Origin of the sequence: Salinibacterium sp. G-O1 (assembly GCF_030063305.1) — a bacterium.
GTDB lineage: Bacteria > Actinomycetota > Actinomycetes > Actinomycetales > Microbacteriaceae > Rhodoglobus.
Window position 1 is genome coordinate 1 of sequence record NZ_JASISV010000002.1, and the last position, 57,671, is coordinate 57,671.

The window sequence follows — 57,671 nt, forward strand, 5'->3', positions numbered from 1 at the left end:
TCGGCGGCCATAGCGAGAGGGAAACGCCCGGTTACATTCCGAACCCGGAAGCTAAGACTCTCTGCGCCGATGGTACTGCAAGGGGGACCTTGTGGGAGAGTAGGACACCGCCGGACTTAAATTGTGAAATGGCCACACCCAGTGCTGAAAGGTACTGCGGTGTGGCCCTTTTGCGTTAAGTCACCAATATCCAGTCATTCAGATTTAGGCTCAGGCAAGACTGAAGCAGTCCGCCAAGACCCAGGAAGAGGCAGCATCGTGAGCGATACCCCCAGGCGTGATGGTCCATCCAGAGATGGCCGACCCGCGGGCGGTCGCGCTGGTGCTGGTGGCGCGGGTCGGGGCGGCCCCGACCGTGGGCCAAAGCAGCCATGGTCAAAGCGCACCGAGAGCGACTCGGCGTCAAAGCCGGGGGAGAAGCGACTCTGGACAAAGGGTGGCGCTCCCGCTCGGGGCGATCGTGACGCACGTGAGCGTGAGCTTCCCGAAGACCGCGACCCCTTCGGCATTCGCTCTGTTCGTGCCTATCACGAGGCCCCCGAGATCCCGGATGACGTCACGCCAAAACAGCTGGATCGCGTCGCACTCAACGAGCTGAAGACGCTCAGCAAGGAGAACGCCGAGGGCGTCGCCATGCATCTCGTCATGGCAGCACGACTGATCGATGACGACCCGCAGCTTGCGCACAGCCACGCGATTTCGGCGGCACGCAGAGCCGGCCGGATCGGTGTGGTTCGTGAAACCCTGGCCATCACCGCCTACGCGATCGAAGACTATGCACTTGCGCTTCGGGAACTGCGCACGTACCGCCGGATCACCGGTCGTGACGACCAACTCCCGATGATGGTCGACAGCGAACGCGGTCTGGGCAGGCCGGAGAAGGCTCTCGAACTCGGGCGCTCAGTGTCACGTTCGACGCTTCCCGTGCCCGTTCAGGTTGAGCTCGCGATCGCCATGTCGGGTGCGCGACTGGATCTGAACGACCCGGCCGCTGCGTTGGTCGAACTCGAGATTCCCCAGCTGGATCCGAAGAAGGCGTTCTCGTACAGCCCAGGACTGTTCGATGCATACGCGACTGTGCTCGAGGATCTCGGTCGCACCGATGAAGCCGCTCAGTGGTATTCCCGTGCCGAGCAGGCGGAGAACGCTCTTGACGAGGCGGACGGTGACGACAGCATGATCGAAGTCATCGAAGAGGAGATCGAGGAAACCCCCAGTGATGCAACGCCTACTGAGCCTGTTCAGGCGGACGACGACGACAACGTCGATGACTGATCCTTCGCCGCTGGCGGGGATTGACCTGGTACTTGCTGATCTGGATGGCGTCGTCTACCGCGGGCCGGCTGCATTGCCGCACGCGATCGAGAGCCTCAACCGGATTGGTGAATCTGCGAAGGTCGCGTACATCACCAATAACGCGTCGCGCACAGACGTTTCAGTAGCCGGGCATCTCACCGAGCTCGGTCTCACGGTGGCGCCGGACGACGTCGTGACGTCGCCGCAGGCTGCCGTCAACATTCTGAAGCAGACAGTTGACGCAGGTTCGACCATCCTCGTGGTGGGCGGCGATGGTCTTGTCGATGAGGTGAGCAAGGCCGGATTCGTCGTGACGAGGTCGGCGCTGGATGCTCCGGCCGCCGTAATCCAGGGATTCTCGCCCGAGGTGGGCTGGACGCACCTCGCGGAAGCAGCGTTCGCCCTCAACGGCGACGGTACGACCGGTGACCTGCCATGGATCGCCACCAACACAGACTGGACGATCCCGCAGGCGCGCGGAACCGCCCCTGGCAACGGGACTCTCGTGTCTGCCGTGCACACCGCCGTGGGTCGTTTGCCCGTGGTCGCCGGCAAGCCCGAGGTCGCCATTTTCACCGAGGCGCTCGTCCGGTACGGCTCACAGGCGCCGCTGATGATCGGGGATCGACTCGACACCGACATCCTCGGGGCAAATCGTGCCGGCATTCCTTCAGTGCTGGTTTTGACCGGCATCGATGGGCCAAAGCAGGTTCTGGCCGCGGTCGAGGCAGAGAGACCCACGTTCGTCATCGATGACCTTCGGGGGCTGCACGAGCCGTATCCTGCGACGCAGACTCGCGAGATTGACGGCGGCACGCTCACGATCGTGGGTACCGCCGCAGTTCGTCTGGTCGGCAATGTGCTCACCGTCGACGCCGGCGAGGGGATCGACCTGTTGAGGGCAGGAGCTGCCGCGATCTGGAACTCGGGACTCGCGATCTATGCACTCGACGTGCCACCCGAACTATATTCGTGACCATGAGCGATTCTGCCGAGCACACTGTTGAGCCCACCGGCGACGACGATAATCTCGAATCGAATTCACTGATGTCGCAGCTGAAAGTAATCGAGGATCAACCCCTCGAATCGCGGGCTGCTGCGTTCGTGCAGGTGCACGACCGCCTGCAGCGCAGGCTCGAGGGCGGAGATTCGCCGGCATCCCATGGGTGACTCGGGTCAACGACTCGACGCCGCGCTGGCGAGCCGAGGGCTCGCTCGCTCGCGTACTCATGCGGCGAAGCTGATCGCAGACGGACTGGTCACCGTCGATGGAGCCGCCGTCGTGAAGCCGTCGGCGCAGATCTCCGAGACGCAGGTGATCGCCGTCGCCAGCAGCGACCACTACGTGAGCAGGGCGGCACACAAACTCATTGCGGCGCTGGACAGCTTCGGCGTGGATCCGGCGGGTCGCCTCGCCCTCGACGTCGGTGCATCGACCGGCGGTTTCTCGCAGGTGCTGCTGGAGCGCGGGGCGCGGCACGTGATCGCCCTCGACGTCGGGCATGGCCAGCTCGCGACATCCATTCGTCTGGACGCGAGGGTGACGGTCGTCGAGGGATCGAACGCCAGATACATGACACCTGAGACCCTGGCCGCCGAAAGCGGGCTGGCGGAGACTCCGACCCTCGTCGTCGGCGACCTCTCGTTCATTTCACTGGCCACGGTGCTGCCAGCGCTGGTCACGTCGGTGGGGCTTGCCGCGGACTTCGTCATGTTGGTGAAGCCCCAGTTCGAGGTCGGGCGCACCGGCATCCGGGAAGGAATCGTGCGTGATGCGGGCCTGCGTGACGACGCCGTGATGGGCGTGCTCTGGGCGGCCTGGGATCTTGCGCTGGGGACTGCTGGCGTCATCCCGTCCCCGATCGCGGGAAACTCGGGAAATCACGAGTATGTCGTTTGGCTGAGTGCCGAGGCCGGCAGCAATCCGACAGAATGGACACAGCAGGTTTCTGCGATGACCGTCAATCGCTCGTGACGACTCTGTTTGACCATGAAGGGGCACGCTCCGTGACATCCGACCGGCACATTCTTATCGTGGCGCACACTGGCCGCGACGAGTCGCGTGAGGCCGCCATCAGCGTGTGCAGGCAGCTCATAGAGGGCGGGCTGACGCCGGTGCTGTCGCAGGACGAGTACGCCCACATCCTGGCGGCCGCCCACGATCTGGCACCGATCGCCCTGCTCGGCGACACCGTGCAGATCGGCGACCTCGAGCTGGTCATCGTTCTCGGTGGCGACGGCACGATCCTCAGGGCCGCAGAACTGGCCCGTGGCTGCTCCGCGCCACTGCTCGGTGTGAATCTGGGGCATGTCGGGTTCCTCGCCGAAAGCGAAAAAGAAGATCTCGCCGAGACCGTTGCGCGCGCCCTGGCTCGCGACTATCTCGTCGAAGAGCGCATGACGCTGTCTGTGCGCGTCAAGGTGGACGCCGAGGTTGTGTACGAGACCTGGGCCCTCAACGAAGCGACTGTCGAGAAGGCCAGCAGGGAACGAATGCTCGAGGTCGTCATCGAGGTCGACGGTCGCCCGCTGTCGTCGTTCGGCTGCGACGGCGTCGTGATGTCGACGCCAACAGGGTCAACCGCATACTCCTTCTCCGCCGGTGGGCCGATCGTCTGGCCCAGCCTGGATGCGCTGCTTCTGGTGCCGCTGAGCCCACACGCACTCTTTGCGCGGCCCCTCGTGGTTGGCCCCGATTCGGCGCTCGCCGTCGAGCTCCTCGACCGCACGCAGGGCACGGGCGTGCTCTGGTGTGACGGCCGTCGCACACACGACCTTCCGCGCGGCGCGCGGGTGATCGTTCGGCGCTCGCCCGTGCCGGTGCGCCTCGCACGCCTGTCGCAGGGGCCGTTCACCGATCGACTCGTCAACAAGTTCAACCTTCCCGTCAACGGATGGCGTGGGCCCGCAGACGACGAGGACCAGCGCGCGTGATCGAAGAGATCTCGATCCACAATCTCGGCGTCATCGGGGAGGCCCGACTGCCTCTCGGCCCCGGATTCACCGCTCTCACCGGCGAGACCGGCGCAGGCAAAACCATGATCGTCACCGCACTCGGGCTGCTGCTGGGCGAACGCGCCGACAGCGCTGCCATCCGGTCCGGCAGCCCCCAGGCCGTGGTCGAAGGGCGCTGGCAGATCGACGGCAACGGTGCCGTCGCCGAGCGCGTGCGGGATGCCGGTGGCGACCTCGACGACGGTGAACTGATTTTGAGCAGGTCGATCTCGCAGGAGGGTCGCGGCAGGGCGGTCATCGGCGGGCGAAGTGCGCCGGTCAGTGTGCTCAGTGAGATCGGCCAGCAACTCGTCGTCGTGCACGGCCAGTCCGACCAGGTGCGACTTCGATCATCCACCGCCCAGCGCGAGGCGCTCGACCGGTTCGCCGGCGCTGCCGTAGCGCGAGTGCTGGGCGACTATCAGGACGTTTTCGCCCGGTGGCAGTCGAACCAGAGCCAACTCGACGTGATCGTCGCCGAACGCGATCGACGCGCGCGGGAGGCCGATGAACTGCGCGACGCCATGGCAGAGATCGAGGCTGCGGCGGCCACGCGCGGGGAAGACCGCGAACTCACCGAACGTGCAGACCGGCTCAGCAACCTGGAGGAACTGCGCCGGGCAGCGGGGGAGGCGCACGATGTGCTGTCGTCCGAAGCCTCGGATGACTCCACCGACGTCGTGGGCCTGCTGACCGCAGCACGCCGCCAACTTGAGCGCGTGGCCGACCACGACACGGCACTCGCGTCGATAGCGGTGACGGTTGCCGAGGCATCCATCGCGGTCACCGAGATTTCGGGCGAGCTGTCACGCTACCTCGCGACCCTCGACGCCGACGGCGCACGCGACCTCGAGGTCGTCAACGAGCGACGCGCCCAACTGAACGCGCTGGTGCGCAAGTATGGGCCCACCCTCGATGACACCCTCGACTATCTCGACACGGGAAGCAGCCGGCTGCTGGAACTCGACAGCGATTCGTCGCGCATCGAGTCGCTGCGGGTCGAGGTCGAAGCCGATCGCACCAGCGTCATCGAGCTTGCCGAGCGACTCAGCGAGGTACGCACCAGCTTCGGCAACACCCTGGCCGAACGCGTGACGGCCGAACTGGCTGCCCTCGCCATGGCCAACGCCGAGGTGATGGTTGTCGTCGAGAACCGGCCGGATTACTCCCACACGGGCAAAGACCAGGTCTCGATCCTGCTGAAACCCCACTCCGGAGCAGACCCGCGGCCACTCGGCAAAGGCGCCAGCGGTGGCGAACTGTCGAGGGTGATGCTCGCGATCGAGGTCGTCATCGCCGGGAACGATCCGGTGCCCACCTTCATTTTCGACGAGATCGACGCTGGGGTCGGTGGCGCGTCGGCGATCGAAGTGGGCAGCCGGCTCGCACAGCTGAGCCGCACGGCCCAGGTCATCGTGGTCACCCACCTCGCGCAGGTTGCGGCCTTTGCGACGAACCATTTGCAGGTGAGCAAGGACAACGACGGCGAAGTGACCGCGTCGAGCGTGACCCAACTGCAGGGCGACGAACGAATTTCCGAGATGGCACGGCTGCTTTCCGGCCTCCCGGATTCCGAGAGTGGCCTTGCACATGCCCGCGAATTGCTGGATATCGCGCAACAGCTTCAGCGGTAGTGCGTGCAGCCCGCGGCTCATCCGATCCGATGCATCCGTCACCAATATGCCCGAGTCGCCCCGAGGCGTTCGCATCAGGGATAAGATGAAACCCCGTGGTGGATAACTCGGAGCAGTTCGTAACTAAGCACATTTTCGTCACCGGTGGAGTCGTCTCCTCCCTCGGTAAGGGGCTCACGGCTGCCAGTCTCGGCAACCTGCTCACAGCACGAGGCGTTCGTGTGGTCATGCAGAAGCTTGACCCCTATCTGAACGTCGACCCTGGCACGATGAATCCGTTCCAGCACGGCGAGGTCTTTGTCACCGACGACGGTGCAGAGACCGACCTCGACATCGGCCACTACGAGCGATTCCTCGACATCAACCTCGACCAGGCCGCAAACGTCACGACCGGGCAGATCTACTCGCAGGTGATCGCGAAGGAACGTCGCGGCGAATACCTGGGCGACACCGTGCAGGTCATCCCGCACATCACTGACGAGATCAAGCGCAGGATGCGCCTTCAGGCCCAGCCCGGCCCGCACGGCGAGCAGGCGCCCGACGTGATCATCACCGAGATCGGCGGCACGGTCGGCGACATCGAGAGCCAGCCCTTCATCGAGTCTGCACGCCAGGTTCGCCACGAGCTCGGCCGCAAGAACGTGTTCTTCGTGCACGTGTCGCTGGTGCCATACATGAATGCGTCCGGCGAGCAGAAGACGAAGCCGACGCAGCATTCGGTGGCGGCGCTCAGGTCGATCGGCATCCAGCCGGATGCCCTGGTTCTGCGCTCGGATCGCCCGGTCTCCGACAGCAACAAGCGCAAGATCGCACTCATGTGCGACGTGGATGAAGACGCCGTCGTCAACGCGGTCGACGTTCCGTCGATCTACGACATCCCCACGATGCTTCACGATCAGGGCCTCGACGCCTACATCATCGATCAGCTGGGGCTCACGGCATCCGACGTCAACTGGGATGGCTGGAGTGAACTGCTCACCGCCGTGCACGAACCCAGGCACGAGGTCACGATCGGTCTGGTCGGCAAGTACATCGACCTGCCAGATGCCTACCTCTCCGTTACTGAAGCACTGAAGGCCGGCGGTTTCGCGCAGTCCACGAAGGTCAAGATCCGCTGGGTGCCATCGGATGAGTGTGAATCGCACGAGGGCGCAGCACGGATGTTGAGCGACCTCGACGGCATCGTCGTCCCCGGCGGTTTCGGTGTTCGCGGTATCGAGGGCAAGCTCGGCGCACTCAAGTTTGCGCGCGAAAACGGGCTACCCACCCTCGGACTCTGCCTCGGGCTGCAGTGCATGGTCATCGAGTACGCGCGGGATGTCGCGGGTCTGGCCGGCGCCTCATCGTCAGAGTTCGACCCTGACACCGAATTCCCGGTCATCGCGACGATGGCGGAACAGGTCGACATCATCACCAGCGGCGACATGGGCGGAACCATGCGCCTTGGACTCTACGAGGCCGCGCTCACGCCCGGCTCGATCGTCGCCGAACTCTATGGCGCGACAACCATCGCCGAACGCCACCGTCACCGCTACGAGGTCAACAACGCCTACCGTGAGCAGATCGGCGCGGCGGGCCTGAACTTCAGCGGAATCTCCCCGGACCGCACACTCGTCGAGTTTGTGGAGCTGCCGCGCGACGTGCACCCGTTCTATGTCGCCACCCAAGCGCACCCAGAGCTGCGCTCGCGACCCAACCACGCGCATCCACTCTTCCGCGGTTTGATCACCGCAGCCCTTGAGCGCCAGCAGGCGAGCAGGCTCTTCGAGGTCACCGAAAGCACCGATGACGCAGGCGTGCCCACAGTCAATGCGTGATACCGAAAGCGCCCCGGCCGGGCTCTCCGACGACGCCGTCGAGCCCGTGGTGCTGTCGAGCGACGTGACCTTCGACGGCAAGGTCTGGGATATTCGGCGTGAGGTATTCGAACTCGATGGCCACGAGGTCACTCGTGAGTTCATGGATCATCCTGGGGCAGTCGCCGTGCTGCTGCTCGACGATGACGACCGCGTGCTGGTGATCAAGCAATACCGCCATCCCGTGCGATCCCGGGACTGGGAGCTGCCGGCCGGCCTGCTCGACATCGCGGGGGAGTCGCCGCTCCTGGCGGCCCAACGCGAACTTGCCGAAGAGGTCGACAAGGTTGCCGACCGTTGGGATCTCCTGGCCGATTTCATGACGTCTCCCGGCGGAAGCAACGAGGTGTTGCGGGTCTACCTGGCCCGGGGTGTGAGCGAAGCGCCCGAGGTCTTCGAACGTACCGAGGAGGAAGCGGGCATCGAGGTGCGCTGGGTTCCCCTCGACGACCTGGTCGACGCCGTACTCGCACGGGATATTCAGAACTCGATCCTGGTCATCGCCGTGCTCGCCGCAGCAGCCGGTCGCGCTCGCGGCTGGTCGACCCTCGGAGACGCCGAAGCGCCGATGAGCCGACATCCCCTGGAGCGCTCGCTCCGATGAACTCCGGGGCCGTCAGCATCGCGGTCGCCGTTGACCGCTACCTGCGTCACGTCTCGATCGAGCGCGGGCTGTCCGCGAACACACTGCAGGCGTACCGCCGCGACCTTGAGGCCTACTCCGCGCTGCTTGCCGCCCGAGGCGTCCTGGTTGCCTCGGCGATCTCGGCACAGGATGTCGCGGCCTTCGCCCACGAGCTGCGCACACGGGCCGAGCGACCGCTGAGCGCGTCATCCACCGCCCGAATGTTGTCGTCAGTGCGCAGCTGGCACCGGTTTTTGCTTGACGAGTCGATGGTTGAGGTGGATGTCGCGGCGGAGGTGAAACCACCGAAGCAGTCGATGAGGCTGCCCAAAGCCATCTCGATCGAGCAGATGGAGTCGGTGCTCGCGGCCACGGATGGGGATGACCCGCAAGCGCTGCGTGACAAGGCTCTGCTCGAACTGCTCTATGCGACGGGCGCCCGAATCTCGGAGGCCGTGGCCCTGAATGTCGACGATCTGGTTGACGGCGACATCGTGAGGCTGTTTGGCAAGGGCAGTAAGCAACGCATCGTGCCGCTGGGCAGCTTCGCCCGGGCTGCGATCGACGCGTATCTCGTGCGCGCGCGACCGACGTTTTCTGCGCGCGGCACCGCAACCCCCGCGTTGTTTCTTGGTGCACGCGGGCACCGGGTGTCACGGCAGAACGCGTGGCTCATCATCAGGGCGGCGGCGGAGCGGGCCAAGCTCGGCCTCGAGATTTCGCCGCACACGTTTCGCCACTCGTTCGCGACTCACCTCCTGGCCGGCGGGGCCGACGTGAGGGTCGTCCAGGAGCTGTTGGGTCACTCCTCGGTGGCGACCACCCAGATCTACACCATGGTCACGGCCGACACCCTGCGGGACATGTACACGACGGCCCATCCTCGGGCGCGTTGACGCCACTTAACCTTCAACCTCTGGTAGAGACGAACCGCGCGCGTCGCGTGCGTCGCAACACGGGCACCCAAAACCGGCGCCGTACAGTAGAACCATGACAGCGCACAGGGATGATACGGCGGTGCTGACTGGCATGGAAGCGCCGGCAAAGGGCCCCACGGGCCGACTGCTCCGAACCTTCGCTGAACCGCCGGAGTTGAAGGGCCACGGGCCCGCCCGCATCATCTCCCTCTGCAACCAGAAGGGTGGCGTCGGCAAGACCACGACGACCATCAACCTCGGTGCCGCGCTCGCCGAACTGGGTCGCCGTGTGCTCGTGATCGACTTCGACCCGCAGGGCGCGCTTTCGGCCGGCCTCGGGGTCACCACCCACGACGTGCCGACGATCTATGACCTGCTGCTCGGCACCGTGAAGAACCCGGCCGAAGCGATCGTGCACACGAAGTACCCGAACCTCAACATCATCCCGGCGAACATCGACCTGTCTGCCGCAGAAGTTCACCTCGTCAACGAGGTGGCACGCGAGACGATTCTGGCTCGGGTGCTGCGCAAGATCAGCGACCAGTACGACGTCATCCTGATCGACTGCCAGCCATCGCTGGGGCTGCTCACGGTGAACGCTCTCACGGCGGCACACGGCGTTCTGATCCCGCTGGAGTGCGAGTTCTTCGCGCTGCGCGGGGTGGCGCTGCTGGTCGAGACGATCGAGAAGGTTCAGGATCGGCTCAACCCGGCCATCACGCTCGACGGAATCCTGGCCACCATGTACGACTCCCGCACCCTGCACTCCCGCGAGGTTCTCGACCGTGTCGTCGAAACGTTCGGAGACAGCGTTCTCGAGACGGTCATTGGCCGTACCGTGAAGTTCCCGGACGCAAGCGTCGCCGGCGCGCCGATCACGACTTTCGCCCCTGAGCACGCCGCATCACACGCGTACCGCCAGTTGGCCAGAGAACTGATCGCCCGTGGCGCTGTCGCCTGACGGCGTCGGAGTCGGGCACGTGGTTGGTGCCGAGCAAACGGAGCCGGTGTCCGGCTTCTCAGTCAGCCTGACCAACTACAACGGGCCATTCGACCTTCTTCTCTCGCTCATCGCCAAGCATGAGCTCGACATCACCGAAGTGTCGCTCTCAAAAATCACCGACGAATTCATCTCCTACCTCCGCGGCCTCGATTCGGCGGCGGAGCTCGACCAGGCCACCGAGTTTCTCGTGGTGGCCGCCACTCTGCTCGACCTGAAGGTCGCAGGCCTGCTTCCGCAGGGCGAGTTGGTGGACGCCGAGGATGTGGCCCTCCTCGAGGCGAGAGACCTCCTCTTCGCGCGACTGTTGCAGTACCGCGCTTTCAAGGAGGCCGCCCAATGGTTCTCCGGCCGGCTGGACACCGAATCGACCCGGCACGTCCGAGCCGTTCGGCTTGAAGAGAAGTACCGCAAGCAGACGCCCGAGCTGGTGTGGACGCTGACGCTTGACGACTTCGCTGCCATCGCGTCGCTCGCCTTTGCGCCACGCGAGATCCCCTCGGTCGGTCTCGACCACCTGCACGCTCCTCTCGTATCCATCAGGGAGCAGGCGGCCTACGTGGTGGCCATGTTGCGGCGCGGGGAGACAATGACGTTCCGCCAGCTGATTGCGGGCGCGGACCAGAAGGGCGTCGTCATTGCGCGCTTCCTCGCCGTGCTCGAGCTGTACCGTGGAGCGTTCATCGGATTCGATCAGATCGAACCGCTGGGCGAGCTGAACATCCACTGGTCTGCCGCCCACTGGACCGACGACAGCCTCGCAAACCTGGGGAGCGACTATGGACACTGAGACAGCAGAGATCGACACGACAGAGGACGTTGCGGTCGACATCGAGCGCAGCATCGAAGCGATCATGACGGTCGCGGACGAGCCGCAGTCCGTTGTTTCCCTCGCGACCTCGCTCGGAGTGCCGATGACGGCCGTGCGGCAGGCGATCGAGCGACTGGTCACCGACTACGACGGAGGCAACGGTGGAGCCCGGCGCGGGTTCGAACTGCGTGAGGTCGGCGGCGGATGGCGCGTCTACGTGCGCCCCGAGCATGACGACGCCGTGCGCGAATTCGTGCTCACCCAAAACCCGACGAGGCTCAGCCAGGCCGCGCTCGAAACTCTCGCCGTGATCGCCTACAAGCAGCCGATCAGCCGCGGGGCCGTGGCATCCATTCGCGCCGTCAACGTCGACTCGGTGGTGCGAACCCTGCTCGGCCGTGGGCTCATCACCGAAGCCTTCACCGACAACGAGACTGGCGCGATCCACTACGAGACCACCGACATTCTTCTCACCCAGCTCGGGATCAATTCGATCGACGAGCTTCCCCACATCTCTCCGCTGCTCGAAGATGGAGCAGACGGTTTTTCAACGGCGGGAGCCTGATGAACAACACCACCGAACGTGACGCACCCAACCCCGAGGGCGAGCGACTGCAGAAAGTCATGGCAGCGGCTGGCGTGGCGTCGCGCCGCGTATCCGAAGACCTGATCGCCCAGGGTCGTGTCACCGTCAACGGTGAGATCGTCACCGAGCCAGGACGACGCGTGCTGTCGACAGACCGGGTGACGGTCGACGGCACAGCCATTCAGCTCGACACGACGAAGCGCTACGTCATGCTGAACAAGCCCATCGGCGTGGTCAGCTCAATGCTGGATGAGGCCGGGCGGCCAGACCTGCGCGAATTCACTCGCGATTACGAGGAGCGCCTCTTCAACGTGGGACGCCTCGATGCCGGAACCTCCGGTCTCCTCGTGCTCACCAACGACGGTGAGCTCGCGCACGTGCTCGCTCATCCGTCATTTGGGGTGTCGAAAACCTACATCGCCAAAGTGTCGGGATCCGTCAGCGCGCAGACCGTCAGCAAGCTGACCAAGGGCATCGAACTCGACGACGGCCCCATTCATGCCGACAAGGCGCGAGTGCTGGGGGCGGCATCCGGCGGCGCATCCATGGTCGAGATCACACTGCACTCCGGTCGCAACCGGATCGTGCGCAGGATGCTCGACGCCGTCGGTCACCCTGTGCTCGAGTTGGTGCGCCGCCAGTTCGGTCCACTCCACCTCGGGTCACTTCCAGCGGGACGCACCCGTGACCTCACGAAGGCCGAGTTGGGGGAGCTGTTGACCATTTCGCGCGGCGGCGAGGACGCTGCCGCATCGGACGCTGAGGCGGAAGCCGCCGAGGTAGCAGACGACGCCGAGACCGAGAGTGATTCTCGTGGCTGATCGCAGGCTCGACGGTCCGGTGAGGATCGTCGGTGCCGGGTTGCTCGGGGCGAGCATCGGCCTCGCGATGAGGGAACGCGGCGTCGACGTCATCCTCGATGACATCTCACCGTCTGCACTCGAACTCGCCATCGACTACGGCGCCGGTCGCGCTGGCGTCGACGGCGACGAGCCCGAACTCATCGTCGTGTGTGTTCCGCCAGACGTCGTCGCTCGCGTTGTTGCCGCAGAGCTCGCCGCGCATCCACAGGCACTGGTCACGGATGTCGCGAGCGTGAAGGTCGCGCCGCTGGAAGAACTGCGCACCCTCGGGGTTGACTTGTCGCGCTACATCGGCTCACATCCGATGGCCGGTCGAGAGCGCGGCGGTGCCATCTCGGCCCGTGCTGACCTCTTCATCGGGCGACCCTGGGTTATCGCCGGCCATGACGACATCAGCTATCGCGGCGCGGCCAAGGTCGAGCAACTCGCCCTCGACCTCGGCGCCCTGCCCATCGAGATGAGCGCGGATGAGCACGACCGTAACGTCGCACTCGTTTCCCACGCCCCCCAGGTGGTCGCGTCGTTGCTGGCCCGCCGGCTGGGAGGCGCGACGGAATCCGCCGTGTCACTCGCGGGCCAAGGGCTGCGTGACACCACGCGAATCGCGTCCAGCGAGCCCGAACTGTGGGTGCAGATCCTGGGTGCCAACGCCGAGCCCGTCGTCGGGATTTTGCGGGCGTTGCGGGACGATCTCGACGGCATGATCGCCGCCCTCGAGCAGCCGAAGGCGCCGGGTTCGCGTCGCGCGATCGCCGAGTCGCTTGCTGGTGGCAACGCGGGCGTGGCTCGCATCCCGGGCAAGCACGGCCAGGCGAACCACTACAGCCAGATCGTGGTCAACGTGGATGACGTTCCGGGGGAGGTAGCTCGACTGCTCACCGAGATCGGCGAGGCCGGGGTCAACATGGAAGACCTCCGGCTCGAGCACTCGCCAGGCGCCCAGATCGGCTTCGCCGAAATCTCCGTGCTGCCGGAAGTGGAAGAACGACTCGCCACCGAGCTGGCTGCCCGGGGCTGGAAGATTGCGGGAGCTTTCGCATGAGTGCAGTAGTGGTGGCCGTCGATGGCCCGGCGGGCAGCGGCAAGTCCAGCGTTTCTAAGGCGACAGCGGCAAGCCTCGGCTTTTCCTACCTCGACACGGGCGCTGCGTATCGGGCGTTGGCCTGGTACTGCCTCGAGCGGGGGATCGACACCCATGGCGGTGACGACCTGGTGGAGTCGCTGTCCGGATTCGAGTATTCGATCGGCACCGACCCGGCCGACTACTTCGTGAGGGTGGGCGACGACGACGTGACCCACGACATCCGGGAGCCGCGGGTGACCAAGATCGTGAGCAGTGTGGCGAAGGTGCCAGAGGTGCGCCAGTACCTCGTTGACCTGTTTCGGGGCATCATCGCGAGCAACACGAGCGAGGGCATCATCGTCGAGGGGCGCGACATCACGACCGTTGTGGCGCCGGATGCCTTGGTGCGGATTCTGCTCACAGCATCGGAAGAAGCTAGAATGGGCAGGCGTTCTGCTGAACTCACCGGGGTTGACGCCTCGACCACAGCACGGGAGCTCAGTTCCCGGGACGCGCAGGATTCGCGTGTCGTGGACTTCATGAACGCCGCAGATGGTGTGACCACCATCGATTCCACCGATCTCGACTTCGACCAGACCGTACAGGCTGTCGTGAGTCTCGTGCATTCGAGTATGCAGAACACGTAAGGAAAACCCATGGCTGACGACACCGCCTCGACAGATAAAGACGACTTCCCGAACATCGATGAGGCGCTCGCCGAACGGATCCGGGGAATCGACGACGAGGAGGGTGCGCAACGCGCGAACGCGCTGCGGCAGGGGCTTTCCGACTACGACCTCGATGACGAAGACTTCGGCATCCTTGAGCTCGCGAACGACGATCCGGATGCGATCGTCTACCTGCCGGCGCTGCCAGTGCTCGCGATCGTCGGTCGACCCAACGTAGGAAAGTCCGCGCTCGTCAACCGCATCATCGGCCGCCGTGAGGCCGTCGTGCAGGACACCCCCGGGGTCACGCGTGACCGCGTCAACTACAAGGCCGAGTGGGCCAACCGCCAGTTCACCATCGTCGACACCGGCGGATGGGAGCCGGATGCCAAGGGCATCAACGCCTCCGTTGCTGCTCAGGCCGAGATCGCTATTGACCTGGCCGACGCCGTGCTGTTTGTCGTCGACGCCACGGTGGGTGCGACATCCACTGATGAGCACGTCGTTCGCATGCTTCGCGCCACCAAGAAGCCCGTGATTCTCGTCGGCAACAAGGTCGACGACGTTCACCAGGAATCGGATGCCGCTGCGCTCTGGTCTCTCGGACTGGGCGAGCCGTGGGCCGTGTCTGCGGTGCACGGTCGCGGCGTTGCCGACCTGCTCGACCACGTGCTGACGATTCTCCCCGAGATCTCGACCGTCGCGAAAGAAGAAGTCGGCGGACCGCGCCGGGTTGCCATCCTCGGCAAGCCGAACGTCGGAAAGTCGAGCCTGCTCAACAAGACCGCGGGGGAGGAGCGGGTCGTCGTCAACGAGATGGCCGGCACCACTCGCGACCCTGTCGACGAGCAGATCGAGCTGGGCGGCAAGTTCTGGCGTTTCGTCGACACCGCGGGCATCCGTCGCCGCGTGAACCTCACCCAGGGTGCCGACTTCTACGCCACACTGCGCACCTCGGCCGCGCTGGAGAAGGCCGAAGTTGCTGTCGTCGTCATCGACGTCTCTGCGCCGATCACCGTGCAGGACCTCAAGATCGTCGACCTGGTGCTTGAATCAGGCCGAGCCCTCGTGCTCGCGTACAACAAGTGGGATCTGCTCGACGACGAGCGCCGCGTGTACCTCGAACGCGAGATCGAGCAGGACCTGTCGCACGTGGCATGGGCCCCGCGCGTGAACATCTCGGCCAAGACCGGGCGTCACCTCGAGAAGCTCGTACCGGCCCTCGAGCTCGCGCTCGCATCGTGGGACACGCGTATCCCCACCGGAAAGTTCAACGCGCTGCTCGCCGAGCTCACGCAGGAGCACCCGCACCCAGTGCGCGGTGGCAAGCAGCCGCGCATCCTGTTCGGAACCCAGGCCGCGTCGCGCCCGCCGACATTTGTGCTGTTCACCACCGGATTCCTCGACCCGCAGTACCGACGGTTCATTACGCGTCGTCTGCGCGAGATCTTTGGTTTCGAGGGCAGCCCGATCAACGTGAACATGCGCGTACGCGAGAAGCGCAAGCGCTAACGTCGAAGGTATGAAACTTCCCCCCAACGGCCTCCAGCGCCGGCCCCACGGGCCCGGCGATGAGTGGGTCTATGGCGAAAATGGGGAGAAGTTTTGGGGCAGTTTTGGCGCCGCTGGGCTGCTGGTCTGGCATCGACCTCGCGGGGTTTTGCTGCAGCACCGTGCCATTTGGAGCCACTTCGGTGGCACTTGGGGGCTACCCGGTGGTGCGCTCAAGCCGAACGAGGGCGCGATCGACGGCGCCATGCGCGAGGCCAATGAGGAAGCGGGCGTCGACCCTCAAGTGCTGCGCGTGATGTTTTCCACCGTGCTGGACAAGCAGGTGTGGACCTACACGACGGTCGTGGTCGAGGCCATGACGGAGTTCGAGCCGGTCATCGGCGACGCGGAGAGTGTCGCGCTGGCATGGGTGCCTCTGGCTGACGTGGAGAAACTGCCGCTGCACCCGGGATTCGGTGCAAGCTGGGTCGACCTCAGGTCGCGGCTCGTCTAACCGTCCGCGCCACCCACCGCCCAACCCTTGCCCGCCATCTTTACGTGCCACCTTCGGAAATTCAGGAAATCGGCGCGGTGGTGGTGAGCAGGTGTCCGCAGTTTCGCGGCGGCCGCAGAGCCCGCCGGCGGATTTCCTGAATTTCCGAAGGGGAACGCCGAGAGGTCCCGTGCGCTGGGCGCGGATGTGCCCACGCTGTGCGGCTAGTGACCTGCTGGTGCGCCCGCCGGAGCGAGCGCCGGGTCTGGCCGGGGCACGAAGAACGCGGCGACGATCGCGAGAAGCGACAGGATCGCTCCGGCCATGAACGCCGATTGCACACCGCTCGCGAGTGCTGCCGTTTCGGAAACACCGGTACGGGTGGCTGCCAGCGATCCGATTGTGTATAGCGCGATGAAGAGCGCGGTGCCGGCCGCTCCGGCGAGTTGCTGCACGGTGGCGACGGTGGCACTTCCCGCGGCGTAGAGGTGCGGCTTCAGGGATCCGAGTGACGTGGTGAACAGCGGGGTGAAGGTGAACGCGAGGCCCAGACCCAGACCAAGGTACGCGACGAGAACAAGCTGCCATGGGGTGTTCTCGTTGAACATCGCGAGGCTCCACAGAGCGGCACTGACAACGATCGTGCCGGGGACAATGAGTGGGCGCGGCCCGACCTTGTCAAACAGTCGGCCGACGAAGGGGGCGAGGACGCCCATGAGCGCGCTGCCGGGGAGCAGGATCAGGCCAGTCTGCAGCGGTTCGAGCAGCAGCACATCCTGAATGTAGATCGGAAGCAGGATGATGGTGCCGAACAGGGCACCCATCAGCATCACCATCAGCGCTATCGAGACCGAGAAGCCACGCGACTTGAAGGTGCGAAGGTCGAGGAATGCGCGGTCTCCGCGCTGCAGGACGAGCTGGCGCAGGATGAACAACCCCAGCGCGACGCCTCCGACGGCGATCGGAATCCACGGGGCGACGACGGAGTTGCCCGCAGCGGCTTCACCCAGGCTGCTCAGCCCAAATATCAGGCCGCCGAAAGCAAACGCCGAGAGCACGACCGAGAGTGAGTCGAGCGGCACCTTGCGTGGTTCCGTGACGTTCTGCACGCGAGCCGCGCCGAGTGCCAGCGCGGCGATGGCGATGGGCAGCACGAGGATGAAAATGAATCGCCAGTCGAACACGCTAAGAATCAGCCCGGACACGGTCGGGCCGACAGCTGGTGCCACGGAGATAACCAGTGAGATGTTTCCCATGGTGCGGCCGCGGGAGTGTGGCGGCACCAGCGTCATGACGGTGGTCATCAGGAGCGGCATCATGATCGCGGTGCCGCTGGCCTGCACGATTCTTGCGATGAGCAGGATTTCGAATCCCGGAGCGATCGCCGCAATCGCAGTTCCAGCGCTGAAAAGGGTCATGGCCAGGATGAACACCGTCCGGGTGCTGAGCCTTTGCATGATGAAGCCGGTGGTGGGGATGACGACCGCCATCGTCAACATGAACGCGGTGGAAAGCCACTGGGCCGTGCTCGCCGAGATGTTGAGATCTTCCATCAGGCGCGGAATCGCGACGCCGATGATGGTCTCGTTCAGGATTACGACGAAGGTCGCCACCAGCATGAGGTTTATGACCAGGCTGTTGCGTTTGCTGTGGTCTGGCGTCGGTGTGCCCGCGACCGTGTCGGTAGAAATAGCGTTGTCGGTCACAAAATTCCTGTCGGTGAAATCGGAGGGAGTCGCAGGCAGCCCGGCCGGCTCGGAAGTATACGTTGTAAACATTGTGCATCATGCGTGCGTCATTGCGCCACAGGCTGCCAGATGAATTTCTCGGAGCTCTGGAACAGGCTAAGCTATTCGAGTTGTCACGGGCTGTGGCGCAGCTTGGTAGCGCACGTGACTGGGGGTCACGGGGTCGCAGGTTCAAATCCTGTCAGCCCGACAGAAAATCCCTGATGAGAAGCAATTTTCATCAGGGATTTGTTGTTTCTGAACGTCGTTTTCTCTGGTCCCCCTCTGGTCCCCCTGGACAGGTAGGCGGGGTCGACCTGTGGATGGCAGTATACGTCGCGATGCCCTGTCTGTGGATAAGGGGACCAAAAGGGGACCAGAACGGTGGAAACCCACGACTGAGCCGCTCACAGTCCGCGTCCTGTGCCTTGCCGTGGCCATCCTGAAGCGTTCGGGCGGGCGTCTCTGCTGAGGAAGGCGTTGGCCTGCTCCGCGGCGGAGGCGAGGTGACGGTCATCGGGGTGAAGATAGCCGCGAGTGGTCTCGATGGAGGCGTGCCCGAGGATCTCTTGGAGGACATGCAGGGGGACCCCGGCGTCGGCGAGCCAGGTGGCGCCGGTGTGCCGGAGGCCGTGGCGGGTGAGGTTGGGCAGGCCGAGGTCAGCAACAACTTGGTCCCAGCTGGTGGCATCGCGAACAGTGGCCGTCGTGAGGAAGCCGCCACGCGGGCCGACGAGGAGTGGTGCGTCCGGCTGCTTGAACGCGCAGAGTCGTTTCAGGACCGGCCGGAGTGGATCGAGAATCGGCACGCGACGCTCTTTGCGGCTCTTGGTCGGCTTCGTGATCAGGCCGCCTCGTCCGGGGAAGACCTGCCTTCGAATGATGACGAGGTTCTTTGTGAAGTCGACGTCTCCGACTTGAAGTCCGGAGACTTCGGACGAGCGAGCCGCCAGCAGGGCGGCGAGCATCACGAAGTCTGAATAGGACTGGTGGACGGCGCCGCAGGCGGAGGCGAGCTGATTCAGCTTCTGCAGGTCTGGGATCGCGTGCGCGCGCGGGGCGGCATCTTCGGCGGGTTGAATTCGGAACGCGTTTCGGTGAAGACTGCGCTTCGCCCGGTGTTTGGCGGGATTGATTGTGATCAGGCCGTCGCGAACGGCTTCGTCGAGTACCCGTACGAGTGGGGCGATGGTGTTCTTGATCGTCGATGCGCCGTACTTCTTCTCCCAGTCATCGATCGTGCGGTCGATCATTCCGGCGGTGATCTGCGCGACGGGTAGATGGCCAAGTGCTGGGAGCACTCGTAGTCGAAGACCGTAGCGGTAGTTGTCTCCGGTGGAGGTCATGTCGAGGCCGCGTGCCCATCGATCGTCGATTGAGGTGAAGAACTCCAGCAGCGTCATGGAGACGTCCATTCCCTTGACCGAAGAGTTCCGGAGCGTTTCGAAGAATGCCCGTGCGGTTGCCTCGTCCTTGACGATCTCGGTACGGATCACGCGCTGCTTGGTGAGCGGATCGGTCCAGCGTGCCCGCGCTCGAATTCCGTAGGAACGTCGTTCCATATCGGTGGAGATCCTCACCCCGATCGGCGGCACCGGACGGGGTGAGGACTCCGGCAGATGTTCAGCTGGACGCGCCATGGTGCGGCTCCAAGTTCTGAAGCCACTCGTCGATCGTTTCGAGCCGGTATCGGGCGATACCGCCGAGCTTGATGAAGGGTGGCCCGGTCTCCGCGGAGCGCCATCGAGACAACGTCGACTCGGAGACTTTCAGGTACGAGGCGACCTCTCGGCTATCCAGCAATGGCGAGACTGGCGTGGTCGCGTCGGTCGAGACATTCATGATTCATCCAGCGGAGGGTCGCCGAGCGAACGGTAGAACTCGTCCTCGGCTGCTTGACGTCGCTGAACGTCGTCAACGACGAACTCGACGAAGTCGGCTTCTCGGTTGGTGACCATCGATTCTTCGGAGGGAGTCGGCGGCTCTTCGCCGGGCCAGGCGGCTTGCCGAGTGGGGCGATCACGATCGAGCCGAGTCCCGCAGGTAGCTACCCAATCCCGCAGGCGGAGGCGAGCGTCCGCGAAGTCGCGATGCCACCCCAGCGGTGCGGATCCGTTTTGGTTGGGATCGTAGGCGCATAGCCAGTGCAGGTGCAGCGCTGACAGCTCCCAGAGAAGTTCGGGATGACGATGCCAGTAGGGCGGGATCACTGCTGCCGGGAGTCCGTAGGTTCGGCGAAGCCAGTCGATCCAGCGATTCAGTTCCAACCACTCGACCTCCGCGTCGTTCGCGGTGAGGAGATTCCAGTTGATCGGATGCGGTGGTTCAGCGACGAATGATTCGTCGTAATCATCCGCGTCGCGCCCTTCGTGTGCTTCGGGGCTGGGGATGAAGTCAGTCACGATGACCACTCCTACTCAGATGCTGACCGCAGGAGCGGCATCTGACTGCGCTCGCGCTCGGGCAGGTCCTTCAAAAGGGGAAGCATCACGACCAGTCGCCTCGCGCATGTTGCTGTCGCGATGAGGTCCGCGATCGACCTCGTATTGGGTGCGCGCAACGTCGTGACCGAAGCGAGAGACGATGAACTCCTCGGCTGCGACAGTCTGACCGTCCTTCTCGTAGCTGTACTCGCGCACGCGCCCGGTGGCGATGAACTTGTCGCCCTTGTGAAATCGCGCGACTCCTTCTTCGGCTGCGCGCCGGAAGGCACTCATGTCGTGGAATGACGGGTCGAGCTGCGTGAAACTTCCGTCTGGGGTCTGCTGCGAATGCTCTATGCCGATCCGAGCGTAGAACCGCGCGGTGCCGTCCTCGGTGTAGGTCAGACGGGGCTCGGTCGCGATGAATCCTGTGATGGCTTGTTGGGTGTCGATGGACATGACGGCTCCTTGATCTGTTTGCGTGGCCATCCGATGTGATGGCTGCTGCAGCAGACAGGTGCGCGCTGCGCCCCAGCGCGGATCATGGCGTCGCAGGGCGTTCCAAGAGCGACTCAACCGCCGCACGATCTGCTTTGAGCTGTTGACCGTCGGAGCGCTTGGGCCAGGGGTGGAGGTCAGTGATGATGGGTGGCGCCGATCGGAGCAGGATGACCCCGGTGCCAAACGGCAACGTGCGAATGCGGTCGGGCGGCAGGATCGGTACGCGACGGATGGAACGCTGGTTGGAGCGCGATCCATGGTCACCGAGCGTGACTGAGTCGGTGAACTCGTCGCGTTCGCCGATAAGTGTGGATAGGTCTTGGAGGTCTCGTGAGTTCGAGGCGCCGCCGAGGATGATTTTCGCGATACTGGCGTCCCAGATCGCTGCGGCCTTGTTCTCTGACCACTTGTCCCGCGCCTGGGCAAGGGATTGGAGCACGGGCATCGTTGTGATGCCAGTGCCGCCTCCTTCTGCCATGAGTGTGGGAAGCGAGGGCAGCGGCGCGAGGTTTCCGATCTCGTCGAGCGCAAACAGCAGTGGCGGATCGAGCCGTGCGCCGGGTGATCGAGCAGCCATTCGGCGGGCGGTCTCGACAAGGTCTTCAACGAGAGCTGCGACGAGAGCTGCACTGTTCCCGGCCCCAACGCCGGTCGCCAGAAGATAAAGCGTGCCACGGCCACGGATGAAACTCTCGGGATCGAACTGCTCGCCTTCTCCCGGGCTGACAGCATCCAGCACTCTGGGGTCGGCGAGCGCCGACAGTGCGAGCGAAACACCCTGCCAGATACTGTCGCGCGTGCGCGGGTCGGCATCGAGCGTTGCCTCCAGCGAATCTGCCCACCCCGTGGCTGCCAGTGATGAGCCTGTCAGGATGGCGACTGCCTCGGCGGCAGCTGATGGGTCGAGGGTCCATCGGAACAGCTCAGCCGGACTTCGACGGTCGAGCGCGGCCGCATGAAGGAGAGCCTGCAGAGCAATGCGAGTCTTCCCCTCCCAGAACCCTCCACCCTCGACGCCCCCAGCGGACAGCTCGGTGGCCGCTGCAAGACCAGTCGCGCGGATCATCGCGGTCAGAGGATCCTCACACCCCCGAATGGGCGACCACCGCAGCCCAGAGGAGACGCCTTCAGCAAGATGCTGAGGATCAAAGACAGCGACCGGACCGACCCATTCGCGTGCCCGCATCGTTGCCGTCAGATTGTCGGGCCGGGTCGACGTCGTCACCACTGCACCCGGCGCATCGAGAATCGCTGGGATCACGATGTGTAGGCCCTTACCCGAACGCGGCGGGCCGATGAGAAGGATCGAGTCTTCGACGCTTGCCCATACTTGTTTGCCGTGCGAGCGCCCGAGTAAGTAGCCGACCTGCTCGGGTTTTGGCTGATCCAGCGAAGGGCGAAGCGTCGCAGCCCGGCGCAGGAGCGCTTTCGCCGACGCACTAATTACGATCTCGTGGCTGCTGGCAGTTCCCGCGAGCCGCCGCGGGTCGGCATCGGCCCGGTGCGAGTGCCGACGCCAGCGGACCCAAGCCCACCCGATAACACCGCCGAGCACCAGGAGCAGCAGTATTGCAATTGACCAGTAGAGGATCGTGTTTAGCCCTGGTGCCTCTAACACCTCGGCCGGGCTTGCCGGATTGAACAGCAGGGCGACACCGCCTGCAATTCCAACTTGAGGCTGCCCCGAGCCAGAGAGGAATGCCGCAACGGAACCCGCAACTCGCAAGACGACGGCGACCCCGAAGACGGCGACCAGCGCGATCATCAGAAAGTTGGTCAACTCATCACCGAGACCCCCTCCCTGACCGTGTGGGGTGCTCATGACGGCAAAGGCTCGGTGACGATGACGCCGGAGACGCGTCCGATGAGCAATATCTCCGACCGGTGATCCATGAGTTGGCTCAAATCGATAACCGCACGAGCGCTCCCGTCAGCGGATCCTTCAGTGTTGGAAACTGAAAGCGCGACGGTGACGTCTTCGCCGGGGACGAAGCCGGACCCGGTGACCTCGGTGAGCTGATGCGTTGGGCGGTGTCGCGCTCGCCGTATCGCGCTGGGTGGCTGAACGTCCACGATGGCTTGTTCTCGTTGCACCGCGTGGATGATGTCGGTGAACACCGATCCATCGAACTCGTGCACTTCGACTCGGACGGTGTGCGTACGGTGGTCGGAGATTGCGTCGAGAAGATCACCAAAGCGTGCCCGACTCCAAGAGGCATCCGGCGTTGGATGCCGGAAGTCGCGCCCGTCGTAGATGACGGTCATGGTGCCGCGCTCGTTGACCGTGATTGCTGCGAGCGGGAGGGCGGAGGGCGATCCGGACGGCGTTTCCGCAGGGCTGTTGCGATTGCTCATGCCACGGAGGTGCGCGTTGGTGTCCTCTCTCAAATACGTCGAGGAAGGGACCCTTGTATTTCTGCGGTTGCCCCGAATTAAATGAGACCGAAGCCGGTGTTTTGTCTCACTTTAGTTGAGGCAGATTGAAGACTCGGCGCTCTCGACCCGAATTCGTCCGCACCTGATCGCGAGCCAATGGGAGAGGGCTTCCCGTTGCAGGGATGTTGCGATTGGCTCCCGGAGGCATCGGGCTTTTTATCGGGCGGGCCTATCGTGACGGTTACCACCAGTCGAGGCCTTAGCTTGAACGTCGGTGGGGGAGCGGCCGGTGATGGACCCTCTTGCGCGCATCAGGATGTTAGGCCATCCGCCCTGACTGCGATCCACGGTGCGTTGTCAATCCGGCTGTAATCGCTGCGCAACTGGGTGCCATCCTGTGGAAGGTACCCAGGGGTGGGTTCAGAAACCAGCGATGGGATCAACGACTAGCGTGCTGCAGGCCTGCGGGTTCGGTTCCGCGGGTTTTCACCAAAGAGGTGACTAGGTCGCTGGTGCCACACGTCACGGCCGAGGTTGAGGTTTGGGAGCGCCAGCTGGCATGGGCTTTGCGGGTTCATGTTGGGGTGCGATGATGTGGCAAATCTCGGCGTCGGTACACTCGATGGGATCGAGCCGCTCGCTGCGGCTGATGAGGCCTTCCAGCTCCACTTCGAGGACAGCAAGCTCCTTCTGGCGCCTGTGAACGTCGTGCAATTTGGTTGAGAGCAGGTCACGCACGTGAGTGCAGGGCGTGATGCCATCGCCGCGAAGCTCCAGAACGGTAGCGATTTCAGCCAGGGTGAGTCCGGCGAGTTGTCCACTGCGAATGAACTCTAGACGGGTGACGATCGGAGGTGCGTAGCTGCGGTAGCCGTTTGGGCCCCGCTTCGGTTGAGGAAGCAGTCCCCTACGTTCGTAGAAGCGGATCGTTTGGGCCGGCAACCCCACGGCAGAAGCCAATTCCCCGATACGCATGCCTTCATGGTACGCGCTTGACCTTATACCGTGGATCAAGGTCTAGATTTCAACTATGGATGTAACACTGCTCTATTTCGAAGGATGCCCACACTGGAAGATCGCTAGCGAGCGGCTGAACGTGCTCACACTCGAACGCACCGATGTCACGGTGAAGCACCAGCTGGTCGAGACCCCCGAACAGGCCGACCATTTCGGTTTCCTCGGCTCCCCAAGCATTCAGGTAGGCGGCGTGGATGTGTTCGCGGAGCCCGGTTCGCAGGTGGGCCTCACCTGCCGCAGGTACCTGACTCCGGATGGCTACGCTGGCGCGCCGACGCTTGAGCAGCTGCGCGAAGTGTTCTCAGATGCCTAACGGGGGCGCCACTGTCACGCCAACTTTTCCATGGAAGCAGTCATGAGCGAGCCATATAATCTGTTCGTCGTCGGTGCCGGCATGGCCGGCATCGCGGCCGCAAACAAGTGTGCGGCCCACGGTTGGCGAGTCGCTATCGTCGACTCCCTTCCCTACGGTGGGACGTGCGCGTTGCGAGGGTGTGATCCGAAGAAGATCCTGCGGCGTGGCGCCGAGGTTATCGACAGCGCCCGCCTCATGAGGGGCAAGGGCATTGATGACGCGGGGCTGGCGATCAACTGGCCGGACCTGATGAAGCATAAACACGGCTTCACCGACCCAGTTCCCGAGCGCATGGAAGCTGACCTCGCCCGTAGCGGCGTCACTACACTCCACGGACATGCACGCTTCACCGGCGCCGACCAGATCGATGTCGATGGCACCACCTACGACGCCGACCGCTTCCTCATCACTACAGGAGCGCGACCGCGACCTCTGGACTTCCCCGGCGCAAAATACATCATCGACAGCACAGAGTTCCTGGATCTTGACCGCCTCCCCGCGAGGATCTTGTTTGTAGGCGGCGGTTTCGTCTCCTTTGAGTTTGCCCACCTCATCGTCCGTGCGGGAAGCACTGCGGTTATCGTCGACCGTGGGGCACGTCCGCTGAAGAGTTTTGACCCGGATCTCGTGGATCTCCTCATCGACCGTGGTCGTGGGGTCGGGGTTGATCTGCGACGCAGCGCCCGCGTCGAGGCAGTCGAACAGACCAGCCGTGGATATCAGGTCACCATTGAGCGCGACGGCGCCAGCGAAACAATAGACACCGACCTCGTGGTCCACGGGGCCGGACGAATCGCCGACCTTGCCTTATTGGGTTTGGATGCTGCTGGCGTGGATTGGGGTGAGCGGGGCGTGCGTGTGAGTGACCACCTGCAGAGCACTACGAACCCGGCTGTGTGGGCTGCTGGCGACTCCGCGGATACGGCCGGGATGCCGCTGACGCCAGTTGCGGTTTCGGAGGCCAAGGTGGCCGCATCCAACATGATCAAGGGCGCTATCATCGCTCCTGATTACGCCGGTATCCCCACAGCTGTGTTTACCATCCCTGAACTCGTTCGCGTTGGCTTACTCGAATCCGAGGCGAGAGAGCAGGGCATCGAGCTGGAGATCCGATACTCCGACACCAGCAACTGGTACTCCAACTACCGGGTCGGCGAGAACTCCTCCGCTGCCAAGATCCTCATCGACAAATCAAATGACCTCATCGTCGGCGCCCACCTGTTCGGGCCCGAGTATGGCGAGCTGATCAATACTTTCGGTCTAGCCATAAAGCTCGGTCTGACCACCAGTCAACTCAGATCCGCCACAGCCGCCTACCCGACCGTCGGATCCGACCTCGGCTCGATGCTCTAGGGACTATTGCCAACCTCACTATCGCCCTCCGATGCTCACCCCTGACCTCGCCGCCCTGTAGCCGAACGCTCTCGCAACGCGACGATCTGACGAGCGAATCCATTTCCCGCTCAGGGATCCGTCTGCAGGCGGCCCGGATGAGCTGTGGACGGGCAAGTTTCTACGCCAAATGTTTGGGGTGCTTGAAAGTTCCCGGCGCTTTGCTCGTCCTTGGGGGTGCACAGTGCGGGGCGGGTGCGTGTCATTGTGGTTGCTTTCGGTTGAGGCGAGTGCGGACCGCGAGAGCGGCACAGGCGATGACTGCGATGCCGCCGATGATGGTCGCCCAGCCGAGTTGTTCGTTCAGGATGAGAGCCGCCCAGAGAATGCTCATGACGGGCTGGGCGAGTTGAACTTGGCTCACTTGGGCCATCGGGCCGATTGCAAGACCTCGGTACCACGCGAAGAATCCGAGGAACATGCTCACGACCGCGAGATAGGCGAAAGCAAGCCATTCGACTGCCGTCCCGGTCTGCGGCCGTTGGACGATGGAAATTATGGTGAACGCGATCATGAGCGGGGCGGCAAGTATCAGAGCCCACGATACGGTTTGCCACGCGCCGAGCTCTCGGGCGAGCAACCCGCCTTCGGCATAGCCGATCGCGGCGGACAGGACCGCCCCGAACAGGAGCAGATCGGACCAGTGCAGTTGACCCAAGCCGCCGTTTTGCAGGGTCGCGAAGGTGATCGCGGCTACCGCGCCAAGAATCGCGAACACCCAGAATGATCGGGCAGGACGCTCCTTACCGCGTAGGACAGCCATGACTGCAGTCGCGGCAGGAAGGAGCCCAATCACTACGGCACCGTGGCTTGCCGGAACGGTAGTGAGCGCAAACGAGGTCAGCAACGGAAACCCGATCACAACGCCGCCCGCAACGATCGCGAGCCTGGCCCACTGGATCCGTGTCGGCCAGTGTTGACGAGCGATTGAAAGAGCGATTCCAGCGAGGACGGCGGCGACGACGGCGCGGGCCGAGCCGACGAAGAGGGGGGAAAAGCTGCCGACCGCGACCCGCGTAAACGGAACTGTGAACGAAAACGCAGCTACCCCGACCAGACCCCACCACAGGCCCGCATGGCCGGACAGCGCTGGATGTGGAACGGAAGACCACGTCGTTTCGGGCTTCGCAGCTTCGCTGGCTCTCATCGTTGCTGGCTCGGGAAAGCGTTCGACGGGCGTCATCGCTCGTCCTCGGTGACACGGCTCCAGTCAGTCGGGAGGGGGCCGTATCCGTCCCGGGCCGCAAGGAGGAGGGTGACAACGACAACCACAACGACGACCATCCCAGCGACGGCGAGACAGATTGCGGCGATCATCGCCTAGCCTCTGTCCGGAATGGGTCTCGCTCGGCCGATAACATTGCGTACTGCATGACGATAGCGCTACTGTATGTTCTCATGGACAAGAGTAGCACTGAGCGGATCGTTGCTGGGCTGCGGTCGTGGATGCTGACGGCGCCACCCGGGTCGCAGCTACCGCCCAACCGTGCGTTGATGGCGGAGTATGGGGCGAGCCCCGTGACGGTGCAGAAGGCAATGCGACAACTCAGCACTCTGGGTTTGGTCGAAGCCCGCCCCGGAGTGGGAACGTTCGTACGGGCGGTGCGCCTGGCTCGGCCGGTGGACTATGGGTGGCAAACCGCGGCGTTGGGGTCGCCGCAAGCACGGCTTTCCCTGTTGTCGTCGACGCAGCGTACGATTTCGCCGGACGCGATTGGGCTGCATTCAGGCTATCCATCTCGGGATTTGTTGCCGGAGCGGCTTGTGCGGGCGGCAATCGCCCGTGTTTCTCGCACCGACGCGGCGATGACGCGCTCGCCCGCAGCGGGGCTGCCGGAGTTGCGGTCGTGGTTTGCGAACGAGCTCGCCGAGACTGCCCCGGCGGGGGCGTCCCCGCCGTCGGCGCGGGATACCCTGATCACCTCAGGAAGCCAGAGCGGCCTCAGTTCAATATTCCGTGCCGTGGTTGGCGTGGGCCAGCCGCTTCTGATCGAATCGCCAACGTACTGGGGTGCAATTGTCGCCGCGGAACAGGCCGGTGTCGCCCTTGTCCCCATCCCGACCGGGCCTGACGGTCCGGACCCCGACGAGGTCGCACGCGCTTTCGCGCAGACGGGCGCGAGGGCGTTCTATGCGCAGCCAACGTTTGCTAACCCGACCGGAGCTCAATGGTCCTCTGAAATCAGTAGAGCTGTGCTCGAAACGGTGCGCCGCTTTGGAGCATTCTTGATCGAGGACGACTGGGCACACGACCTTTCTATTAATTCCGAGCCTCGACCAATCGCGGCATACGACGACGGTCATGTCATCTACCTGCGCTCACTCACGAAGAGCGTGTCCCCGTCGTTGCGCATCGCGGCGGTGATCGCTCGGGGCCCTGCCCGCGAGCGCATCCTGGCTGATCGTGCAGCCGAGTCCATGTACGTGAGTGGACTGCTCCAGGCCTCGGCCTTGGATGTTGTCACGCAGCCTGCGTGGCGCAGCCACCTACGCGGCTTCCAGCAGCAACTCCGCGCACGCCGGGATCTACTTGTAACGAGCCTCCGCGAGAACGCGCCCGGCGCCCACATCGACAGGCTCCCAGTCGGCGGATTGAACCTCTGGGTGCGCCTCCCCGAAGGTACAGACGTGGGCAGGATCGTCGCCGACTGCGAACTACGAGGACTGATCATTGCACCGGGAACAGAATGGTTCCCCGCAGAGCCATCCGGCCCCTTCATCCGACTCAACTATTCAAGCGAGAACCCCGAGCGGTTCCCCGCCGCGGCACGAATCCTCGGCGAAGCTCTCGACGCCTCCCGATGACCGCTCGAAATGATGGGCATCATTCACATCGCGTTCTGTGGATGACCCACGAGCGGATCGGCCAACGCGACAAGATAGCTCCGATAGCGGAGCCCGTTGCGGAGAGACTGGTCTGCAACGGTATGGATCAACGCGCGGTCCGCTCTAGGTAATGATGTTTAGATGAACAATTCCAGAGGCGTTGCTTACAAGGCCGTCGACCAGCTCGCACTGTGGTCCGAATGGGCGCCTTTTGCCGATGCTGCACCAGTGGCGCCGACGTCACCCGGGGTTTATCAGATGCGAGTTCCAGACGGCACGGTCGTATACGTCGGTATGGCAGGCGAGAGGAAGGGCAAGGGTATTCGGGGCCGGCTCGCGATATACCGTCACGGCAGGGGGGCGGTCAGTGGTTTCGGAGAAGCCGCCCTCGACCGAGCACTCGCCGATGTCACCTTCGTTGAGGGTCACCTCGAGGCTATTCGTGGAGGCCATATTGCTCGGGCTACAGCTTTAGCACGCGATGCGATTGCCTGGATGAAGGTCGAGATCCGTTGGGCGGTATGCGAGACGGCAGCTGAGGCTCTTGCGCTGGAAGACGAGGCAGTGCATTTACTTCGGTCGCATGGGATCTGGAATAGGGAGGCAACCAGGGACGGGAGGCCCCCAGTGCTCGACGTCGACTCTATTGCCGCTACTGGTCACGCGGTTAGTGACGGTGTAACTGTCACGGATTTAGCACGTGAACTGGGCTATAACGATAAAGGCCGGGCGGTCCGAGCTTCGCTCAGGAGGGGTTTCCCCGATCACGTTGTAGGTCGCTCATGGGATCCACTCTCGGCCGAAGAGGTAGCGCACGTCCGAGTAAACCTCTCACCGAAACGGTGACCAGATCCTCTACGAACAGAGCGGAGTGGCCATGTGTACTTCGGTTCGTCGTGCTTCGCCTTCCGCTCTTGGTGGTGGTCCGCTCGCAAATGCCTCAACTAGCCTGAACCGAAACGGCTAAATGCCTCAACTTAGATGACACGGGACAGCCGGCATCCACGTCATCGTTTAGCTGATCATGCGGCTTCTGGTATCGAAGAGTTCAAGCTCGCTGGGGTGCAGCTGGTGCTGGCAGACGAAAGAACGATCCTTGATGCGCCACAGTCCCTGGCCGACACCGAGACCCGGCAGCAGCTTCTGTTCGGTCCCCGTAAGACCGAGCGCTCTAGCAGTGGCCCCGAGCTGATCGGATTCTTGCCGGTAGATGATTCGCGTCTCTGCGTTGGCGAGAAGGCTGCTTGCTAGGGCTCGCATCGCGGAACCCTGGTCACCGACATTCTCAAGGTCGGTCAGCTTGTGGAAGATCAGCATGTTCGCGATCCCGTAGTGGCGAGCGAGGCGCCAATGCGCATCCATCCGGCGCAACAATGCCGGATGAGACATGAGGCGCCATGCTTCGTCGTAGATGCACCAGCGCTGCCCGCCGTTCGGGTCAAGTAGGGCGGATTCCATCCAAGCCGACGAGCAGGTCATGAGGACCGAGGTCAGGGTCGAGTTCTCCGTCACTCTCGATAGGTCAAGGGAGATCATCGGTAGCGAGGGATCAAAACGCACTGTCGATGGACCATCGAAGAGTCCGGCGAGGTCACCTGCGACAAGGCGCCGCAGGGCATGCCCAACGAGACGTCCGTCTTCGGCGAGGCGCCCATCCGGATCCGCCTGGGCAGTCGGGGCAAGGATGTGTTCAACGATCATGGGAAGGACCGGCACGTCGTTGCTTCGAACGACCTCGGTCAGGGCGGTGTCAATCGCGGTGTGTTCCAAAGGCGTGAGCGGTCGAGTGAGGACCGTCTCGGCGAGCGCGCCGATCAGGTCGCGGCGTCGCGCGCCGACCGTGGACGACCAGCTTTCATCGCTCATCCCTGCTGGTCGATAGCCTTCGTCGAGCGGATTCAGCCGAGCGGCAAGCCCATGACCGAGCACGATCGCCCGACCACCCACAGCCTCAGCGACCGCAGTGTGCTCACCCTTCGGATCGCCGGGGACGTAGACGCGACGCCCGAACGGGATCGATCGTGTGTAGAGGCTCTTGGCCAAGCTGGATTTTCCGGATCCGACAATGCCCGCGAGCACGAGGTTCGGCGCGGTGATGATGCCGCGCGCGTAAAGCACCCACGGGTCGTAGACGAAGGAGCCGCCGGAGTACAGATCCTGACCGACGAAGACGCCGTCGGATCCGAGCCCGCCTTCAGCCAGGAATGGGTATGCACCAGCAAGGGTTGCCGACGTGTCTTGATGCCGGGGCAGGCGAAGCCTTCCAGGCGAACGCAGCTGCGTTGGTCCTGGTTCGCCAGCTGGCGAAATGTATGTGGTTGCTCGGCGCTCAGCCAGATCAGCGGCGTACTTTGCGCGGGACGCTTGATGCTCTGCTCTCTGCTGCTCCGCTTGCAACTCCGCGGCAGCCTGCCTGCGCTGCCTGCGTATATGCCGCTTCTCGGATGCTGGAGCGACGAGAACCGAAGTGTGCAGGCGCTCGGCATCATGGTGGCTCATAGTCCTAGACCTCGCTGCTGCCTGACCACCGTGATGCTGGCGGGCTCAAACCAAGACGCTCGCTGTTGCTCGCGAGTTCGGCTCGATGCCGACGGAGCAGCAAGGCTTCGAGCGTCAGCGGGCAGTTGATCTACCGTGTCCACTGTGTGGATCCGGTAGAGCGCGACGTGGGCGAAGGCGTGACTGTAGGCGAGGTGGTAGTCGCCGTCACGAAGTTCATGCTCAAGCGGGCCACTTGGCGGCACGTCATGAACGTATCCGTTCTCCATCGCTGCGCTTGTGGTTTCGTCGCCATAGTCCCAACTCTTCAAGTGGTTGAGACCAGCAAGAGCACCGTCGGCGTCGATTATGTCCAGCACCTCGTCCGCCTCCTGACCTTGCATAAAGACGACGCTGATCCAGCGCGAAACTGTCGGGGATCCTTCGGCGAAAGCTCCTCGCCATGCGATGCGGCTTGCCGCGCCCGCCGCGGCATCGAGCCGTTCCTCTGCCTGGTCGATCAGGGTCGCGGCTTCGTGAAGTTCGTCGGCGGCTGCTAGGGCATCCTTGGATCCGATGGCGTGGTCGCCTTGGTCGTCGAACGCGCGAGGACGATTCTCGATATGGGCGGCAGCGATTTGATCGAGAACCTGCTTGAGCGATCGCACGCCTGAATGCAGGTCACCGAGAACGCCGTAAAGATCCTGCGGATTCTCGAACGCGCGAGTTGCGTGGGCGAGCCCGCGCAACGCTTCGGATGCTTCCCCGGCGTCAGCGCCGGGATCGTAGAACGTGGGCATAGCGCCCCTCCAGTCAAGGTTTGGACCTGAATACGGGAGAGGTGCACTCGGTGATCCTCATGCGGAGATCGGTTGATGTTCGTCGGTCTATACGATTGAGCGTATGGGACGTATTCCGGGCTATTACGAGTGGGACGATGATGGCCTCACTCCTGGACGTAAGAAGGAAGGTGGCCTCCACCAAAATCTCTTTGATGCGGACGGCAACCTGAAAGGAAGCGCACGCTTTGTTCCCACGGATGTGGATGAGCCTGAGCAGTTCGTTGTGACTGAAACGGTGTACGTCCCGGTTGAGGAGCGTCGCCGCACTCGCGAGCAAGAAGAGCTCGAAAACGCGATCAGTGACCTGCTGACGGCGTTGGTCTTGGTGGGAATAGAAAAAGCGAGGCCACATGTAGAACAGTGGTGGAGCGAAACGCTTCGTCCTTTCGTAAGCCACCAGTGGTCAAGAATTCGTGGTCCGCGGCGTGAGGTACGGACGACTGAACTTGGTACTTCGAGCACGAAGCACGACAGCATGGCAGATAGGTCTACTCAAAGTATCGAGGTCGCATCCGGCGATCGACCCAAAATGTCGAGCGCCGAGGCGCAAGCGCGACTGCTTGCAGCCATAGCCGCGCAAGCGTATAGCGATGAGCAGATGAGGCTTGTTGCAAGCGCAGAAATCGTTGACGCCGATGGCTTGGCAGAGGTACAAGCCGCGCTTGCGCAGCTCCAGCCTGAAGTAGTAGCTGGCTTGATCAAGAAGATGGTGACGAACCCTTCGATGTTCGACGAGGAGACGTTGGCCGAACTCGCAAGTGTCCTGGCACGAAAATCAAGCTCAGCACCCAATGAACTACGTCGGCCGCCGCTGGAAGAGGAATGAGTGCTCCATTGGTTTGTGCGCTCCAATGTTGCTCACACTACGCGGCATAGCGGGAGCGCCGCGGCGGTGAACGCCTGGGCCTGTTGGCCGACGAGGAGTCGCGTCTCGCAGGACGCTTGAATGGCGGCTTGCTCGATCGCGGCGACGGCAGCGTCGAGGTCGTCAGCGGTTCGCGCGGACACTGAGATGAGTCCGGTGTAGCGCAGGACGCCGTGCCCTGCGGTGAGGTCAGCTTCCTGCTGGAGAACGTCCTGAAACTCAGCGGTCTGCGAGGCATCCTCTATCTGGCCGATGCGCTGACGCTGAGCTGCGTCGGAGATGTACTCCGTCTTCTTTTTTCGAATATCGCGTGCTGCCTGGTCGGAGCGCATTGGTGTGCAGAGCAGCGAGAAGGACCGCTGTATCCCGGTCGACAGGAGCACTGGTGCCAAGAAGCCTGGGTAGACCATCGACCGCGGCCACTCTGAGATCCACAACACCGCATGGAAGGCCGAGTCTGTGCGTAGCCGAGACCAGGATTCGTTCACTGCGACCGGACCCGCGGTGGCGAGCGACTGGCCGAGTTCGCCGTGCCGTTCAAGCGTCGCGGCGACTGCCGGGTCGTATGCCGAACGCAGGATGACGGCGATCTCGCCACACGTCAACCACGATGAGGGTGCGAGGTCTGCTGGGCGCAGCGCGGCGACCAATGTAGACATCTCTTGGCGAAGAACAGCCGCAGCGCCACGGATGCCGCCACCGGCAGTGCGGATCTGTCGTGCCGATACCTGCATATCGAGCGCGAGGGAGAGCGTGGTGGCGTGGCGTTCTCCAGCGGGTCCTGCACGGTCGATGAGTTCGGCGTAGGTCGTCGAGGCCCAGGAGCCATCTGCGCTGCCGTGCGATGCCCACCATTCGGCGAGTCCTGTCCCGGAGTCCGGGAGGGTGCGCTCAAGCACTTGCAGCATTGAGAGGCGTCCGGATCTGCACACGGTCGCGAGCACACGCCCCCAAGAGGAGACACGCCGCTCCTGCTCACCGGGATCGAGGAGCGCGAATGCCGGGTGCGAGACCGCAACGATGGCCGTGAGGGTGCTGGCGGTGGGGTCATGAACCATTCCGGCGCCGGTGATCGGGTCGTCGTACTCGCGCAGTCGTGCCATGTCGCCGGGCAGTGCGAGCGAGCCGGCAGGTCGCGGTTTTACAACGCGCCGCCGGTAGAGCAGCTGTCCACCGGTGGTTTTCCACATCCACCAGAAGGCAACGGGAATCCATTCGACGATCGGACGCCCAGCGATCCGGATCCACACCACGGATGCGGCACAGAGCCATACGGGTGCCGATAACGCGATGAGCATGCCGCCTCCGGCATAGAAGGCCCACACAAGCGTGGTCACACCAATTCCGAGCGCGACCAGCTGGGAAAGGGATAGTCCGAGCAGGATGCCCCTTCGTGTCAGTCGGGAGAATTTCACCGGGATGAGGTCCCCGGCTTGTTGATTGTCGTAGTCCTTTGGCATGGTCAGCTATTCCTTCCCAGATCGTGGCTGCTGGGTTCTGGGTGGTGCTGGATCTGATCGCGGTGCGGGAGGCTGAGGCGTGGAATGAGGTTCGGGTGCAGCCGCACCCGAACCACCTGCACCGGCAGCCGCAGTTTCGGTCGTGCCGCCAACAGCGCCTCCGAGCTGGGGCCCGGCTGTAGCGGCAGCTTTGACGACCTCCGCGCCAATGACCGCTGCCGCTGCGGGGCCAGCAGCTGCGGCAGCGCCACCGGCACCTGCACTGGCTCCCGCGCCCGCTCCGGCAGCTGATCCGCCGGTCGTCGCCCCACCTGAAGCAGACGCGCTGGGTGAAGCGGTTGCTGCTGGAGCGGCGTTGGATGTCCCGCCACCACCGGAGCCACCGTCGAGAACTTTCTTCACTCCGTCGCTCTGAGGCTTCGACGGCACAGGCACCGGTCGGTTCACGGCGCTCTTCGCTTCCTGCTCGCTTCCCATCGCGTGGTAAAGATCGAAGCCGAGGAACGAAATGAACCGGTAGACCATGTACGGCGCGAAGGCTGCGATGAACAGCAGCACGATGCCTGAGATCGGTTCAGTCACTGCCGACAAGTCAGCCTCGATCGGGGTCGAGACCTGCGTGATCGCAATGAGGAACACGACGACGAGTACGAGCTTGGAGATGATGAGCGCGACCACGAACGCGGCCCATTTGCCGATCCATCCGCGGGTGACATCCCATGCCGCTCCAGCGAATGCGATCGGCGCGAGCACTATTGCGACGAGCAGCAGCGCCTTGCGGATCAGGAGAGAGAACCACACGATAGCGACAGCACAGATCATGAGCCCGGCGAGGAAGATCGTGACGATCGCACCGACCCCGGGAGCAGCGATATTAATTGTCGTGAGTCCCGCGGTCAGGAGCGCGATCTTGTCGCCCATGGTGGCGGTGGTTTCTCCCGCGGCCTGAACAATCCCGATGCACAGCTGATCCACGATCTCCAAGGCCGTCGCCGTCAACGTGATGACGACGAACGATCCCAGGACCGCCTTGGCTGCGCCGAGGGCCGCGCGGGCAAGGGCCGCGGGTTCGCGTCGGATCAGGCCGAGGATGAGCTGGAAGCAGAAGAACAGCAGAACGATGAAGACACCGATGCCGAAGAGCAGGTTGTAGACGTTTAGGTAGCCGGGGGATTGGACGTCCACGAGGGTTGTGCTGTCGAAGACGGTCCACATGGCTTCGATGAGCCATCCGGCAGCTTGCCCCATGGTGGAGGCGAGCCAGTCGAATGGTGCGGACACGAGAGTCGCGGCCCCCTCACCGACGGCATCACACACGTTGGAGATGACGGGGATATCGCAGACACTCATCGCAGGCCTCCCGGAAGTAGTGAGTGGGTGATCCTCAGACTTGCTGTCCGACGTTCCAGAAGAAGTTGATGAGGGTCACCGATGCGCCGCAAATGACGGCGGCACCACAGGAGATGAGCACGCCGAGCTTGCCGCGAGAGGCGAGGTGCGGGTTGGACGAGTTTGACCCGAATCCCCAGACGATCGCCGAGATGATGAGCGCGAGCACGGAGAGGATCAGGCCGATCGTCATGACGGCGCCGACGATGGTGCGCAGTTGCGCAATCCCCGGCAACCCCGAATCATTCGGGGTGATATCGATGTCCATCGGCAGGGCTGAGGTGATGGTCGTGATGAGTTCGAACACGGTGGCTCCTTGGCGTGAACACCGCCGAAGCGGTAGGCGATACATGGTCGAGAACCAGGTGCGCAGGCCGTTCCGTTCAACCGGGTTGACCGAGCGAGCTACAGCTGCCCGCCCAAATGAATGAGCCAGTTCGTCCACGTCACGCCGCCGCCAGCGAGGATCGCGGCACCCAGCGCGACGAAGACCCCTGCCCGTGCCTTCGCGGCGGCCCCAGAGTTGCCAGTGGAAGTGGCGATGGCCCAGATGATTGCGCTCACGATGATCATCAGGACGGCAACGATCAGGATGATCGTGAGCATCGCTCCGATGACGGCCTTGAGATCACCGATGCCGCTCAGACTGCCGAAGTCTGGGAACACGTTCATCCGTGGCCACCTCTCATCGCTGAGCATCCGGCTCCTACGGTGGCTTCCGGAAAGTCAGCGGCATCGTGATCGTTGAGCCACTTCGCCGCATCGACCGCCTCGGCATTCGTCCCACCCGGTCGCACTTCGAAATGCAGGTGCGGGCCGGTCGAGCGTCCCGACGAACCGACATCACCGATGTGTTGACCGGCAATGACGTGTTGTCCGGCGGTGACGTGGATGCCGTTCTCCCACATGTGCGCGTAGGCGGTCGCGATGGTCTCGCCATCGATGCGGTGCTCAATCACGATGAGTCCGCCATAGCCACCCGAGAGCTCCGCGACGGTCACGACACCATCCGCTGCTGCGAGTATGGGTGTTCCGTCTGCGGCAGCAAGGTCGGTGCCCCGATGGAAGGCCCTCTCTCCGGTGATGGGGTCAAAGCGGGGCCCGAAGTCACCAGTGAGCACCCAGGTACCCTCCGGCAACGGGAACACGACGCGCGAGGATCCAGTCACAGCGCTCGCCGGAGACGGGGCAGTCGTCGACGAAGTCGATGTGCCGCTGGTGAGGGTTGTGAGGATCAACTCGGCGACGGGCTCGTAGTTGTTGTAGCGGTCAGGGTAGGCAGACACCTCGACCGCCTGAGCAGCTTCGCCCTTACCCATGCTCTGCCATCCAGGAATGTCGAGGAGGCCGCGGGGCGAGGGATAGTTGGGGCCGGACGGTCCGCCGAAGAACGCAGCAGCTTGATATTCGGGATCCATCAGCTCAGCTACGGATCCCCAGTCCGATTGTGGGCGCATCTGAAACAGGCCGAGCGAGTCGTGGTCGGACCCGTTCCCATCGTTCGGATAGCCTCCGGATTCCGGGTAGGTGCCCGTGTTTGCGAGCTGCCGCAGCGTGGACTCGGTGAGCGCGGCCATGATTGCGATCTGGACGCCATCCCGGGTGACGCCCTCGATCCGTGAGCCCACGGTGATGATCGTTGCCGCGTGAGTCAGCTGCTGCTTGTTGAGCGTGAACGTCTCACCATTCGCTGTTGTCACCAGGAGAGACTCCGGCACGTTGCCCAAGGTGAGTCCTGACGAGGAAAGACACGCAACAACGGCGGGGTTCATCACGAGGCCGACGGTGACGAGCCCCAGCGTTGGTGCCAAGAACATCAGGGCGACGACTGCGATCGCGAGTTTCTTCATCATGAGCGGGTCTTCCTAACGCAGCGGATTGTTCAGCTGTGAGAGCCGCAAGGCGTAGCAACTGTCATCGGGCGGGCAGGCGATGAAGACCGTGAACGCGACCTCTTGCTCGGCGCTGACTCGGTCGCCGTTCCAGAGACCGGAGCGATGGCGGATTCCCTCTAACGTGAATGCGGTGGTGCCAGCGGGGAGCTGGCCAGGGCGAGCCTGTGCGAGAGCGTCGGTCCAGGCATCCGGCACGAATGCGGACGTGATCTCCAAGCGCTGGCTCGTCGCGTACTGCCGCAGCTGCGTCCACGCATCTTGGGTGGGCAAGTACGTTGCTATGTCGGCGGCGAGCCCCGGCTGCTCGGTGCCGGTGGGGTCGGCGACATCGAGGATGACTTCGGTGTAGTCCAGCGGCAGGAACCCGCTGCCGGTGTCCCAGGTGAACAGCGCCGTCGCGACGCTGCGCGAGAAAGTCTCCGCATCGGTGCTGTGAGGGATGGCCGTAATCCGAGACGGCTGGTCCGGTGACTCACTCGATGGTTGCGCTGCTGGTTCAGTGCTCGACGGCGACGGCCCGATTGAAACCGTGGTTTCTCGGGAACCGATGATGATCCCGTAGACGCCAACACCTGTGACGAGAATCACCGCTATCGAAACGGCGATGAGAGCGACGAGCGTGCGTCGTGAGCGGAGCGCGGTGGGGAACTTCATATCGGACAGGTGCGCAGCGCCAGCCCGCCATCATCAGATCGCGCGAAGGTTGCCTCGTGATGCTGATGAGTCGGAACTTGAATCCTCGGCATCGAGCACACTTCGGAGTTGTCCGGCAAAGCGCGAAGTCGCGTCAACGACACGGAGGAACATCTCGACTTCTGCATCGCTGAGCTGGCGGACGAGGTCGTCGACCTCGAAGTGTCGCCACCATCCATCGAGTTCATTCCACGTCACCACGAACGCCCGAACTGGCCAGGGCTCGTCGCTGTCGATGGGCGCCGTTCTGGGGCTCGGCGAGGGACGACGCTTCTGACGCGGCATGCTCTTGATACGTGCCAGCGCGGCCTCCGCCAGCTGCGCTACGTCCTCGGCCGGTGCGTCTGACTGAGCCCCCAACACGAGCTGCCGTGCGCGTTCATAACTGGGATGCACGGGCGCGCCGGACCCGATGAGTTCAAGCTCAGCTGCGACACCCTCTCGCACCGACCCTGTCTGGTTCTCATCGTCAGCGAGTTGCTGCAGGTAGTTGATCTTTTCCAGCGTGGTGTGTGACGCGCCATCCGGGATCATCGCGGCGGCCTGTGCACGGGAATCTCCGAGCGACTCTGACGGTGCCGCAAAATTTGCGTCACCGTCAGTTCCCGGTTGATTTTCGCGGCTGAACCGTGACGCTTCCTGACGGCGAGCGGCATCCTCAGCCATCAGCGTCTTGATCTCTCGATAGAGCGCGGCACTCTCCAACTGGGTGAGCGGCTTGTGCAGCACGTTGTCGTCCTGCTCGGCAAGGAGGTGCGCGAGATCCCCCGAGATGCCGGACCGTACCCAGACCTTGACGTGCTGCCATCCGAGCTGCTTTATCGCAGCCAATCGTCGCGCACCGCAGACCAGGATCCCGTCAGGGGTGACCGTGATCGGTTGCAGCAGGCCATCGCGCTCGATCGACGCGGAGAGCGATCCGAGGTCGCCGAGCCCAGTGCGGTGACGGTGTCCAACCTGGATCGAGCCGACTGCCCGGTCCAGCTCGATATGGCCGTCACGTGTACTCATCGTGTGTTCCCATGAGTGGGCGCCGACATCGCAACAACCAATACAAGGTTGTCGTCACCGAGGAGCGTCGGGAGTGTCTCGCCGACGAGGAGGCGGAGCAGGATGCCGCGACCGGTGCTTGTCGCCCGGTATGCAGGGTGCGGATGCCCAAGCAGCACGTGCAGAAGCGACGACCATGAGTCGGCGGGTAAGTCGAGAAGCGCGCGTGCGTGCTTGTCCCGGCGCAGCAGCTCGTAAGCGCTTTGCCGAGACCCGATTCGTGCCACCGCGCTGCACACATGTTCGATCGCTTCGCGGGCGGTGCTTTCGGGCCACCCCAAGGTCGTGAACAGGGTGATCGCGCGGTCGATCGCGCGCCGGGCTGTATCGGTGTCGCGCGCAGTGTTGGGGTCGTCGTCTTCAATGATGGGATACCGATCGACGACGTGGAATGCCGGGTGATAGTCGGCGAGTGGATTCTCCCGGTCGGCAAAACGCTCGGGGTCGTGGAACGCAGATATGTGCGGGCGACGTGCTTGATGCGTCGCGCAGAGCAATCCCTGCCCGCGTTCCTCGGCGATGCAGGTCACCTGAACGCCACGCGTGACAACAGCCCAAGGATCGATGGCCTCGCGAGCGGATCGAGTCCTCATGACGTCGAATGCTGCCGATGCTGCCTCCCAGGGATCGAGTCCATGCTTTCGAGCCAACGCCGCATATTTCTCCGCGGCGAAAGCTGCGAGTTCGGCAGCGACGCGGTCGTGCTCCCACGCGCGAGCACCTGCGTGGTGCAATCGATGCAGCAAGGCACGAAGCCCCTCGCTCGTCGTATAGTCCTCACGTGGTTGCCGGGTCGAGCTGTTGGTATCGATCATGGTGTGGGCACCTCCTGACAAGCAGGTACGCGCCCGCTCCCTAGCGGGGTCCTGGATGTCAACGAAGTGCCCATGAGATGCCGTGCCCGACGATCAGGGTGTCCCGATCGCGCCTCGCTCGGCCCCTCGTCTGGAGCTGCCATGTCCGAACGCGGACAACGGGGGGAGGCGCCGGACTCTCTCTGCAACACCTCGGGCGCTGGTCGCGGTCGCCTGGTACGTGCGACGCCGAAGCTCGGCCTGGAAGTTGATCCCTGCCCCGGCAACGCGCGACCCACCGCGCACCATCAGATCAGTCGGCCGCACCCACTCGACTCCGCGGCCGCGATAGAACGCGGGGTCGATTCCAGCGCCATTGCGATGACCTCGAACGCTCGCTGCCTCAACTGCTTCCGGCGCGCTCGCCACCGTCACGGAATGTTCATCGGCGACGACAGCCCTGCCATCCTTTTCTACATCGTTCATTTCAATTCCTCCTCGTGCGGCGTTGTGGATGCGGGCGCCATCGTGCGCTCCTGATCGAGCGGGTTGTTGGCGAACCAGCGACCCACAGTCGAAGGGTGCACACTCAGCTCACGCGCGATCCTCTTGTTCGACCACCCCTCCGTGCGTAAAGCCACCGCAGACTCCTGGGGCGAGGTCTGCGTCGTGGTCTTGCGAGCGGCTTCGGGACGCTCGGGAATGCGGATGAGGAGCACGGTGAGGTGAGTGATCGCCAGCAAGACCAGCGGTGGAACGGCCGCCACCGCCGCGGCGAGAAGGCTCGGAACATCGGCATCCGCCGCGACGACCGCGTGAATCGAATTAGCTGTCACCGACACGGCCGCGGCTCCAGCGAGCAGAGTCCACGGGTACCAGGCGGCGCGTGCTCCGGCCAGAGCGACGACGGCGACGGTCGATACGACGATGACGCCGTCGACAATGAGCGGCCACGCCCAGGCTTGCCCAGCACCAATCCCTGAACGGGCGGCAAGGTCAGCAAGCGAGGTGAATGACAGCCAGAAAGCTCCCGCGGCAATGAAGACGGTGCCTGCGACGGCCGTCATGACGGCCCATCGTCGCGCGTTGAAATCACTCATGCCAGTGCCCGTGGGTTTGATGCGGGCTGTGGCCGATCGCGTGACGTTGTCACGCTGGCCGGTATCGATCGCTGCGGAGGTGCACCCTGCACCGCCCGGTATGCAGACCGGACGGTTGTCGCAGTTTCGCGCTGGCTGAGACCGGCCTGTTCGGCGGCGGCGTTGAGCGCGTCGAGCGCCTCGCTGGTCGGCACCATGTGCTCGGCCATCTTGCACGCGGCCCAGAAGAGCCCATGGTTGCGTTCGCCTTCCTGGCGTCGCGCAACCCATTCGGCCAGCCGATGCACGTCAACGGACTGTTGCGTCGACTGCCCACTTCGACGTGACTTATCACGTGGCGGTGGATCGAGATGGTCGCGGAGACGCTGCGAATCGAGTGCACGACCTGGTGCACCAGCCAACTGGAGGACCTCATATCGTTGCGTCGACCCCGCGAGGGTGCGCAGCGACGGCGGGACGATGACATAGCCCCCGTCACCGCGGAAGTCGATTCCAGTCCGTGCGGATTGCCAGGAGCGCTGCTCGCTGTTCCCGTCCGCCGGGAAGAAGAGGTGCAGCCCGCCGGATGGAGTCCTGACTGTGGCTTCCCAACCTTCAATCAGTCCGTCGCGCTTGGCGCCATCGAGTGCGTCGTAACCGTTGACGGAGCCGTGCACGTCGACGTCGATCACGACAAGGCCAGTGGCGGCGCCGGTCGGCATCCCGATATTTGCTGACGGCATTGCGGCCCACCAGCGATGAACCAACTCGGGATCGCTGCTGGCCGAATGAAACCCTCCAGCAACGGCGGGGCGCTTCCCGCCCGCGGCGCAGGGAAACACGGGGACGCCGGAAGCTGCGAACGCGAGCGCGCTCTGACGGAGGGAGACCCAGCGACCAATGTGATCGAGCGTCGTCATGAATGCTTCCGGCGCATTCATCGCAGCCCTCGCGCATCGGCCAACGCCACCTGGTGTGACGCCGCGGTGGCCCTGGTTGAGGGTGAAACGCCCGTGCGTTCTACTACCTTGGAGCTGTGACGAGTCGATTCCCGATCAAGCCCCGGAGGAGTGCCGTCACCGGTCAACTGCGTGTCGAGTTGATCGAGAATTTTCATCGCTGTCGCACGGACTCGCTCACCGGTCGCCCGAACAATCTTCGACGGCTCCTCGCCATCGACTTGAGCTGCCCACGTCGAGACATAGGGGATCGTGTAGACGGTGGTATCCATGCCGTGTGCCGCGCCCACCATGAGCGCTACTGACTCGGCCTCGACTTCACCAATGCCGCGGTGCTGACGGGCATCTCCCTGATCGGGCCCGTGCATGAGGACATGTGCGAGTTCGTGAGCTAGCGTCTTCACTTGAGCTGCCGGGTCCATGTTCTCGCGGACGCTGACTGTTTTCTCCGCATAGTCGGTCACGCCGTTCGCGCCATAGATCAAGCCCGCGTGCGCCACGCCATGCACCTGGAATCCGGCTGCTTCGATCTGCTGCACGATTCCGTCCCGGAGCCCCGAAGGAGCCTCGCCCTGCAGCAGTTTCGGCGTCGGCGGTTCTGGGACCGGATCGCCCGAGGTCTGTGCGGCATCCCAGACGTAGGCGGGGCGGACGCCGACCATCTTCGACCGAACTTGCTCGCCGGGGCGAGGCTTCTCGTACCGGTTGAGTCGTCGCCACGATGTCGGGTCGGATGGCGATGACGAGGCGAAGCGGCCGGTAACTGGAGCGAGAATCTGATAGCCGGGCTGACCCTTCTCGACCTGGTGTCCGAGCTGCTGCCACTGTTTGTATCCGGCCACGTACGAAGGCATCGGATCCGGCACCAGGCCTGCCTCATGCGCCGCGGTGTGCTGCATCCAGATCAGCAGTGTGTTGTTGAACGAGCGACTGCGGAACCGAGCCGCGAAGGCGATCGCCTTGGCCCAGTCTTCGCCAGATACCAGCTGATCGACAGCCTCGGTCAGCTTCTCGTGCAACTCATCGAGCTTTGCCTCCCGCGCTTCGCGGCGATCGTCTGTCGATGCCATTGACCCGCCTCCTGTTCGATGCGCCATGACGCAGAAGCGTGTGGCGATACACCTGTGAGGTGAGCGAGGATGCCCAAGTCGCGGTGACGCGGAGCGGCATACTCGCCGGGATGTCATGAGCGTGCTGTGACTACGCGCGACTGAGTGAACGAGCATCATCGCCTCGAATCTGGGCATGGTCCGCCTCCCTTTGAGCAGCGGTACCATCACGCCGAATCATTAAGGTTGAGCATGCTCAAATGGTCTGGGTCTTCCGTTCTAACATGACAATTGAGCATGCGCAACCCTTGATTTGTGCATGCTCAACGGCTATATTGAGCATGCGCAACACCTCGCCGGGGTGGCCGTCGCCGATACCTACCCGTCCCGAACGGAAGGGGGTCAGCACAAATGACCGAGAACGAGAGCAAAGCCGCCGCTGCGGATCTCGCGAAACGCCTGCGGCTGCTGCTTGACGTTGCGATCACCGAGTCCGGTGTTGAACCCACGTATTCGCAGATCGCCGCCTACCTAAGCGAACGCGGCACCAACCTGTCGAGATCGCGGTGGACCTACATGGTGAATGGCCATAGGTATGTGCAAGACCCCGAGGTGTTCGAAGGGTTGGCAGCGTTCTTCGACGTCGACGCTGACTTCCTTGTCGGTTCTGATGGGGCCGAGGTTCCGCCGCGAGTGAGCGCACAGCTCGATCTTGTGCGCTCAATGCGGGCGGCGAAGGTTAAGTCCTACGCGGCCCGCACCCTGGGAGATATTTCACCGAAAGCTCTCCAAGCCATCAGCAGGTTCCTAGATGAAGAAATGGCACACACAATCGAGCAGTGACGGTGCCCCCGGTGCGGAACAACGCCGGTAGATGCTCTCGAAGGAGGGTGAGCAGAGCATGAATATCGAACTGACTGTGTCTACGGCTGTCGCTGATCTTGCTCTGGGCGGAGTCTTCACTTTCGACGCCTTGTTCGACGCTGTGCGGCAGCGCAGACAACGGAAGCTGCGGGTCGTTGAGCTTGCTGAACTTGGCGACCACGATGGCATCTGCGCCGTCTGGCTGACTACTGATACTGAGGATCTGATCCTCCACGCCCACAGTGATTCGGTTCTGCACCGACAGCAGTTCGTTCTGCATGAGTTTGCTCACATGATTCTTGGGCACTGCGACGGTGACGAGTGCTCCGAGGTGGATGCCCTGCTGCCCGACATCCCACCGCACACTCGCGGACGTTTGCTCAGGCGCCAGGACCTCGACACAGGCACTGAGATCGCTGCAGAGTCGTTGGCTGACCGGCTCGCGGCAGGGATCCGCGGTTCGGCCTTCGCGGAGTCTCGCTACTCGGAGATATTCGCATGATTCAGACGCTCGTCGCTGCGCTCATGTGGGTGCTTGTGTCGAGCCTGCTCATCCTGCGGCGCGGGCGCACAGACCGCAGCATCACGTATTCTGCGCTCACCATTGCTATCGCGATGACACTCAACGTCGATGCGATCTACGTCGTCGTCGATCGAGTTCTTGGCGCAACCAATCTGGCCACGCTGCTCTCAGATGTCCTCTTGATGATTGGCCTCTTTTTCCTTGGCCGGGCAGCAATGAAAGCGGGGGAGTATCGCCCTCGTTTGGTGCGCGCGGCCGTTGGTCGCTCCGCACTGTTCATCGCACTCCTTGGCGCCTCAGTGGCCTTCACTCTCATCGATCGAGGGCCAACGACGGTCAATTTCATGATTGATCTCGGCGCCCAACCGTGGGCCGCGACGTATTCGATCGTCGCTTTCACGTACTGCGGGATCGTCGTTACCGCGATGCTCGCGCTGGCGACACGCCAGTTCCGGCTTGGCGATGGCATCCACCGCATTCCGCCAGCGCTGCTGTTCATTGGCTCCGTTTCGGGCGTCACACTCTGCGTGGTGGTGATCGTTATGGATGTTGCTCACATCTCAGGCAACCTCGAACTCATGAACGCGGTCGGCGCAACGTATGGGCCGCTATCTCTACTCGCTTTTGTCTTTCTGTGCGCCGGCTTCGTAGGGCAACCAATGGTCCGATACGTGCGGGATCGCGCGCGACGCGCGCAGACAGCTGAGATGGTGCGAGAGCTGGAGCCGCTCTGGCGTCGAGCAACACTCGTGCGGCCGGGACTCAGCGGCACGAACTCGCTCGGGTCGAGCCTGGATGACCCAGAGGTACGCCTTCACCGCGAGATCGTCGAGATCCGTGACGCCATGATCGATCCACGCGTCTCCTTCGAAGTCACTGGACCCGATCGTGCATTGCTGGAGCGAGCCGAGGCTCACCTCTTGGGGGCTATTGCGCGCGACACACGTGAACCTCTGCCTGGTCGCGCTGCACGCGAACGAGGACAGGTATGAGACGGATCATCGCTGAGGGCGCGGCGCTGCTCACCGCGGGAGGTCTGAGTCTCGGAGGGACTATCGCCCGGAGGCTGACCGCACCGGTAGGCCCAAGGAACTTCGACCTGACCATCCGCGACGTGGAGGTTGATGGAGATCGGCGACTACTGGTCCTCGACCGCACACGCGAGACTGCCGCGCGTGGTGTCTACAACCTGTGGTTCGAGACGGGCGACTGGGTGCGAGTATCCGACGAAGTGCTTGACCGAGGCACTGACCGGATCGCCCGGGTTGTCATGGATTCAGCAAACGACTTTCTCGCCTGCGCTGGCGACCGCTTCTCATGGAGCGGGATTTACTTCGCAAATTCAGCCGATGCAGGCCTCAGCGCCACGGACGTCTCGATCGACACAGTTGCAGGAGCAGCCCCGGCATGGCTCATTGAGGGCGAAGAGGACTGCTCGACCTGGGCGATCCACATCCATGGTCTGGGGAGCACTCGGGCCGGAACGTTGCGCGGCGCGCAGGTTGCCGCGGAGCTGGGCTACACATCGCTCGTCATCAGCTATCGCAATGACGGCGAGGGCCCCCGGTTCGGTACCGGGTGCTCAACGCTTGGCTTCACGGAGGCTGAAGATGCCGTAGCCGCAGTGGACTTCGCGATCCAGAACGGCGCGCAACGGATCGTGCTGTTTGGTTGGTCGATGGGTGCCGCGATCGCGCTACGAATTGCGAGTCGCACACGAGAGCGCGGTGTGATCGCGGGACTTGTTTTGGACTCGCCAGTTCTCAACTGGATCGACGTGATCAAAGCAAACTGCGCGCGCAGCGGTTTGCCCGCAGCGGCAGGGAATCTCGCGACCCTGTGGTTGACGCTCGGCCCGCTTGCTCGCATGACTGGGCTGCCGAGTGCTATCCCGCTTCGAGAGTTCGATTGGGTGCAGTTCGCCGAAGAACTCACCGTGCCCATGCTGATCCTTCACGGAGCCAAGGATGACTCAGCTCCTATCAACGTCTCGGAAGCACTCCGCGATCGACGTCCTGACCTTGTCCAACTGGAATCCTTTGATGCAGGGCACACGCTTGCTTGGAACTCCGACCCGTCGCGATGGCGCTCTGCAGTCAGCGCCTGGCTCGCGAAGCAGCTGCCTTCTTGATCTGCAACGTGATGCGCGCGATCTCGCGAGGGGCGGTAGGCCGGTTCACACCCGGAAAAACCCTACTCAACCCGCTGTCACTCCGATATCATCGGGAATGTCGGCCTGCGCGGGTCGAGACGGAGGAGAGACGTGACTGAGCCATGGATGTCTGCCGATGACATTGCGACGCATCTTGGCGTCACTAAGGACACCGTCTACACCTGGATCGCCGAGAAGAACATGCCTGCGCACAAGATCGGGCGCCTGTGGAAGTTTCAGGCAAGCGAGGTTGATGACTGGGTGCGCCGAGGCGGGGCTGCTGCGGCGGAGGCGGGCGCATGACTTCAGCCTTGTCGCTGGTCTCTGGTGAGATGAGCCTTATGAAAGTAGACATTCCATGGTGAGGCTTAACCTCAAAGCTGTCGAGGATCGAGTTGCGCCACTCGGGGGCCGTGACACCTACGACCGCCAGTTCATCTTCGATCTACTCCTCGCTTATGGCAAGCCGCAGGGCAACGTCACGCGTCTCCGGAACGGTACGCTGAGTGTCGCCGTAGATCCTGAGACCGAAGTTGCGCAGAAAAATGTCGTCTACTTCAAGGAGACAGTTGGCGACCCGCTCGCAGTGAACGATGCGCTGAAGACTTCACCGGCGGTGGTGCGATTCAACACCCGATTTGTGATCGTCACCGATTACACAGAAGTTGTCGCCACGGACACGAAGACCGGCGAGACCATCGGTTTTCCGATCCGGAATATCGACGAATATTTCACTTTCTTTCTGCCCTGGGCGGGTATGGAGAAGTCCCAGTACGCTGCCGAAGCGCACGCGGATGTCAAGGCAGCGGAGCGGATGGGTAAGCTGTTCGACGAGCTGCTCGTGGCGAACCCGAGTCTCCTCGATGTCCCCAACGGGCGGCACTCACTCAACATTTTCTTCACCCGGCTACTGTTCTGTTTCTTCGCCGAAGACACCGGAATCTTTGACGATAACCAGTTCACTAATGCGGTCGGGTCCCACACTCAGGCCGACGGGTCGGACGTCGCTGACTTTCTCACTGCCTTGTTTACCGCGCTCGACACCGAACGTTCCGAGGACAAGCCCAAGCATCTGGCGGGATTCCCATACGTTAACGGGCGACTGTTCACGGTGTCGACTGAGCATGTAGTGCCGCGATTCACGAAGAAAGCTCGCGAACTGTTGATCGAGTCGGGCACGCTGATCTGGCGGGAGATTAACCCCGACATCTTTGGGTCAATGTTCCAAGCGATCGTCACCCCCGGCAAGCGCAGCGACCTCGGCCAGCACTACACCTCAGTACCGAACATCCTCAAGACCATCGAGCCTCTCTTCCTTGACGAACTCAAAGCGCAGTTCGATGCAGGGTTCGAGTCAGCCAAGAGGCTCGAAGCGCTGCTGGGGCGGATCAGCGCGATCAAGGTCTTCGATCCGGCCTGTGGATCGGGCAACTTCCTAGTCATTGCATACAAGGAATTGCGCCGCGTGGAGCACGCGATTCTGGAGCGTCTCGCTGACCTCGACCAGAGACATCAAGTGCTCTACGCAGAGTCGAAAGTCAATATTGAGAACTTCTTTGGCATCGAGATTGACGACTTCGCGGTCGAGGTCGCAATCCTCTCCCTGTGGATCGCGAAGCATCAGATGAACAGTGAGTTCAAAGACAAGTTCGGTGTCTCCATCCCGCTGATCCCCCTGAAGGAGACCGGTCAAATCCAGCAGGGAAACGCCACCCGCGTCGACTGGAATGCCGTGTGTCCGAATGACGGCGGCGAGGTTTATTTGATAGGAAACCCTCCGTACAAGGGAGGCAAATCGCAGAGCAAGGAGATGAAGGCAGATTACCCGTTCGTCTTCGGGAATCGACCGCATTCAAAGGATCTCGATTACATCGCGTTATGGTTCGTCAAGGGAGCCGACTACATCGAAGGGACTCGTGCTGAACTTGCGTTCGTAACGACCAACTCTGTGTCGCAGGGAGAGCATGTCGGGCTCATGTTCCCGATGATCTTTGCGAAGAGAATCGAGATCGGTTACGCGTACACCTCCTTCAAATGGGAGAATAATGCTAAGCGGAATGCGGGCGTCGCGGTAATTGTCGTGAACCTTCGTACAGAACGGTCGGGCCTTAAATACATCTTTACTGATGGCCTGCAAGTCAAAGCCGAGAACATCAACGGCTATCTTGCCGACGCACCTTCAGTTTTCGTATATCGAAGGACCAAGCCAATCAGCGTCGGCCTACCGCGCATGGTGCTTGGCTCTATGGCTAAAGATGGCGGGAATCTGATTCTTGATGCCGAGGAACGATACAAAGCAGTCGCTGATAACCCTGATGCTGATCGATATCTAAAGAGATACGTCGGCTCGGAAGAGTTCATCAATGACACTGCGCGTTACTGCGTGTGGGTCACAGATAGCGAAGTTGCGGCCGTCCGGAGGATCGAACCGATTTCGAGGCGGCTTACTGCGGTTGCTACTTGGCGAGAAGGACGTGACGAAGCTGGCGTCAAGGCCTTCGCAGCGCACCCAAATCGCTTTAAGCAAGTGGCGTATAAACCGACGGAGTCGATCGTCGTTCCCCGCGTGTCGTCTGAACGACGCAACTACGTGCCGATGGGTTACCTCGACAAGAACACTGTGATCTCGGACGCCGCAAACGCAGTCTACAATGCGAAACCTTGGCTATTTGCACTATTAACTTCCCAGATGCACAACGCGTGGTTGCGGGCTGTTGCTGGAAGACTTGAGACTCGGATTCGCTATGGGGCCTACATCGTGTACAACAATTTCCCGGTCCCGCAGCTCTCTGATGCAGTGAAGGAACAACTCACTGTGGTGGCGCTGCGAGTGCTGGATGTGCGTGAGTACCACTGCGAGAAGACGCTCGCAGAGCTGTACGATCCGGACGTCATGCCTGCCGATCTGCGTGCTGCGCATGTGGCCGTTGATGAACTGGTGGATTCGGTCTATTCCAAGCGTGGTTACGAGACCGATGAGCAGCGTCTCTCTGATCTGTTCGCGATGTACGAACGCATGACTGCCGAGGAAGCTGCGAAGGCCCCGGCGAAGAAGAGCAGGAGCATCAGCAAGTGAACGCAATCAAGAAGCCGGTCAACATCGTTGAAGTGACCTATGCACGCACGAAGGCGTCAGTCAACACGGACAATATGGGCATGCGTGAGATGCAGCAGCGTGTCTTCGCCAAGCGCGACGCCCAGCACCTCCTTGTGAAGGCCCCACCCGCGTCGGGTAAGTCACGAGCGCTGATGTTTGTCGCTCTCGACAAGCTTTACAACCAGGGCCGCAAAAAAGTAGTCGTCGCTGTCCCAGAACGCTCGATCGGGGCCTCATTCTCCTCAACGAGCCTCACCAAGTTTGGATTCTTTGCCGACTGGGAAGTCAAAGCGAAGCACAATCTCTGCGACCCTGGCTCTTCACAGGGCAAGGTTGGCGCGTTCATCGATTTCCTGAACGACCCCACTGCGGCCACCCTGGTGTGTACGCACGCCACGTTGCGGTTCGCGTTTGAAAAACTCGACCCGGCTGCCTTCGCCGGTACGGTGCTTGCGATCGACGAGTTTCATCACGTCTCCGCCGATACCGAGACCAATCGTCTTGGTGCCCTGCTTCGTGAGGTGATGCACGGCTCCGACGTCCACATCGTCGCGATGACCGGCTCGTACTTCCGCGGTGACTCGGTGCCGGTGCTCTCGGCCGAGGACGAGGCACGCTTCACGCCGGTCACGTTCAACTATTACGACCAGCTCAACGGGTACGAGTACCTGAACTCGCTTGGCATTGGTCACCACTTTTACCAGGGCCGCTACACCGATGCGATCGGCGAGGTGTTCGACCTGAACAAGAAGACGATCGTGCATATCCCGAACGTGAACTCGGGTGAGTCGACGAAAGACAAGATCGAAGAGGTCGGGTTCATCATTGACTCGATAGGTCACGTTGAGTCCACCCATCCAGACACAGGCATCATCAGCATCCGTCGGAACGACAACGGAGAGATCCTTCGACTCGCGGATCTCGTGGATGACACGGATCAGAAGAAGCGCGCTGACACGCTGCACTACCTCTCCACGGTCGCATCCAAGGACCGTGATGCGGTGGACGTGATCCTCGCGCTCGGTATGGCGAAGGAAGGGTTTGACTGGCCGTTCGCTGAGCACGCGCTCACGGTTGGGTACCGGGCGTCGCTCACTGAGGTGATCCAGATAATCGGTCGTGTAACCCGCGACAGCGAAGGTAAAGAGCATGCGCAGTTCACGAACCTGATCGCCGAACCCGATGCCTCGCAGGGCGAGGTGAAAGTCTCGGTGAACAACATGCTCAAAGCAATCACGGCGTCCTTGCTAATGGAGCAGGTGCTCGCACAGAACTTCACGTTCAAGATGAAGCGCATCGGTGACGATGACGCGCAAGCGCCGGGGGTCATTACGATCAAGGGCTTCAAGGAACCCTCCACCGAGCGGGTCAAACAAATCATTGAGACTGACCTCAACGATCTAAAGGCAACGATCCTGCAAGACGACACGTTCGCGAAAGCCGCAGCGGGGTCGGTTGATCCGGAGACGACGAACAAGGTATTGATCCCGAAGATCATCCGTGAGCGGTATCCGGAGCTGGATGAGTCGCAGGTCGAGGAGCTCCGTCAGCAGGTTGTCGTGGACTCGGTGATCAAGAACGGTGAGGTTCGCGAAGTAGGTGACAAACGGTTCATCAAGATGGCCGAGAAGTTTGTCAACATCGACGACATTAATATTAACCTCATCGATTCGGTCAACCCATTCCAGCGCGCCTTCGAGGTCCTGTCGAAGTCGGTGACTCCATCCGTGCTGCGAATTATTCAGGACTCCATCACCGCGACCCGAGTTGAGGTCACTGAAGATGAGGCCAAGGTTGCGTGGCCGAAAATGCAGCAGTGGGCGAAACTCAACGGTCGCCCGAACGTTCGTTCTGAGGATCCGACGGAGAAGCGGTACGCAGAAATCGTGCTCTTCCTTCAGCGGAAGAAGCAGGAACGCGACGCCGCAGCACGGGCCACCCAGATGGTGGACGAAGCATGAGCGACGCAGAACCGACGGGCTTCGGCCCGGTCGACTTCGTTTTTCCGACAAACATTGACGCGATCCTCGATTCCGACGTCGATGGTCTTCTCGATGCGCCTGAGAAGGCGAAGAAAGTCACCTCAGCGGACCGGCTGGAGCGTGCGTTCTTGGAGATCGTCGAGTTCCGACGCTCGCAGGGTCGTGTCCCCGATTCGCAGACACGCACGATTGCCGAACGCAAGCTTGGTGCCCGTCTCGACGGGATCCTCGCAAATGACGTGAAGATTGCGGCGCTAAACCCACTGGATATTGAGTTCGGACTTCTTGAGGTTCCTGAGCCCCCCGCGACACTCGACGATCTTCTCGAAGCCGACGACCTTGACTTACTCGGTGATGAGTCTGGTCTGCTCGATGTCTCGGATCTGCCGACTCGTAAACCTCCGAGTGAAATCGACTCGGTGGCGAAGCGCAAGAAGGCTCAAGACTTCGACAAGTTTGAGCATCTCTTCAAAGCGAAGCACGCGGAACTTACAGACGGCGCGGCACAGATGGCGCCGTTCAAGGGCCTCCGAACGGTGACTGAGGGGCGGTTCTTCGTTCTCAATGGAATCATGCTTTTCGTTGCCGAGGTCGGCGAAACTCGCGAGATGGTTGTCGGTGGCAAGACTGAGCAGAAGCAGCGTCTGCGTGTGATCTTCGAGAACGGCACCGAGTCGGCCATGTATCGTCAATCGCTGTCGATCCGCCTCTTCGAGCAAGACGGTCAGGCAATCGTTCAAACTGGTTTGAACGACGACGAAGTGCTCGACGGCGGTGACCTCGCGAGTGGCTACATCTATGTCCTCCGGTCGCGCAGTGAAGACCCGCAGATCTCCGAAATGGAGCACCTGCATAAGATTGGATTCTCCCGTGGCCCCGTCGAGAATCGGATCAAGAACGCGGATAAATCACCGACGTACTTGATGGCACCGGTGGAGGTCGTCGCGAGCTACCAGACGTTCAATCTCAACGTTGTGAAGTTCGAGAACCTACTGCATCGCGTCTTCGCTGCGGTTCGGCTCAACCTCACGCAGATCGACCGAAAAGGTCGCGACTACGATCCGTCGGAGTGGTTCGTTGCGCCACGTACCGTCATCGACCAGGTCGTCGAACTGATCGTTTCCGGAGAGATCGTGAACTACGACTACGACGCCCAAACCCAGCGGCTTCGTAGCCGGGCAGAGGAAAAGTGACATGGCAGTAGAGATGGGCCTTTGGCGAGCTGACGGCGACAAGCTGAGCCGCATCGTGCCGACCGCGCTCGGCTTGGAATCGCAGCTCGAAACCTACATCGAGTCCGACCCGACCATGCTCGGTGAAACACTGCTCATCATCGGCAGGCAGGTTTCCACCGCCCACGGAGGCTTCATCGACCTGCTCGCTCTCGACGAGACCGCTGCCGTGCATGTCATTGAACTGAAGCGCGACAAGACCCCACGCGACGTCACCGCACAGGCGCTCGACTACGGATCGTGGGTCTCGACTCTCAGCCGGACTGACATTCACACGATTTTCGAGGCGTATCGACCCGGAGTCGCACTAGAAGAAGCATTTGCCGAACGGTTCAATGAAACATTGCCCGAAGAGGTCAATTCATCTCAAGTCTTCACGATTGTCGCGGCAAGCGTCGATGCCGCAACCGAACGAATCGTTCGTTTCCTCAATGAAGACTTCGGCGTACCGATCAACGTGGTGTTCTTCCGCCACTTCACCGACAACGGGGCCTCTTACTTGGCCCGCACCTGGCTCGTCGAACACGATGGGCAGACCACGGCACAGGCGGCTTCCTTGTCGCGGAAGACGAAAACCCGCGAACCGTGGAACGGCTCCGACTGGTATGTCTCCTTCGGAGAACGAACTGGTGGGCGTCAGTGGTCAGACGGCAGGAAGTATGGCTTCGTGTCTGGCGGTGGCGGCAAATGGTTCTCGCAGACACTCAAAAACCTCACACCGGGTGCCCGCGTCTTCGCATGTATCCCGAAGGTGGGTTACGTGGGCGTGGGCACAGTGACGGGTGAGGCGCGACGCTTTGATGAGGCGGTAGTGAGCATGGATGGCGTTGGGATACCGCTGAAGGATCTGCCGCTCGAAGGTGACTACCGGCATGAGGATGGCGGTGATGACCTCATGGCCGAATGGGTTGTTCCTATTGTTTGGACCCATACAGTGCCGAGCGAGCAAGGGTTCTGGAAGGCCGGAATGTTCGCGAATCAGAATACAGCGGCCAAGTTGCGTCAGCAGTTCACAATCGAGCAAGTCTCGGCGGCGTTCGGACTCGATAGTTGACCATCTGCGCGGCATGTAGGCAGTCGTCTCTGACCATCGCAGGACCAGCACATCCGCGCTACCACGCGTCTTGCAGATCGAGGTCGCGACCACCCGCGTGTGATTTCTGAAGCCACCGATCCTGCTTGTTCACCTCCTCCTTGATGGAGGGAAGGTGAGCTGCGGTGACGGTGTCGATGCGGGTGATGTCGGCTGGCGACGGATACAAGTACCTGCTGCGCACAGTGGCCGCCGGTGACGGCGACCGGGACCTTTCGACCCCGTTGACGAGGTATTACAACGCGGACGGTACGCCGCCGGGACGCTGGATGGGCAGCGGCCTCCCAACGCTCGGAAGCGGGCAACTCCACGAAGGCGATGAAGTCACCGAGGCCCAGCTCCAGCTGCTGATTGGCATGGGGCGTGATCCTGTCACGGGCGAGCCGCTTGGGCGCGCGTACCCGGCTTACAAATCGGCGGCTGAGCGGGTTGGTGAGCGAGTCAGCGCGCTCGATCTGGAGCTGGGTCCTACCGCTCGGGCGCGAGCAGTCGCGGCGATCGAAGCGGAGGAATCCGAGCGTGGCACGCGACGAGCCGTGGCCGGATACGACTTCACCTTCTCCATCCCGAAGTCCGCCTCCGTACTGTGGGCAGTTGCTGACGCAGGAACGCAATCTCTCATCGTCAACGCACACCATGCGGCGGTTGCAGAGGTGGTTGCGTTCATGGAGCGCGAGGTTGCAACCACTCGCGCCGGTGCAACCCCTGGGGATGGTGCCGTTGCGCAGGTCGAGGTGCGTGGGTTGATCGCGACAGCGTATGACCACTACGACTCGCGCTCGGGCGACCCGCATCTGCACACGCACGTCGTGATCAGCAACAAGGTGCAGACCGTGCTCGACAACAAGTGGCGAAGCCTGGACGGACGGCCCCTCCACGCTGCAACCGTGGCGCTCTCAGAGTTCCACGAAGCGGTGTTCGCGGATCACCTCACTCGGCTCTTCGGCGTTGAGTGGGAAACGCGTGACCGCGGACGAGACCGCAACGCGGCATGGGCCATCGCTAAGGTCCCTGAACAACTTGTGTCCGAGTTCTCGTCGCGTTCGCGGCATATCAATGAGGAGAAGGATCGTCTCATCGCTGCGTACATGGAGAAGCACGGTAGACAGCCCTCTAGCGCGACGATCATCAAGCTGCGCGCCCAGGCGACGCTCGCGACAAGACCGGAGAAGGAGATCCATTCGCTCGCCGACCTCACCGCTCAGTGGAGGCAGCGAGCGGGCAACATCCTTGGTGGTGATGCAACCGGCTGGGCACGTGAGGTCACCACGAACAACGCGCCGTTGCTTCTTCGCGCGGATGACGTACCGCTTGACGTCGTTCGAGGGCTGGGACAGAGCGTTGTGACCATCGTTGGGGAAAAGCGTTCGACGTGGCGCCGGTGGAATCTCACGGCCGAAGCTGCCCGGCAAACGATGCAGTACCGTTTCGCGAGCACCCGTGATCGTGAAGCGATCATCGGCATGGTTGTGGATGCTGCTGAGGATGTGTCGATTCGACTCACGCCGCCCGAACTGGCATCCAGCCCTGCCGTCTTTCGCAGGAGTGACGAGACGTCGGTGTTTCGGCCGAAGAACTCCACGGTGTTCTCGTCTGGTGAGTTACTCGACGCCGAGGAGCGCCTGCTTCAACTCGCGCACACAACGACGGGGCCGACTGTCTCGCTGGAGATGGTCGAACGTGTCACGCGGAAGCCTGACCGTGAGGGGTTGGTGCTTGGGGAAGACCAAGCGTCTGCGCTGACGAAGATCGCTGTCTCCGGTCGTGTCGTTGATCTGCTCGTCGGCCCGGCTGGCGCCGGGAAAACGACCGCCATGAACGCACTACGCCGGGCATGGGAAAAGGAACACGGCCAAGGATCCGTCGTCGGGCTGGCCCCCTCTTCGAGTGCGGCACAAGTGCTCGCCCAGGATCTCGGTATCGCAACCGAGAACACGGCGAAGTGGTGGCAGAACCAACTGCGAGGCGGTGAGACCTTTCAGCCTGGCCAGCTCGTCATCGTCGATGAAGCGTCACTCGCGGGAACGCTTTCCCTGGACCGAATCACCCAGCTTGCTGCTGATGCTAGGGCGAAAGTGTTGCTCGTCGGAGACTACGCACAGCTCCAGGCGGTCGACGCGGGCGGTGCATTCGGACTACTCACCCACGACCGCGATGACGTTCCCGAACTCATCGACGTTCACCGTTTCACGCACGACTGGGAAAAGCGTGCGTCTCTCGATCTTCGCCACGGTCACACCGAAGTTATCGACACCTACGACGCGCACGATCGAATCGTGGACGGTGACACCGAAAGCATGATCGATGCTGCCTACGCCGCATGGCGCACCGATCTTGTCGCGGGGCGCGCAACGGTTCTCGTCTCCGACGCCAACGAATCCGTGACCGCGCTCAATAACCGCGCGCGGACCGATCTCATCCTCGACGGAACTGTCCGAGGGACGCGCGAATCAGAGCTGCACGATGGAACCCATACGGCGTGCGGAGATATCGTCATCACGCGCCGCAATGACCGCCGCCTACTGGCAGGGCGAGGCTGGGTGCGCAACGGAGATCGCTGGAACGTCGTCGATGTTCGACGCGATGGATCGATGCTTGTTCGACGGGCTGGAAGTTCCTGGGGGGCCAGCGTTCTTCTGCCAGCCGACTATGTAGCTGAGCACGTCGAACTCGGCTACGCCGTGACATCCTTCCGCGCGCAAGGCCTCACCACCGACACTGCCCACGTGCTCGTCGACTCGACGATGTCTCGGGAGACGCTCTATGTGGCGATGACGCGGGGTCGTGACGCCAACGTCGCCTATGTGGCCGTCGACAAGCCGGACCTGTCCCACGATGGTCCACATCCGGGTGAGAACGATGAAATCACCGGCCGCAGCGTGCTTATCAGCGTCCTCCAGCACGTCGGCGCCGAACTTTCCGCGCATGAAACGATCGCCGTCGAACAAGAGTCTTGGGGAACGATCGCACAGCTTGCCGCAGAATACGAGACGATCGCCGCGGCCGCGCAGCGCGACCGGTGGGCCGCCCTGGTACGGACATCCGGCCTCAGTACAGAAGAAGCCGATGAGGTCATTAGCTCGGATGCGTTCGGCCCCTTGACCGCAGAGCTGCGCCGAGCTGAAGCCAACCATCATGACCTGGTCAGCGTGCTCCCGCGTCTTGTCCGTGCGCGCGGCTTTGGGGACGCGGACGACATCGCTGCGGCCATCCGTCACCGACTGATCGCGGCGACTGCTCAGCCCGCTGGGTCGGGGCGTT

54 protein-coding genes, 1 tRNA gene, 1 rRNA gene and 1 pseudogene (1 of these 57 running past the window's edge) are annotated in these 57,671 nt (G+C 62.7%); 33 read left to right on the forward strand and 24 right to left on the reverse strand.

What is annotated here, in order from left to right; translation table 11 throughout:
* From rrf to QMG83_RS06470, 18 genes are all read left to right on the forward strand, one after another.
* Positions 1-116, forward strand: a 5S ribosomal RNA gene (gene rrf / locus QMG83_RS06385).
* A gap of 142 nt (positions 117-258) precedes the next feature.
* Entirely contained in the window at positions 259-1,275 is a 1,017-nt protein-coding gene (locus QMG83_RS06390; protein ID WP_283504549.1) for a tetratricopeptide repeat protein, read from the forward strand.
* Positions 1,268-2,272, forward strand: coding sequence for an HAD-IIA family hydrolase (locus QMG83_RS06395; RefSeq protein ID WP_283504550.1), 1,005 nt, complete (start codon positions 1,268-1,270; stop codon positions 2,270-2,272). Before QMG83_RS06390 ends, QMG83_RS06395 begins: the two co-directional genes overlap by 8 nt.
* A 2-nt stretch (positions 2,273-2,274) precedes the next feature.
* Positions 2,275-2,466, forward strand: coding sequence for a hypothetical protein (locus QMG83_RS06400; protein WP_283504551.1), 192 nt, complete (start codon positions 2,275-2,277; stop codon positions 2,464-2,466).
* Complete coding sequence (locus QMG83_RS06405; protein WP_283504552.1) at positions 2,459-3,271, forward strand: TlyA family RNA methyltransferase; 813 nt, start codon at positions 2,459-2,461, stop codon at positions 3,269-3,271. The genes QMG83_RS06400 and QMG83_RS06405 overlap by 8 nt, the downstream gene beginning before the upstream one ends.
* 59 nt (positions 3,272-3,330) lie before the next feature.
* Positions 3,331-4,230 carry an NAD kinase gene (locus QMG83_RS06410; RefSeq protein WP_502949007.1) on the forward strand — a complete coding sequence of 300 codons (900 nt, stop codon included), beginning with the start codon at positions 3,331-3,333 and terminating at the stop codon, positions 4,228-4,230.
* Complete coding sequence (recN, locus tag QMG83_RS06415) at positions 4,227-5,924, forward strand: DNA repair protein RecN (protein WP_283504554.1); 1,698 nt, start codon at positions 4,227-4,229, stop codon at positions 5,922-5,924. The genes QMG83_RS06410 and recN overlap by 4 nt, the downstream gene beginning before the upstream one ends.
* Before the next feature lie 95 nt (positions 5,925-6,019).
* Complete coding sequence (gene pyrG / locus QMG83_RS06420; RefSeq protein WP_283504555.1) at positions 6,020-7,741, forward strand: CTP synthase; 1,722 nt, start codon at positions 6,020-6,022, stop codon at positions 7,739-7,741.
* A complete protein-coding gene (locus QMG83_RS06425; RefSeq protein ID WP_283504556.1) occupies positions 7,734-8,384 on the forward strand; it encodes an NUDIX domain-containing protein in 651 nt (216 codons plus the stop codon). Before pyrG ends, QMG83_RS06425 begins: the two co-directional genes overlap by 8 nt.
* A complete protein-coding gene (gene xerD, locus QMG83_RS06430) occupies positions 8,381-9,301 on the forward strand; it encodes a site-specific tyrosine recombinase XerD (RefSeq protein ID WP_283504557.1) in 921 nt (306 codons plus the stop codon). The genes QMG83_RS06425 and xerD overlap by 4 nt, the downstream gene beginning before the upstream one ends.
* Positions 9,302-9,395: 94 nt before the next feature.
* Positions 9,396-10,283 carry a ParA family protein gene (locus QMG83_RS06435; protein ID WP_283504558.1) on the forward strand — a complete coding sequence of 296 codons (888 nt, stop codon included), beginning with the start codon at positions 9,396-9,398 and terminating at the stop codon, positions 10,281-10,283.
* Entirely contained in the window at positions 10,267-11,112 is an 846-nt protein-coding gene (locus QMG83_RS06440; protein WP_502949008.1) for a segregation and condensation protein A, read from the forward strand. The genes QMG83_RS06435 and QMG83_RS06440 overlap by 17 nt, the downstream gene beginning before the upstream one ends.
* On the forward strand, positions 11,102-11,698 hold the full coding sequence (gene scpB / locus QMG83_RS06445; RefSeq protein ID WP_283504559.1) for an SMC-Scp complex subunit ScpB: 597 nt from the start codon (positions 11,102-11,104) through the stop codon (positions 11,696-11,698). The genes QMG83_RS06440 and scpB overlap by 11 nt, the downstream gene beginning before the upstream one ends.
* Positions 11,698-12,540, forward strand: a complete 843-nt coding sequence (locus QMG83_RS06450; protein ID WP_283504560.1) for a pseudouridine synthase — start codon at positions 11,698-11,700, stop codon at positions 12,538-12,540. The genes scpB and QMG83_RS06450 overlap by 1 nt, the downstream gene beginning before the upstream one ends.
* Positions 12,533-13,624 (forward strand): prephenate dehydrogenase, encoded by a 1,092-nt coding sequence (locus tag QMG83_RS06455; RefSeq protein ID WP_283504561.1) that lies wholly within the window; start codon positions 12,533-12,535, stop codon positions 13,622-13,624. Before QMG83_RS06450 ends, QMG83_RS06455 begins: the two co-directional genes overlap by 8 nt.
* Positions 13,621-14,292, forward strand: a complete 672-nt coding sequence (gene cmk, locus QMG83_RS06460) for a (d)CMP kinase (RefSeq protein WP_283504562.1) — start codon at positions 13,621-13,623, stop codon at positions 14,290-14,292. Before QMG83_RS06455 ends, cmk begins: the two co-directional genes overlap by 4 nt.
* A 9-nt stretch (positions 14,293-14,301) precedes the next feature.
* Positions 14,302-15,825, forward strand: a complete 1,524-nt coding sequence (gene der / locus QMG83_RS06465; RefSeq protein ID WP_283504563.1) for a ribosome biogenesis GTPase Der — start codon at positions 14,302-14,304, stop codon at positions 15,823-15,825.
* A gap of 10 nt (positions 15,826-15,835) precedes the next feature.
* Positions 15,836-16,318 carry an NUDIX domain-containing protein gene (locus tag QMG83_RS06470; RefSeq protein ID WP_283504564.1) on the forward strand — a complete coding sequence of 161 codons (483 nt, stop codon included), beginning with the start codon at positions 15,836-15,838 and terminating at the stop codon, positions 16,316-16,318.
* Between the two features lie 203 nt (positions 16,319-16,521).
* Here QMG83_RS06470 and QMG83_RS06475 read toward each other — a convergent pair whose 3' ends face one another.
* Entirely contained in the window at positions 16,522-18,075 is a 1,554-nt protein-coding gene (locus QMG83_RS06475) for an MDR family MFS transporter (protein ID WP_283504565.1), read from the reverse strand.
* A gap of 86 nt (positions 18,076-18,161) precedes the next feature.
* Between QMG83_RS06475 and QMG83_RS06480 the strand changes: the two genes are divergently transcribed.
* A tRNA-Pro gene (locus QMG83_RS06480) sits at positions 18,162-18,235 on the forward strand.
* Positions 18,236-18,431: 196 nt separating this feature from the next.
* Here QMG83_RS06480 and QMG83_RS06485 read toward each other — a convergent pair.
* The 7 genes from QMG83_RS06485 to QMG83_RS06515 form a co-directional block, all read right to left on the reverse strand.
* Positions 18,432-19,664 (reverse strand): tyrosine-type recombinase/integrase, encoded by a 1,233-nt coding sequence (locus QMG83_RS06485; protein ID WP_283504566.1) that lies wholly within the window; start codon positions 19,662-19,664, stop codon positions 18,432-18,434.
* Positions 19,648-19,866: a helix-turn-helix transcriptional regulator gene (locus QMG83_RS06490; RefSeq protein ID WP_283504567.1), complete on the reverse strand. Its 219-nt coding sequence runs from the start codon at positions 19,864-19,866 to the stop codon at positions 19,648-19,650. Before QMG83_RS06490 ends, QMG83_RS06485 begins: the two co-directional genes overlap by 17 nt.
* A complete protein-coding gene (locus tag QMG83_RS06495; protein ID WP_283504568.1) occupies positions 19,863-20,426 on the reverse strand; it encodes a hypothetical protein in 564 nt (187 codons plus the stop codon). Before QMG83_RS06495 ends, QMG83_RS06490 begins: the two co-directional genes overlap by 4 nt.
* 15 nt (positions 20,427-20,441) lie before the next feature.
* Entirely contained in the window at positions 20,442-20,906 is a 465-nt protein-coding gene (locus QMG83_RS06500) for a single-stranded DNA-binding protein (RefSeq protein ID WP_283504569.1), read from the reverse strand.
* A gap of 82 nt (positions 20,907-20,988) precedes the next feature.
* Complete coding sequence (locus tag QMG83_RS06505; RefSeq protein WP_283504570.1) at positions 20,989-22,770, reverse strand: type IV secretory system conjugative DNA transfer family protein; 1,782 nt, start codon at positions 22,768-22,770, stop codon at positions 20,989-20,991.
* Positions 22,767-23,303, reverse strand: coding sequence for a hypothetical protein (locus tag QMG83_RS06510; RefSeq protein ID WP_283504571.1), 537 nt, complete (start codon positions 23,301-23,303; stop codon positions 22,767-22,769). The genes QMG83_RS06505 and QMG83_RS06510 overlap by 4 nt, the downstream gene beginning before the upstream one ends.
* 543 nt (positions 23,304-23,846) lie before the next feature.
* Positions 23,847-24,299 (reverse strand): heavy metal-responsive transcriptional regulator, encoded by a 453-nt coding sequence (locus QMG83_RS06515; protein ID WP_283504572.1) that lies wholly within the window; start codon positions 24,297-24,299, stop codon positions 23,847-23,849.
* A gap of 55 nt (positions 24,300-24,354) precedes the next feature.
* Between QMG83_RS06515 and QMG83_RS06520 the strand changes: the two genes are divergently transcribed.
* Positions 24,355-24,654 carry a thioredoxin family protein gene (locus QMG83_RS06520; protein WP_283504573.1) on the forward strand — a complete coding sequence of 100 codons (300 nt, stop codon included), beginning with the start codon at positions 24,355-24,357 and terminating at the stop codon, positions 24,652-24,654.
* A 42-nt stretch (positions 24,655-24,696) separates the two neighbouring features.
* Positions 24,697-26,049 (forward strand): dihydrolipoyl dehydrogenase family protein, encoded by a 1,353-nt coding sequence (locus QMG83_RS06525; RefSeq protein ID WP_283504574.1) that lies wholly within the window; start codon positions 24,697-24,699, stop codon positions 26,047-26,049.
* A gap of 241 nt (positions 26,050-26,290) precedes the next feature.
* Here QMG83_RS06525 and QMG83_RS06530 read toward each other — a convergent pair whose 3' ends face one another.
* The gene (locus tag QMG83_RS06530; protein WP_283504575.1) at positions 26,291-27,271 is read right to left on the reverse strand and encodes a DMT family transporter; all 981 of its coding nucleotides are present in this window, start codon (positions 27,269-27,271) and stop codon (positions 26,291-26,293) included.
* On the reverse strand, positions 27,268-27,405 hold the full coding sequence (locus QMG83_RS06535; protein ID WP_283504576.1) for a hypothetical protein: 138 nt from the start codon (positions 27,403-27,405) through the stop codon (positions 27,268-27,270). The genes QMG83_RS06530 and QMG83_RS06535 overlap by 4 nt, the downstream gene beginning before the upstream one ends.
* 81 nt (positions 27,406-27,486) lie before the next feature.
* Between QMG83_RS06535 and QMG83_RS06540 the strand changes: the two genes are divergently transcribed.
* Positions 27,487-28,893, forward strand: coding sequence for an aminotransferase-like domain-containing protein (locus QMG83_RS06540; RefSeq protein WP_283504577.1), 1,407 nt, complete (start codon positions 27,487-27,489; stop codon positions 28,891-28,893).
* A 1,035-nt stretch (positions 28,894-29,928) separates the two neighbouring features.
* Here the strand turns inward: QMG83_RS06540 and QMG83_RS06545 are convergent.
* Entirely contained in the window at positions 29,929-31,413 is a 1,485-nt protein-coding gene (locus QMG83_RS06545) for a putative type IV secretion/conjugal transfer ATPase (RefSeq protein ID WP_283504578.1), read from the reverse strand.
* The gene (locus tag QMG83_RS06550) at positions 31,410-32,192 is read right to left on the reverse strand and encodes a hypothetical protein (RefSeq protein ID WP_283504579.1); all 783 of its coding nucleotides are present in this window, start codon (positions 32,190-32,192) and stop codon (positions 31,410-31,412) included. Before QMG83_RS06550 ends, QMG83_RS06545 begins: the two co-directional genes overlap by 4 nt.
* A 103-nt stretch (positions 32,193-32,295) precedes the next feature.
* On the opposite strand from QMG83_RS06550, the gene QMG83_RS06555 reads away from it, so the two are divergent.
* Positions 32,296-33,060 (forward strand): hypothetical protein, encoded by a 765-nt coding sequence (locus tag QMG83_RS06555; RefSeq protein WP_283504580.1) that lies wholly within the window; start codon positions 32,296-32,298, stop codon positions 33,058-33,060.
* A 32-nt stretch (positions 33,061-33,092) separates the two neighbouring features.
* On the opposite strand, the gene QMG83_RS06560 is transcribed toward QMG83_RS06555, so the two are convergent.
* The 12 genes and pseudogenes from QMG83_RS06560 to QMG83_RS06615 form a co-directional block, all read right to left on the reverse strand.
* Positions 33,093-34,559: an SCO6880 family protein gene (locus QMG83_RS06560; RefSeq protein ID WP_283504581.1), complete on the reverse strand. Its 1,467-nt coding sequence runs from the start codon at positions 34,557-34,559 to the stop codon at positions 33,093-33,095.
* 6 nt (positions 34,560-34,565) lie between these two features.
* A complete protein-coding gene (locus tag QMG83_RS06565; protein ID WP_283504582.1) occupies positions 34,566-35,909 on the reverse strand; it encodes a TrbL/VirB6 family protein in 1,344 nt (447 codons plus the stop codon).
* Between the two features lie 34 nt (positions 35,910-35,943).
* Positions 35,944-36,216: a DUF6112 family protein gene (locus QMG83_RS06570; protein WP_129073445.1), complete on the reverse strand. Its 273-nt coding sequence runs from the start codon at positions 36,214-36,216 to the stop codon at positions 35,944-35,946.
* A 137-nt stretch (positions 36,217-36,353) separates the two neighbouring features.
* Positions 36,354-36,620 (reverse strand): DUF6112 family protein, encoded by a 267-nt coding sequence (locus QMG83_RS06575; RefSeq protein ID WP_283504583.1) that lies wholly within the window; start codon positions 36,618-36,620, stop codon positions 36,354-36,356.
* A gap of 23 nt (positions 36,621-36,643) precedes the next feature.
* A pseudogene (locus tag QMG83_RS06580) lies at positions 36,644-37,801 on the reverse strand (M23 family metallopeptidase); the annotation flags it as partial.
* 12 nt (positions 37,802-37,813) lie between these two features.
* Positions 37,814-38,497: a hypothetical protein gene (locus QMG83_RS06585; protein ID WP_283504584.1), complete on the reverse strand. Its 684-nt coding sequence runs from the start codon at positions 38,495-38,497 to the stop codon at positions 37,814-37,816.
* Between the two features lie 33 nt (positions 38,498-38,530).
* Positions 38,531-39,547, reverse strand: a complete 1,017-nt coding sequence (locus QMG83_RS06590; protein WP_283504585.1) for a ParB N-terminal domain-containing protein — start codon at positions 39,545-39,547, stop codon at positions 38,531-38,533.
* Entirely contained in the window at positions 39,544-40,401 is an 858-nt protein-coding gene (locus QMG83_RS06595) for a hypothetical protein (protein ID WP_283504586.1), read from the reverse strand. The genes QMG83_RS06590 and QMG83_RS06595 overlap by 4 nt, the downstream gene beginning before the upstream one ends.
* A gap of 93 nt (positions 40,402-40,494) precedes the next feature.
* Entirely contained in the window at positions 40,495-40,866 is a 372-nt protein-coding gene (locus QMG83_RS06600; protein ID WP_283504587.1) for a hypothetical protein, read from the reverse strand.
* Positions 40,863-41,480, reverse strand: a complete 618-nt coding sequence (locus QMG83_RS06605) for a DUF2637 domain-containing protein (protein WP_283504588.1) — start codon at positions 41,478-41,480, stop codon at positions 40,863-40,865. The genes QMG83_RS06600 and QMG83_RS06605 overlap by 4 nt, the downstream gene beginning before the upstream one ends.
* On the reverse strand, positions 41,477-42,379 hold the full coding sequence (locus QMG83_RS06610; protein WP_283504589.1) for a bifunctional DNA primase/polymerase: 903 nt from the start codon (positions 42,377-42,379) through the stop codon (positions 41,477-41,479). The genes QMG83_RS06605 and QMG83_RS06610 overlap by 4 nt, the downstream gene beginning before the upstream one ends.
* Before the next feature lie 17 nt (positions 42,380-42,396).
* Positions 42,397-43,488: an ArdC-like ssDNA-binding domain-containing protein gene (locus QMG83_RS06615; protein ID WP_283504590.1), complete on the reverse strand. Its 1,092-nt coding sequence runs from the start codon at positions 43,486-43,488 to the stop codon at positions 42,397-42,399.
* Positions 43,489-43,878: 390 nt separating this feature from the next.
* Between QMG83_RS06615 and QMG83_RS06620 the strand changes: the two genes are divergently transcribed.
* The 10 genes from QMG83_RS06620 to mobF form a co-directional block, all read left to right on the forward strand.
* A complete protein-coding gene (locus QMG83_RS06620; RefSeq protein ID WP_283504591.1) occupies positions 43,879-44,310 on the forward strand; it encodes a hypothetical protein in 432 nt (143 codons plus the stop codon).
* Between the two features lie 58 nt (positions 44,311-44,368).
* A complete protein-coding gene (locus QMG83_RS06625; protein WP_283504592.1) occupies positions 44,369-44,833 on the forward strand; it encodes a hypothetical protein in 465 nt (154 codons plus the stop codon).
* Positions 44,830-45,846 (forward strand): DUF6545 domain-containing protein, encoded by a 1,017-nt coding sequence (locus QMG83_RS06630; protein WP_283504593.1) that lies wholly within the window; start codon positions 44,830-44,832, stop codon positions 45,844-45,846. Before QMG83_RS06625 ends, QMG83_RS06630 begins: the two co-directional genes overlap by 4 nt.
* Entirely contained in the window at positions 45,843-46,985 is a 1,143-nt protein-coding gene (locus QMG83_RS06635; RefSeq protein WP_283504594.1) for an alpha/beta hydrolase family protein, read from the forward strand. The genes QMG83_RS06630 and QMG83_RS06635 overlap by 4 nt, the downstream gene beginning before the upstream one ends.
* 132 nt (positions 46,986-47,117) lie before the next feature.
* A complete protein-coding gene (locus tag QMG83_RS06640) occupies positions 47,118-47,309 on the forward strand; it encodes a helix-turn-helix domain-containing protein (RefSeq protein WP_283504595.1) in 192 nt (63 codons plus the stop codon).
* 55 nt (positions 47,310-47,364) lie between these two features.
* Positions 47,365-50,082, forward strand: a complete 2,718-nt coding sequence (locus QMG83_RS06645; RefSeq protein ID WP_283504596.1) for a DNA methyltransferase — start codon at positions 47,365-47,367, stop codon at positions 50,080-50,082.
* Positions 50,079-52,064 (forward strand): DEAD/DEAH box helicase, encoded by a 1,986-nt coding sequence (locus QMG83_RS06650; protein ID WP_283504597.1) that lies wholly within the window; start codon positions 50,079-50,081, stop codon positions 52,062-52,064. Before QMG83_RS06645 ends, QMG83_RS06650 begins: the two co-directional genes overlap by 4 nt.
* Positions 52,061-53,278 carry a GIY-YIG nuclease family protein gene (locus QMG83_RS06655; protein WP_283504598.1) on the forward strand — a complete coding sequence of 406 codons (1,218 nt, stop codon included), beginning with the start codon at positions 52,061-52,063 and terminating at the stop codon, positions 53,276-53,278. The genes QMG83_RS06650 and QMG83_RS06655 overlap by 4 nt, the downstream gene beginning before the upstream one ends.
* A 1-nt stretch (position 53,279) precedes the next feature.
* Positions 53,280-54,371 carry a DUF8606 domain-containing protein gene (locus QMG83_RS06660; RefSeq protein ID WP_283504599.1) on the forward strand — a complete coding sequence of 364 codons (1,092 nt, stop codon included), beginning with the start codon at positions 53,280-53,282 and terminating at the stop codon, positions 54,369-54,371.
* Between the two features lie 164 nt (positions 54,372-54,535).
* Positions 54,536-57,671, forward strand: the 5' portion of a protein-coding gene (gene mobF, locus QMG83_RS06665; protein ID WP_502949009.1) for a MobF family relaxase. The gene runs 413 nt beyond the window's last position; only the first 3,136 of its 3,549 coding nucleotides appear in the window; it begins with the start codon at positions 54,536-54,538; its stop codon lies beyond the right edge, outside the window.

Coding starts and splice junctions, on each gene's coding strand:
- QMG83_RS06405 (WP_283504552.1), top strand. CDS start 2,459: ATGGGTGACTCGGGTCAACGACTCGACGCCGCGCTGGCGAGCCGAGGG.
- QMG83_RS06475 (WP_283504565.1), bottom strand. CDS start 18,075: ATGTTTACAACGTATACTTCCGAGCCGGCCGGGCTGCCTGCGACTCCC.
- QMG83_RS06625 (WP_283504592.1), top strand. CDS start 44,369: ATGAATATCGAACTGACTGTGTCTACGGCTGTCGCTGATCTTGCTCTG.
- QMG83_RS06395 (WP_283504550.1), top strand. CDS start 1,268: ATGACTGATCCTTCGCCGCTGGCGGGGATTGACCTGGTACTTGCTGAT.
- QMG83_RS06535 (WP_283504576.1), bottom strand. CDS start 27,405: ATGATCGCCGCAATCTGTCTCGCCGTCGCTGGGATGGTCGTCGTTGTG.
- QMG83_RS06570 (WP_129073445.1), bottom strand. CDS start 36,216: ATGGACATCGATATCACCCCGAATGATTCGGGGTTGCCGGGGATTGCG.
- QMG83_RS06595 (WP_283504586.1), bottom strand. CDS start 40,401: ATGATCGATACCAACAGCTCGACCCGGCAACCACGTGAGGACTATACG.
- QMG83_RS06485 (WP_283504566.1), bottom strand. CDS start 19,664: ATGGCGCGTCCAGCTGAACATCTGCCGGAGTCCTCACCCCGTCCGGTG.
- QMG83_RS06550 (WP_283504579.1), bottom strand. CDS start 32,192: ATGCCCACGTTCTACGATCCCGGCGCTGACGCCGGGGAAGCATCCGAA.
- QMG83_RS06615 (WP_283504590.1), bottom strand. CDS start 43,488: ATGGCATCGACAGACGATCGCCGCGAAGCGCGGGAGGCAAAGCTCGAT.
- QMG83_RS06520 (WP_283504573.1), top strand. CDS start 24,355: ATGGATGTAACACTGCTCTATTTCGAAGGATGCCCACACTGGAAGATC.
- QMG83_RS06585 (WP_283504584.1), bottom strand. CDS start 38,497: ATGAAGTTCCCCACCGCGCTCCGCTCACGACGCACGCTCGTCGCTCTC.
- QMG83_RS06525 (WP_283504574.1), top strand. CDS start 24,697: ATGAGCGAGCCATATAATCTGTTCGTCGTCGGTGCCGGCATGGCCGGC.
- QMG83_RS06500 (WP_283504569.1), bottom strand. CDS start 20,906: ATGTCCATCGACACCCAACAAGCCATCACAGGATTCATCGCGACCGAG.
- der (WP_283504563.1), top strand. CDS start 14,302: ATGGCTGACGACACCGCCTCGACAGATAAAGACGACTTCCCGAACATC.
- QMG83_RS06490 (WP_283504567.1), bottom strand. CDS start 19,866: ATGAATGTCTCGACCGACGCGACCACGCCAGTCTCGCCATTGCTGGAT.
- QMG83_RS06530 (WP_283504575.1), bottom strand. CDS start 27,271: ATGACGCCCGTCGAACGCTTTCCCGAGCCAGCAACGATGAGAGCCAGC.
- QMG83_RS06610 (WP_283504589.1), bottom strand. CDS start 42,379: ATGACGACGCTCGATCACATTGGTCGCTGGGTCTCCCTCCGTCAGAGC.
- QMG83_RS06400 (WP_283504551.1), top strand. CDS start 2,275: ATGAGCGATTCTGCCGAGCACACTGTTGAGCCCACCGGCGACGACGAT.
- QMG83_RS06655 (WP_283504598.1), top strand. CDS start 52,061: ATGAGCGACGCAGAACCGACGGGCTTCGGCCCGGTCGACTTCGTTTTT.
- cmk (WP_283504562.1), top strand. CDS start 13,621: ATGAGTGCAGTAGTGGTGGCCGTCGATGGCCCGGCGGGCAGCGGCAAG.
- QMG83_RS06510 (WP_283504571.1), bottom strand. CDS start 23,303: ATGAGCAATCGCAACAGCCCTGCGGAAACGCCGTCCGGATCGCCCTCC.
- QMG83_RS06425 (WP_283504556.1), top strand. CDS start 7,734: ATGCGTGATACCGAAAGCGCCCCGGCCGGGCTCTCCGACGACGCCGTC.
- QMG83_RS06605 (WP_283504588.1), bottom strand. CDS start 41,480: ATGAGTGATTTCAACGCGCGACGATGGGCCGTCATGACGGCCGTCGCA.
- QMG83_RS06470 (WP_283504564.1), top strand. CDS start 15,836: ATGAAACTTCCCCCCAACGGCCTCCAGCGCCGGCCCCACGGGCCCGGC.
- QMG83_RS06575 (WP_283504583.1), bottom strand. CDS start 36,620: ATGAACGTGTTCCCAGACTTCGGCAGTCTGAGCGGCATCGGTGATCTC.
- QMG83_RS06515 (WP_283504572.1), bottom strand. CDS start 24,299: ATGCGTATCGGGGAATTGGCTTCTGCCGTGGGGTTGCCGGCCCAAACG.
- QMG83_RS06635 (WP_283504594.1), top strand. CDS start 45,843: ATGAGACGGATCATCGCTGAGGGCGCGGCGCTGCTCACCGCGGGAGGT.
- QMG83_RS06620 (WP_283504591.1), top strand. CDS start 43,879: ATGACCGAGAACGAGAGCAAAGCCGCCGCTGCGGATCTCGCGAAACGC.
- QMG83_RS06645 (WP_283504596.1), top strand. CDS start 47,365: ATGGTGAGGCTTAACCTCAAAGCTGTCGAGGATCGAGTTGCGCCACTC.
- QMG83_RS06565 (WP_283504582.1), bottom strand. CDS start 35,909: ATGAGTGTCTGCGATATCCCCGTCATCTCCAACGTGTGTGATGCCGTC.
- QMG83_RS06505 (WP_283504570.1), bottom strand. CDS start 22,770: ATGAGCACCCCACACGGTCAGGGAGGGGGTCTCGGTGATGAGTTGACC.
- scpB (WP_283504559.1), top strand. CDS start 11,102: ATGGACACTGAGACAGCAGAGATCGACACGACAGAGGACGTTGCGGTC.
- QMG83_RS06545 (WP_283504578.1), bottom strand. CDS start 31,413: ATGAGCCACCATGATGCCGAGCGCCTGCACACTTCGGTTCTCGTCGCT.
- QMG83_RS06435 (WP_283504558.1), top strand. CDS start 9,396: ATGACAGCGCACAGGGATGATACGGCGGTGCTGACTGGCATGGAAGCG.
- QMG83_RS06450 (WP_283504560.1), top strand. CDS start 11,698: ATGAACAACACCACCGAACGTGACGCACCCAACCCCGAGGGCGAGCGA.
- QMG83_RS06555 (WP_283504580.1), top strand. CDS start 32,296: ATGGGACGTATTCCGGGCTATTACGAGTGGGACGATGATGGCCTCACT.
- QMG83_RS06600 (WP_283504587.1), bottom strand. CDS start 40,866: ATGAACGATGTAGAAAAGGATGGCAGGGCTGTCGTCGCCGATGAACAT.
- QMG83_RS06560 (WP_283504581.1), bottom strand. CDS start 34,559: ATGCCAAAGGACTACGACAATCAACAAGCCGGGGACCTCATCCCGGTG.
- xerD (WP_283504557.1), top strand. CDS start 8,381: ATGAACTCCGGGGCCGTCAGCATCGCGGTCGCCGTTGACCGCTACCTG.
- QMG83_RS06540 (WP_283504577.1), top strand. CDS start 27,487: ATGGACAAGAGTAGCACTGAGCGGATCGTTGCTGGGCTGCGGTCGTGG.
- QMG83_RS06660 (WP_283504599.1), top strand. CDS start 53,280: ATGGCAGTAGAGATGGGCCTTTGGCGAGCTGACGGCGACAAGCTGAGC.
- QMG83_RS06630 (WP_283504593.1), top strand. CDS start 44,830: ATGATTCAGACGCTCGTCGCTGCGCTCATGTGGGTGCTTGTGTCGAGC.
- QMG83_RS06590 (WP_283504585.1), bottom strand. CDS start 39,547: ATGAGTACACGTGACGGCCATATCGAGCTGGACCGGGCAGTCGGCTCG.